The sequence below is a fragment of the Bradyrhizobium sp. 23AC genome, assembly GCF_054863025.1.
Genome location: NZ_JAVAYN010000006.1, coordinates 283,652 through 341,322, shown reverse-complemented (window position 1 = coordinate 341,322; position 57,671 = coordinate 283,652). Strand labels below are relative to the sequence as shown.

The window sequence follows — 57,671 nt, the reverse complement described above, 5'->3', positions numbered from 1 at the left end:
AACCGGCCGCTATGGATGCAGTATCTCGATTGGGCCTGGCGGCTGCTCCAGGGGGATTGGGGACACTCGTTCCGCGATGGCTCTTCGGTGCTGACGGTGATTGGTCGACACTTGCTGGCGACGCTACTGCTTATGGGTACGTCCACCGCATTTGCGATCGGGGTCGGTGCCTGGATCGGAATCCGCGGCGCCACCCACCGCTATTCGCTGTTCGACTACTGCGCGACTGTCGGCGCCATGGTGGCGCTGTCCGTTCCGACGTTCTGGTTCGGCCTGATCGGCATCTACATCTTCACCCTGAAGCTGGGTTGGGTGCCCGCAGGCAACATGTACACAATTGGCGACGGCTCGGTACTGGACTATCTGCATCACCTGATCTTGCCGAGCCTGGTGCTGTCCCTCGTTCATGTCGCTATCTGGAGCCGTTACATGCGGACGGCAACGCTCGATGCGCTCAGTCAGGATTTCGTCAAGACGGCCCGGGCCAAAGGCGTGAGCGAACGCCGCATCTTGCTGAAACATGTCATCGGCAATGCGCTGTTGCCGATGATCACGCTGGCAGGGATGCAACTGCCCAGCGTTCTCACCGGCGCGCTGGTCACGGAGACCGTGTTCACCTGGCCGGGCATGGGGCGGCTGTTTCTCGACAGCCTTGGTTACAGCGACTATCCGGTCGTGATGGGGCTGTTGATCTTCTCGGCCATCCTGGTCCTGTTGGGCAATCTGATCGCAGACATCGTGATCGCCACCGTCGATCCGCGCATTCGCCTGGCCTGAGCCTGCAGACTCACGACAGATAAGAGGAGCGAGTAGATATGACCGCCATCGTCGCGCACGCAGCTCCGGCCCGCTGGTGGCACAGCCGTGCCGTTATCCGCTTCATGCATCACCACCTGGCGCTCTTGGGAATCGCGATGATCACCCTGCTCGTGCTGGCGTGCGCCATCGGTCCCTATGCCTTGCCCTACGATTCGCTCCACATCGATCTGCGCGCCCGCTTTGCTCCGCCGCTGACAGGCAACCATTACTTGGGCACGGATCCCTTAGGGCGAGACCTCGCGGTGCGGCTGTTGATGGCCGGGCGCGTCTCGCTGGCGGTGGGGTTCTCCGCCATGTTGCTGTCGACGTTGATCGGCACGCTCATTGGCGCGACGGCCGGCTATCGCGGGGGTTGGGTCGGGGCGGCATTGATGCGGACGGTCGATGGCTTCCTGTCCTATCCCTCGATCTTTCTCGTGCTGGCGCTGGCCGCAACGCTGCGGCCGAGCCCGGCGATGATCACCGTGATCATTGCCGTCACGAGCTGGATGGAGACTGCGCGAATCGTCGAGGCCGAGGTCCGTTCGCTACGCGAGCGCGAGTTCGTCCAGGCTGCGCGCATGGTCGGGCTTCGCAGGGCGCACATCATGTTCCGCGAGATCCTGCCCAATGCCATGGGTCCTATCATCGTCGCCGCAAGTCTGGCCGTGGCGCGCGCGATCCTTCTGGAGGCCTATATCAGTTTTCTCGGCTACGGCATCCAGCCGCCGCTGCCCAGCTGGGGCAACATGCTCAATGGCGCGCAGCAATATCTGGCGAGCGCTCCCTGGCTCGCCATCATTCCCGGTGCCGCCATTACGATGGCGGTGACGAGCTTCAATTTCATCGGTGATGGTCTGCGAGATGCCCTCGACGTTCGAAACGACCACATCTGAACGATTTGAACCGAGCCGCGGCTGAACCCAGCAACCATACGAGAAACAAAGCCATGCATGCGCCTAGAGTTGCCGAGAAGGCCACGCCCTATTGGTGGGAAGCCGCGCCGCTTAAGCCGCCGCCTCAGCAGCCAATAGCCAAGAAGCTCGACGTGTTGATCGTGGGCGCGGGCTATGCAGGGCTCTCGGCCGGTCTGGTGCTGGCGCGCGAGGGCCGCTCGGTTGCGGCCTATGATGCCATGGACCCTGGCGAAGGAGCTTCGACGCGCAACGGCGGTATCACCAGCGGATCCATTCGGCCCGATTACGCGACGCTCACGCGCCGGTTCGGAGAGGAGAGGGCGCTGGCGATCGAGGCGGAAGGTAAGGCCGCACGCGAGTTCCTGTACGATTTCATCAGGACGGGAGGCCTCGCCTGCGACTTCCAGCCGGTGGGGCAGTTCAAGGGCGCCTTCGGCTATGAGCAATACGAAGCCATGGCGCGCACCGCCGAGCGGCTCGCAAAGAAGCTTGGAATCGAAGCCTACGCAGTTCCCTATGCCGAACAGCGCCAGTATGTCGGCACCGATGTCTATCGCGGCGGTACGGTTCGGATGGACATCGGCGGGTTGCACCCGGCAAAATTTCACGCCGAACTGCTGCGGGTCGCGCTCGCTTCCGGATTGACAGTCCACGCGCGGACGCCTGTGATCTCGATCGACAGAGATGGCTCCGGTTTCCGCGTCGTCACCGCGGCCGGTCCGGTGCAGGCACGTCAGGTGCTGGTGTGTACCAACGGTTACACCGATGGCGCCGTGCCCTTCCTGCGCCGTCGGCTGGTCCCGGTCCGTAGCCGGATCATTGCGACGGAGGAGCTTGCGCCCGAAGTCATGGCGCGGCTGATGCCGAAACGCATGATGATCACGGAGAGCCGGGAGGTCGGCTTCTATTATCGGCCCTCGCCTGATGGCAAACGCATCTTGCTCGGCGGTCGCGACAGCTCTCGGGTCGGCGACCCTGTCGCTCCGAAGCTGCTTCTGCGCAAGGGCCTGGTGAATCTGTTCCCTGAACTGGAGGCCGTTCGCCTCTCACACACCTGGTTCGGCCATGTGGCCATGAACCGCGACATGATTCCGCGCATTTTCGAGAAGGAAGGTATCGTCTATGCCAGCGGCTTCTGCGGGTCGGGCGTGGTCTGGGCGCCATGGGTCGGTATGCGTGCGGCCCACAAGCTCATGGGTCACGAGGAACGGGCGCGCACCGCGTTCGACTTCAGGCCTCCGGCCTTCATCCCGTTCTATCGAGGCAATCCGTGGTTCATGCCTGCCTTCATTCAGGGCTACCGGATGCGTGACCGGATCGCGATGTGGCGCGCCAGCCGTTGATGGACGGCAGCATAGCTTACAGCCGAGGGTGTGAGTTCCGGAGGCACTTCCGCCTCTCGAAAGAAGATTGCGATGCAGTACGTGTCCACGCGCGGCCATTCAGGCCGCAAGCAATTCTGCGAGGCATTGCTTGAAGGCCTCGCCCCGGATGGCGGGCTGTACGTCCCGGAAAGCTATCCTCGTGTGGACCACGCCACGCTGGATGCGTGGCGTACGCTGTCCTACGCCAACCTGGCTTTCGAGATCCTGTCGCTCTATGTCGGCGATATTCCCTCCGCCGACCTGAAAGCCATCTGTGCAAAGACCTACTTGCCGGAGATATTCGGAAAGCCTGGCATCGCGCCGCTGCGACAGCTGGAGAGGGGACTTTACCTCCAGGAACTGTCGAATGGTCCCACGTTGGCGTTCAAGGACATGGCCATGCAGTTGCTCGGCAATCTGCTCGAGTACGAGCTGGCGCGCCGGCAGGAGAACTTGAACATTCTGGGTGCGACCAGTGGCGATACCGGAAGCGCGGCAGAATACGCCATGCGCGGCAAGAAAGGGGTGCGGGTGTTCATGCTCTCGCCCCGCGGACGAATGAGCGCCTTTCAACAAGCTCAGATGTTCAGCCTCCAGGACCACAACATCCACAACATCGCGATAGAAGGCGTCTTCGACGATTGCCAGGACATCGTCAAGCTGGTGGCGAGCGATCTGGAGTTCAAGCAGCAATACAAGATTGGTGCGGTGAACTCGATCAACTGGGCGAGGCTCCTCGCGCAGGTCGTCTATTACTTCTCCGGCTATCTGCAGGCGTCCGAATGGGGGGCGAAAAGTGTTAGCTTTGCAGTGCCTTCGGGGAATTTCGGAAACATCTGCGCAGGGCATGTTGCGCGCATGATGGGGCTTCCAATATCCCGGCTGGTCCTTGCGACCAACGAGAACGACGTGCTCGACGAGTTCTTCCGCACCGGCGTCTATCGCGTTCGAAGTCGCGCTGACACGCTCGAAACATCAAGCCCATCCATGGACATCTCCAAGGCCTCAAATCTCGAACGCTTTGTATTCGATTTGCTCGGTCGCGATGCAGACAGAACGAAGTCGCTTTTTGTCGATCAGCTCGGGGAGCGAGGCTCGTTCGACCTGAGTGGAGAATCCAGATTTGCAGAGGCTGCAGCCCGTTTCGGCTTCCGGAGCGGAAGGAGCACACATGCCGACCGGCTCGCAACCATCCGTGACACGTGGAAGCGCTGCAAGACCGAGATCGACCCACACACAGCAGACGGGGTGAGAGTCGCACGCAGGCACGCCTCTTCCGACACGCCGATGGTCGTGCTCGAAACCGCACTGCCCGTCAAATTCGGCGCGACAATTAAGGAAGCGTTGGGCCGCGAGGCGGATCGTCCAGAAAGGCTCAAGGGCATCGAAGAGTTGCCGAGACGAGTCATGATCCTCCCGCCGGATGTGCAGGCGGTCAAGAACTACATCGGGGGGATTGTGGTGGATGCGATTAACTGAAAGATCGAGTCCGGATCGGCGCACCATCAATGATGGCTGTGCTTACGGAGTTTGTCATTCGAGGACGTGATCAGCGTTCTGATGGGCCATCGCAGCAGATTGGCTACTCCAAAGCGACATCGATGAAATTCTATGCCGAACTTTGCTCGAGTCTGATTGCGTAATGCTGTTGGACGCAAGGTACGCTGCAGACCATGCGGGGATCATCACATGGCCCTCGCCCTGTCAGGCACTCGCGCCTGGTCCGGGCAACCCGAGAAAGAGACGCTTATTGATCATGAAAACCGCAGCTTACCCGGCCGAAGATCGTGTCATTGAAGACGTGATCCTCGTTCCTTTCGCCAGATCGCATCTGGAAGGCGCCCTGAAGCTCTCGCAGGAGATGTCCTGGCCCTATCGGCTCGAAGATTGGGATGTCGCGCTGCAGCTGGGCAAAGGCTTTGTTCTGGAACGCGCTGGGGCGGTGATCGGGACCGCGGCATGGTGGCCGTATGGCGAAACCCATGCTTCCGCTGGTATGATCATCGTCGCGAAGACCGCTCAGGGCCGTGGTTATGGGGCCCGGCTCATGGATGCGTTGCTGACGTCCGCGCGTCCACGCAGCATTGCGCTGAATTCGACCGCGGAAGGCCAGGCGCTTTACCAGCGGCGCGGTTTCGTCCCCATCGGGGTCATCCACCAGCATCAGGGAATTCCCAGAGGACGCCATGAGCCGCCGCCGGCGGGCCTCGTCAGGCCGATGGCTGCCTCGGATTTCGAGGCGATCATGCGGCTCGATCGCGACGCTACGGGCTTGGAGAGACGACAGATGCTCGAAAAGCTGCTCCAAAGCCGTGATAGCTATGTCCTGCAGCGCGACGGCATGGCCCGCGGCTACGCCATCTCCCGGCTTTTCGGCCGGGGGCATGTCATCGGTCCCGTCGTCGCCGAAACCGCGACCGATGCACAGGCGCTGATCGAGGCTGCGCTCGCGCGGCTCGGCAGTGGTTTTGTCCGGATCGACACGTCTGCCACATCGCAACTCGGGGATTGGCTCGAAGGCATCGGCCTGGAGCAGGTCGGCGATGCCACCACCATGATCTTGGGCACGCCGGCACCGTCGAGCGGGCCGGCGCGCGTGTTTGCGATTCCCAATCAGTCTTTCGGCTAGGAGACGTCGACGTGCTACGCGAGGAGATGAGCGGAAATCACCAGAACTCCGAGACGGCCGCAACGCTCGGCACGCTGGCAACGCCGGCTCTCCTGCTCGACGTGCATCGGCTCGATCGCAATCTCGCCCGCCTGTCCTCGCGCATGGCGGAGCGGGGCGTCGTGCTGCGTCCCCACATGAAAACCGCGAAATCCATCGACGTAGCCCGACGGGCCTATCCGTCCGGATCGGGGCCGATCACTGTCTCTACCCTGGCGGAAGCCGAGTATTTCGCGCAGCACGGTTTTCGCGACATGACTTATGCGGTGGGTCTGGCGCCCCACACAGCTGAAAGAGCGATGCGTCTGCGCAAAGCAGGCGTTGACCTCAAGGTACTGCTCGATTCGTCGGAGCAGGCGAGGATGCTCGGCGCCGCCGGTCGTGCCGCTGGTGTGACACCGACCGCGTTCATCGAGATTGACTGCGATGGTCACCGCGGCGGGCTGACCGCGGACGATCCAAAGCTCATTGCAGTCGCGGTCGCGCTGGGCGAGGCCAGCGTCAAGCTTGTCGGCGTTCTCACCCATGCAGGCGAATCCTACAGCCTCTTCACGCCCAAGGCTCTCGTCGCGGCCGCGGAGAATGAGAGAGCGGTAGCGGTTGCCGCGGCGGAGGCCTTGCGGGCGGCCGGGCACCAATGCCCCATCGTGAGCGTCGGCTCGACCCCGACAGCGCATTTCGCCGAAGACCTGACCGGCGTCACGGAAATGCGGGCGGGCGTCTACATGTTCTTCGACTTGGTCATGCACGGTGTTGGTGTCTGCACGACGGACGACATCGCGATCTCGGTGCTCGCCACCGTGATCGGCACCAAGCCCGAGAAGGGCTGGATTTTGGTCGATGCCGGATGGATGGCGCTGTCGCGCGACCGCGGCACCGCGGCGCAGCGGGTCGACCACGGATATGGTCTGGTCTGCGACGTGGCCGGCAAGGTCTATCCGGACCTGATCGTTTCGCAAGCAAGCCAGGAGCACGGGATCCTCGCCATCAGGCCCGGGTCGGCGCACGCTTTGACCAATCTTCCGATCGGCGCGAAGGTCAGGATTCTCCCCAATCACGCCTGTGCGACGGCGTCGCAACACGAGTTGTACAACGTCGTCTCCGCCGGCGGCGACGCGATTCACGCCCGATGGCCCCGGACGCGCGGCTGGTAGCGCTGGCCGGCCATTCCCGGCCCCCCTGGTTCCTGCCGCTGATCGGCGCCTATTCCCGGATCAAGGATCGCTTCCAATGACCTCGCCCCTTCGACATTTGACGGAAGCCGGCTTTCTCGGAAAATTCTACATCGACGGGGAATGGCGGAAGCCGATCGGACCAGTCGCGGCAGCCGCAATTGTCGTCAACCCGGCGACGGAACAGCCGATCGCCGACGTCGCGCTCGGCGACGACGATGATGTGGACTGCGCGATCGCAGCTGCCAGAGGAGCCTTCGTCAACTGGTCCATGACACCGCCTGCTGAAAGAGCGGCGCTGCTCGACCGGGTTCATGGTTTGCTCCTCGAGCGGCTGGAGCTGTTCGCGCAGGCGCTTACCTGTGAGATGGGAGCTGCGATCACCTATGCGCGCCGCGCTCAGGTGCCGTTGGCCGCCGAGCATATCCGCGTCGCCCGCGACAATCTCGCGAATTATCCGTTCATCGCCGCGCGCGGCAGCACCGCGATCATGCGCGAGCCAATCGGCGTCTGCGGCCTCATCACGCCATGGAACTGGCCACTTTATCAGATTACTGCGAAGGTGGCCCCGGCGATTGCGGCCGGTTGCACGGTGGTGTTGAAACCGAGCGAATTATCGCCGCTGAGCGCTTTGCTATTCGCGGAACTGATGGACGATGCCGGTTGCCCACCCGGCGTCTTCAACCTCGTCAATGGGACAGGTCCGATCGTGGGCGCCGCTCTCGCGTCGCATCCGTTGGTCGACATGATCTCGATCACCGGCTCGACGCGCGCCGGCGTTCTCGTCGCGCAAGCGGCAGCGCCCACCGTCAAGCGCGTTGCCCAGGAGCTCGGCGGTAAGTCGCCAAATATCATCTTGCCGGACGCCGATCTCAGCCGTGCTGTTCCGCTTGGCGTCGCCGCCGCCTTCCGCAATCTCGGCCAATCCTGCAGCGCGCCGACGCGCATGCTCGTGCCCCGTTCACGGATCGAGGAGGTCGAGACCTTGGCCGCGGCGGCCGCTTCTGAACTGGTGGTCGGCGATCCCCTTGCGGAAAGCACGACCCATGGTCCGATCGCCAACCGGCCGCAGTTCGAGCGCATCCAGACCATGATCGGCGTCGGACTGGAAGAAGGCGTCAAGCTCGTCATCGGCGGGCGAGGGCGGCCCGACGATCTTCGGACTGGCTTCTATGCGCGGCCGACCATTTTCTCGAACGTCCGTCCCGACATGAGGATCGCGCAGCAGGAAATCTTCGGCCCGGTGCTGTCGATCATTCCCTACGACGCCGTGGACGAAGCGATCGCGATCGCCAACGACACCGTCTACGGTCTCGGCGCCCATGTGCAGGGCACCGATATGGAGATGGTGCGGACCGTCGCCGGGCAGATCCACTCGGGTCAAGTCCATCTCAATTATCCTGACTGGGACCCCAATGCTCCCTTTGGCGGATACAAGCGTTCTGGCAACGGTCGCGAATACGGCATCGAGGGCATGGAGGAGTATCTCGAGACCAAGGCCGTCCTCGGATTTTACTACTCTCGCGCTTGAGCATCTCGTATCGCTCAAACGGCCAGAAAACCGAACATCTTGCGAAGTCCTGGATGATTTCAGCACATTCTACCGAACGCACGATGCGATGAAGGGCTGATCGGAAACTTTGTTTCCGCATTTTTGGCAGCCGAGGCTCGTTGGACCATGTCGCCCCATGTCGAGCGCATTCACAGCGATGAGTGTCTCCCGGCCGAGGCCGACGTCGTCATCGTCGGCGGCGGCATCCTCGGCTCTACGGCCGCCTATTACCTGGCGAAGCGGGGCCTCTCCGTGGCGCTCCTCGAGAAGGGGCACGTCGCCTGTGAACAATCGAGCCGAAACTGGGGTTGGTGCCGCCAGCAGAACCGCGACCGGCGCGAACTGCCGCTCTCGGTGCTCTCCATGCGGCTGTGGGACGAGCTCACGCGCGATATCAATCGGGACCTTGGATTTCGTCGCTGCGGTCTCGTCTATGCGACCCACGACGAGGCTGTGCTCGCCGGCTGGGAAAAGTGGCGCGAGGTTGCCAGGGAGTACGACGTCGATACCCGCGTGCTGAGCCGGACGGAAGTGGCCGAGCGCGTCCCCGAAGCGCGCGACAAATGGGTCGGTGGGACCTATTCGGAGCGAGACGGCAAGGCCGAACCTGCGCTCGCCGCGCCGGCTATCGCTGAGGGGGCCAGAGTTCTGGGCGCCACGATCCATCAGGGATGCGCCGCGCGGGGGCTCGACTTGGCCAATGGCAAGATTGCGGGCGTGCACACGGAGAAGGGCTACATCAGAACCAGCGCGGTGATGTGCGCCGCCGGCGCCTGGTCCTCGCGCTTCCTTCGGCCGCTCGGGGTCAGTTTCCCCCAAGCGAGCATCCGGCAGACTGCGCTGCGTTCCACCCCCACAATCAATATCGGCGAGGCGGTCTCGACACCCTACTGCACGATCACGCGCCGACTGGATGGCAGCTACACGCTTGCGATCAGCGGCAAGGCGAACCTCGAAATCACGCCCCAGGCTATCCGGTATAGCCGGGAATTCATGCCGCAGTTCTTGCGTCGCTTGAAGAACGTCAGGCTCGGCATCGGCCAATCGTTCGTTTCGGGGCCGGATTCATTGCTGGCGCTGCTGACCAACGACGATCGGATCTTCGAACAGAATCGCGTGCTGGATCCCCCGCCGTTGAAATGGCTGGTGAGCCAAGTGGTCGAGAGCGTCCGGAAAACCTTCCCCCAACTCGGCGAGATTAAGATCGACAGCGCCTGGGGCGGCTTCGTCGATTGCACGCCGGACGCAGTGCCCGTGGTGTCGCAGGTGGACGGGGTGAAGGGCCTCGTGCTCGCGGCGGGCTGCTCGGGTCACGGCTTCGGTCTGGGTCCGGGGCTCGGCTATCTGGCCGCACAGCTTGTCGTGAACGACACGCCTTGCGTCGATGCCACACCGTTCCGGCTGTCGCGTCTGGTCGACGACTCGAAGCTGGACATTGCCGCCATCTGAAGACGAGCCGGACGTCAGGCCCGACGCGTACCGTGGCGAGCAAAGGGTTCGGAGCTGTGCTCGAAGATACTCCTCTGCGTGCGGGACCTGATCGCGATTTTAGCAGTCCCTAAGGGGCGTTTTCCTCCCCAACTTGAGCCACTCCTTCGGAGTGGCTCTTTCTTTATGGACAAGTCGATTGGCTGATCGAGGTGCATCGGCCGAAGACCCACCGCTTGGAAAGCATCGCCAACTCGCCGGCCGATGATTCAACGGGCAGACTTCTCTCCCAATGGGCAAACGATCGCGCCGGCGTTCATGATGTCCGCCGGATCAAAGGCGGTCTTGATCCGGCGCATCGCCGCGATACGCCCGACATCACCGTACCGTTCCAGAAGGTGCTTCTTGAACCGACCGACGCCGTGCTCCGCGCTGAACGTGCCGCCAAGCGCTGCGGCCGTGTCGTAGAGCTGCAGCGATAGGCTGCCTTCGATCCGCTTGGTGAACTCCAGCCGGTCGACATTAGGAGGAACGAGCACGTTGTAGTGCAGATTGCCGTCGCCGACGTGCCCGTACACGGAGAGCTCAAGGTCGGCGTCATACGATCGCACCTGCGAGCCGGCTAGATCGCTCCTTGTCGATCCTTTTGGGACATATTCAGAAACTTTGGCTCGCTTCACAAAATATAACAAAAATTACGTCTTGCCAGCTGGCTGTAATATATATAACAGATCTCCTTAGGGAGAGCTGCGACAACAGCCGCAACAGTGTGGGGGTATATGGTTATGCGTCGGTTTATCCCGATTTTGGCGTCACTTCTGATCGTGGTCCAATTTTCGTCGGGGGAAGCGTTAGCGAGGAGCAAGCGCATCTTGGTCTTTGGCGACTCCAATACGTGGGGCTCCACGGCTCGCGTCGCCGGTCGGCAGGTTACGCGGCTCCCGGACGATCAACGTTGGGCAGGCGTACTTGCCAGCTCTCTCTCCGAGAGCGCCGTTGTCTTGGTGGATGGCCTGAGCGGCCGTACGGTAGACGTAGATCGTAAACAAGGGATCGGGGCCGTCACGGTCGGGTCGGATTTCAATGGGGCCAAGGCGTTGCGGGCGGCGATCGCACGTGAAATGCCGCTGGACCTTGTGGTTCTCATGCTCGGAACAAACGATCTTGCGCCGGCCTTTGACAAGACACCAACGGCGATAGCTCAGAGTGCGATGGGTCTGGCTTCCATAGTCCGCTCAAGCGAGGGGGGGACTGCAACATCTTATCCTGCGCCCCAGGTACTTGTCGTTGTGCCGCCCCTTCTCGGTAATCTCACCAGCCCACCAATGAACGAACTATTTGCTGGGGCGCCGGCGAAAGCGGCTCTGCTTTCAAATGCCTTCTTGGAGGCGTCGCGCATCGACCGGGTACCTGTTTTCGATGCTTCGACGGTCGTCAAAACCGAAGGCGATGACGGGGTTCACCTTACAGTCGACAACCACCGAACACTCGGAAAGGCGTTGGCTCCCGTCGTCGATACGATGCTGCGCGACGTGCGCTAGTTCGCGCCGCAGCCGATCACTTCAACTGTCCGCCGACGGCGCAAGGCAGGAAAGAAACGAAGCTAAGTCGAGTTTTGTTTGCAGGCCGTTGTTATAAAAAAACGTGCTTCGTCATAAGCGGAATGTATGTAACACGCCCTCCAGCCAGCGCGCGCCTTACGGCTACTGATGACTAGAGGTAACGACTTCAATTTGGATTGTAACAGCTGCGGCGAAGCCGCTGCTTTCGGAGGCGCACTGTCATGAATTCATTTATAATGAAAGTCGTACGATCGGTCTCGGCGATCACGCTGACGTTGAGCGTAGCCTTCGGTATCGCGCCCTCTGGTGCGGTCGCGCAGCAGAATTCCGATACGATCAAGATTGGCGGTACGCTCTCATTGACCGGCCCGCTCGCTCCGACAGCCGCCATGCACAAGATTGCGGGCGAGGTCTATGTCAAGCAGCTCAATGAGGGCGATGGCCTGCACGGCCGCAAGGTCGAGTGGATCCTTCTGGACGATCAATCCAAGCCGGAGCTCGCGCGAACCCTGTATGAGCGCCTGATCACCAAGGACAAGGTCGACTTCATATCGAGTCCATACAGCGCCAATATCGCCCTGGCGGTGATGCCGGTCGCCGAGCGCTACGGAAAAACGCTCATCACCAGCACGTTCAGCATGCCGAAACTGTCGCGATATGCGCGACACTTCACGGCATGGTCGGTCGGGCCGACGCCCGAAGTGTCGATACCAACCCTGGTGCTCGATACGCTCGCTGGAGCAGGGAAAACACCGAAAACGATGGCTATCGTGACGGGCAAGACTCCCGCTGCGGATTTCATCGCTGCTGGTGCCCGGGAAGTGGCGAAACAGCGTGGCGTCGACGTCAATCTGTATCTCGAATACGAATTTGGCACCCGTGACTTTGGTCCGATCGCCGCACGTGTTCGCCAGGCTGATCCAGATCTGCTTTTCGTCGGGGCCCTAGGACTAGAGGGCAACATGCTGCTCGAGGCGCTCGAAAAGTTGAATTACGCACCTCGCAATCACTTCTACCTCTACCCCTCGCCTGGTCCGCTCGCTGCCTCGAAGCTCGGCGCAAATGCGCTGGCGACCGCGCTCTTCGAAGACTTGCCTCCGATGAATCAGTCAAAGGCTGCATCGGACTTTATCTCCGCGTATCGCCCCGCGGCGGCGCAAGCGAATCTTCCCTACCAGGAAGCTGACACCCAGCCGGCCGCCATGTATTCGACGTTACAGACGTTGACCGCCGCGGTCAGGGAAACGAAGTCGCTCGATGATAGTAAGATTGCCGACTGGTTGAAGGTCAATTCTGTCGAAACTCTCATCGGGAAGCTCCGGTTCGACGGGCCGGGCAATTTCGGGGCTGACCTCACGAAGATCAAGCAGGTGCAAAACGGGAAATGGGTCGTCGTGGCGCCGAAGGGATTTGCCACTCCGGGTGCAACGGTCATCGCGAAATAGTGCGTTTTGGTCGATAAAGGACGCTTTCGGTGAGCATGATGAATAGCATCGCTGTGATTGGTGCGACTGGCATGACCGGAAGTGCCACTGTTCGTGAGCTGTCACGTAAAGGCTTCGATCCCCTCTGCGTCGTACGTGATAGGGATCGGGCAAGAAGCATCCTTGGGGAACGCGCGCGGGTAGCGATTGCAGACATTGACAGTCGTGCAGATCTGGCGACGGCGTTGCGGGGTGTCGATCGCCTTATGTTTGTGACCGGGCGAAGCCGAACCCTTCGCGAGCAGCAGGTCAATATCTTGGAGGCGGCCAGGGAAGCCGGTGTTGACTTTGCGCTCAAGGTTTCGGGAGCTCGCGGCATTGTCGGGCCAGACAGCGTCGTGATGTTGGGCCGAGATCACTACCACGTCGAACAGATGCTCCAGAGCGTCGTTCCATCGTGGTGCATCTTGAGGCCGGGCCTCTTCATGCAAAACACCTTGGAGCAAGCGCGGTCTGTCACAGAGCAGAGCAACCTTGTCATCCCGTGTGACGGTGACCTGAAACTGTCGTTCATCGATGTCCGCGACACCGCGGCCGTGGCCGCCGAAATTCTGGTGAATCCGGACCGGTACCGCCGGAGACTCATTGAGCTCACCGGAAGGCAGACAACGTACGACGACTTTGCTGGAATATTCTCAAAGGTTCTCGGGAGGCCGATCTTCGTTTCTACAATATCGCCTGAAGGCGTCGGCGAGCGAATGTCGTCCTTGGGATCGCCGCCGTGGTTGATCGAGCATTCGATAGCAATTGCTCGCACCATTGCAAACGGTGGTTTCACTCCCGAACAGTGTGAGCCAATCAGAGAAGTGTTGGGCCGTGAGCCAATCTCAACGCTTGAATTCGTCCAAGATCATAAAGAGGCGTTTCAGTAACTTTCTTCGGCAGAGTTGAGCGTGAATTCCTTCTCTTGCCCAAGCATGCGGCTTAAACAAAGGAGAACGTGTCCAGATGTTGGTATTCAGAAATCCAAAGACGATCGCAGCGCCGGTCGGCGCGTACAGTCACAGCGTTGAAGTCCCGCCAAATGCGCGGTGGCTCTACATCGCCGGGACAGTGGGAAACAGGTTGGATGGATCTGTCCCTTCAAGCTTCGAGGATCAGCACGAGCAGGTGTGGCTCAACACGGTGAAGATTCTTGAAGACGCCGGCATGACGACGAACGATATCGTGCATTTGAACGTCTATGCCACGGATCCAAGCGGCTTGAAGTTCCTGCGCCCGCACCGGGAGAAGTACATTACCAGCGGAAAACTTCCGGGATCGACCTGGGTAGTTGTTTCACAACTCGCCAACCCAAGTTGGCTGGTCGAAATGGAAACTGTCGCCGCAAAGGTGTGATGGCCTCTCGTTTCAAGAAACGGCAGGCCGACGACGAAATATTCCATCGGCCTGTCTGTTCTGTTTCGTGGCGCGTCTTACCCCGCCGATATCGCTGTTCGAGAGCCGCAGACTTCAGTTCCGCAACGTGTGAGAAATTGATATGAACGCCAACCTTCTCGCTCAATCCGCGCTATCCGGGCTGTTCTCGGGCGGCCTGTATGCCTTGCTGGGGCTAGGGCTTTCGCTCTCATGGCGGTTTTTACGGATCATCAATCTGTCTCACTTCGCGATGATCTTCCTTGCTGCATATTTGACGTACCAATGCACCGCGATCTGGAAAATCAATCCATATCTCGTGCCGCTGTTCCTGATCCCGGTGTTCTTTGTGGTGGCCGCTTTGCAGCAGCTTGCCATCATCCGGTTTGGAATCGATGAATTTGGGTCCATCGTCGCCACCTTCGGCGTCACTATCGTTGTGGAAGCGCTGCTTCAACTAATTTGGTCAGCTGACTTCCTGAGACTCGAGACGGATCACCTCAAGGGATCGATGGTGCTCGGCAGTCTCCTCGTTCCATGGGCCGATGCGTTCATGTTCATGTGCGCAGTCACAACATGCGTTGGGGCCTGGGGGCTGTTAAGATTCACGTATATCGGGAAAGCGTTGCGCGCAAATGTCGAAAATCCGGCCATCGCCTCGATCTTCGGAGTTCAGAGCCGTAGGTTGTCACTGTTGGTGGCCGGTAGCGCCGGCGGATTGGCCGCGTTCGGAGGAGTTTTCATCGCTCTGTTGTTCGCGCTCACGCCAAGTCAAATGTATTCGTGGTTCGGGGTGATATTCGCGACTGTGATTATGGGTGGATTAGGCAGTCCCCTGGGCGTCCTGATGGCCGGATTGCTAGTAGGAGTTTCCGAGTCATTTGCCATGGCTCTCGTTGCGCCCTCGTGGGCACCCATAGTGCCTTTCACGCTGATGGTATCGCTTCTCACCCTGCGGCCCGGGCGGATTTAGCATGGTAAAGAACCTGACACTCGCCGGCATGCCTCGCATGGCGCGTACACGAGCGAGTTACATATTTGGGGTTGGTCTGTTTGCCGCATTAGCGGTCTTCGGCTCACTACCGTTTTTTCAACCGCCTGCATTCGTTGAATCGTTCCTATACCTGATATTTTTCTGGATTGCGCTCGCTACGTCTTGGACGATCTTGAGCGGGTTTTCCGGGTACGTTTCGTTCGGTCATGGGACGTTTTACGGCATTGGCATTTACTCAGTTGCCAGGCTATCCGAACACATGCCGCTGACTGCGGCAATCTTGCTCGCCGGTATTCTATCCGCCGTCGTGGCTATTGTTATCGGCGCAATCGTATTCCGAATACAGCACCTTCGGGGAGAGCTGTTTGCTCTTCTGACGCTTGCCTCCACATTCATCTTGTCGACGATCGTACTGAATACGCCAATTGATGGTGGTCCAGGCGTGTCCTTGTTAGTGAGTGTTCCGTCGCTCTTCGGCAGCCAAATGTCGACGCTCTATCTAATGGGGATGAGCGTTGCTCTGCTATCAGTTGCGGTAGCATATTCGGTCCAGTATTCATCATTAGGCCGGGGATTGTTCGCCGTCGCCGATGATGAGAGCGTGGCAGAGGCGCAGGGCATCCCGACGTTTGCCTACAAGCTCGCAGCGTTTGCGATCTCGGCGTTTCTAGCGGGGGTTGCAGGCGGCATTCACGCGTTATTCATAAGCTACGTAACGGTCGGGGAGACCTTCTCGATCACGGTTCCGCTCTATGTGCTTCTCATGAGTGTGCTCGGTGGCACGAGGCATTGGGCCGGTCCTTGCATTGGAGCGACGCTCATCGCCTCGGCGACGTATCTGTTCGTGAGCGGCGACTATGCTCTAGTCACGAAAATTGCGATCGGGGCAACGCTGGTTGTCGCGACACTGGTCATGCCCGGTGGCATCATGGGCGTTGTTTCGCGCTTTCGTCGCATTAACGTCGACCAGACGACTGCAGTTGCGGGTGAGGGCAAGCCAATACGCCAGCCTCCCGGCGTTGGGCCTGCCGGAGCGTCGCCGGAATCGGTTCTGCTGAAGTGCGAAGGTATCTCGCTGGCGTTTTCGGGCTTGCGCGCGTTAAGTCAGGTCAGCTTTGAAGTAAGGGAGAATGAAATTCTCGGCCTGGTCGGTCCAAACGGCTCAGGCAAGTCGACCTTGATCAATGTCATAAGCGGCTTCTATCGGCCGGATGAAGGCCACGTCTTCCTTGAAGGCCGCGACGTTGCCTATATCGGAGGTCATCGTGTCGCGCGGGCGGGTATCGCCCGCACATATCAGATTCCGCGGCCATTCGCCCGGTTGAGCGTTCGTGAGAATGTCGAGTTGGCGGCGATGTTCGGCGCAGCCGCCAGCAATCCGCAGCGAGCAGCTGATGAAGCTGACTACTGGTTGGCATTCGTTGGTCTTGCCGATCGGGCCGACGCGCTTCCGTCCGAGATCAATCTTCATCAACGCAAGTTCCTCGAGCTGGCGCGGGCTTTGGCCACTCAGCCACGTCTCATTATGCTCGACGAAGTGCTTGCTGGATTGACGCCTCCCGAGGTTTCAAAGGCGATCGACATGGTTCGCCGGATCAGGGACACGGGAACATCCATCATTTTTGTCGAACACAACATGCGGGCTGTCATGGAACTGTCCGACCGTTTGATCGTGATCAATCAAGGCAAGAAAATCGCGGATGGCCCGCCGCGGCAGGTCATGAACCAAGACGATGTCGTCTCAGCTTATCTCGGGGTTCCCCATGTTGCGGCTTGAAGGTGTCGAGATCGCCTATGGCGATGCGCCCGCGCTCTTCGATGTTTCAGTTCATGTCGACCGCGGGGAACTGGTCGCAATTGTCGGCCCGAACGGTGCCGGCAAGACAACGCTTGTGAATGCTATCGCGCGGCTGCTCCCGTTCCGCAAGGGGTCGATGCATTTCCAAGGCACCGACGTCACGAAAATCAGCCCGCAAGCCATGGGCGCCCACGGAATAGCGGTCATCCCGGAAGGGCGACGATTGTTCACTCAAATGACTGTCGAGGAAAATCTCGACATGGGCTGTTACCGCCGAAATAGTCGAGCTTTCAGAGACCAAAGCCTGGCGGAAGTCTATGCGTTGTTTCCGATTCTGCGCGAGCGGCGTCATCAAATCTCGGGGACCATGTCTGGCGGGCAGCAGCAGATGGTGGCTATTGCGCGGGCTCTGATGTCGCGGCCCGAGGTGTTGCTCATCGACGAGCCCTCGCTAGGCTTGGCGCCCATCATGGTCTCGCAGGTTTTTGAAATCATCCAGAAGATACACCGGGGCGGAATGTCGATTCTGCTCATCGAGCAGAATGTCAACAAATCCCTGGATGTGGCGGAGCGCGCGTACGTGCTTGATTGCGGGCGGTTGATCGCCGAAGGCGCGCCCTCGGAATTGAGATCCCGACCGGAAATCGCCGGCGCGTATCTCGGGCATGCCTCCTTGAACGGGTTCGCGAACGTGCCGGTCTGAGATTTGCGGCGTCGGCCGGTGCTTTATGAGGAGGGTCCGTCATCACGAACCATCTGCGTTCCGACTTATTCGTCACCTGAGCATTTCAAATCGCTCAAGCAAGTATGCGGGCCTGTGTCATGACTTACGATTTCAACGATCCCATTCGGCTGCTCGGCTTGATATGCGGATTGGCTTACATTCCGCACAGCGTCGCAAAATTCACCGCTCGTGAAGGTGTCTTCGGATTCTTTCAGGCTGCCGGTTTTCGTCCCGTTGCAGTATTTGTATATTTCTCGCTTTTGGTCGAGATAATCGTGACGGTTTGCATGATCCTCGGTGTGTTCATGAGTTACGCTGGAGCCTTGTCTACCGTCTTCATGCTGACGGCCGCGCTCGCCGTCATCAAGGTCTCTCATGGCAAGTGGATGTGGAATCTGGGCGGTTGCGAGTACCATGTCTTTTGGGCGCTCTGTTCCGCGATCGTTATGCTCCATGCGCGCTAGATCGTGTCCTGGATTGCTTAGCGCTGCCCGAAATTTCGATTGCACGAAGAGTTCATAGGAAGCCGGGCTGAAACAGCGTCAGTCCCCACGGCCCGCTAGCTATTCCTGTGCTCCTCGCTGGAATGGCGTCAGCTTTGGCAAGTTTTCGCTCTCATTGAGTTGGTAAGCCGTGAGATCAGACAAACGCTTCCTTGCAGGAGCGCCCAGTGAACGGGCGACCTCAGAAATGACCAGCTCTGCCAGGGCAAATGCTCCCACCATTGAATCGAACGGGTTCAACCCTTCTGTGCTGCAAGTTAGCAGCGAAGTCGCATGTTGAGCTAGCGGTGACAGATATTGATCGGTGAAGACCACTATGTGCGCCTTACGCTTCGCTGCTTCAACACCCCATCCGACGACGGTTTCTTGATAGTGACGAAAGTCGAGCAAGACAGCCGTACTCTTCGGTCCCATATCGATTATGCCAGCGCTTCTGCTAAACCCTTCCCAACTGACAACCGTCACGTCCTTGCGCAACAGCGAAAGAAAGGTCCCAAGATGGGTCGCCAATACTGAGCTGACCCTTCCGCCCATGATGTAAACGGGCCGGTCCGGATTGGACAAGGCCGATACCGCAGATTGCAATTCGTTCTCGTCCAAGCGAGAGAATGTGGACCGAATGCATTCGTAATACGCGGCCTGTGCCTTACTCGTCGGTGACTCCAGCTTGCCGCCCCGAGTTCGTGCCGGGTAGAGGTCGACCGGCGAGAAGATCCGCTTTTGTATTTCATCCCTGAGAGCGGCGTGAAATTCGGCGTAACCATCGAATCCCAGCTTTGCAACCAGCCGTAGCACTGTCGGCCCGCTCACTTTGGCGTCCGAAGCCAGTTGAGCGATCGGGACCAGTCCGCCGGTCGGGTAGTTCTTGATGATTCCGTTAGCAACGACGAGTTCGGACGGCGAGAGATGGTTTCGAACGACGCGAATCCGCTCGGCGACGGTGCCACGGCTGGGGATGGGTATGTTCACTTTGGCGAGTTTCCTGGCGAGAAGCACACGCCTACCGGTAACACGCTCTCCAGCCCGAAAAAAGCGGGCTAACCCCTAAGATAGTCAGCGCATTCAGGTTGCAAGGGGGCCGCATCAAAGCCGCCGTCTTGCTTGCCGTCGAAACCGAGCGGTCGCCAGCCCGGGCGCCGCCGCTCAGCCCTGGCGGCGGAGGAAACCGGTAATCGTGACCTTCTCCCATATCCCGGCGATCGCAAAGGGATCGGCTCGGTTGAAGGCCTCAACCGCGGCCCGGTCAGGCGCCTCGATCAGGAACAGACTGCCCAACATGGTCGCGCCGTCGTCGGACGTAAGGGGTCCCGACATCACAATCTTTACGCCGAAGCCAGACGTATCGCTCAGGAAAGTCTTGTGGGCGTCGTAGTTGGCAAGACGAAGGGATAGCACGCCCGCAGGATCAACGGCGTAAATAGCAAACAGCATGTTGATCCCCGTTTCGCATCTCCGTGCCTTGATCCGGTGTTGCGCTCAGGCAGCTTGTGCGCTGCTCGCGGCCGTTTTCAACCCAAAATCGTAATTGAGGTGGAAGTAGTCGCGCTCCAGCGTGCGGCCATCCGGCGCACGCCCAGCAGAATGCCGAACGAATTCGCGGATGAGGCTATCCTTGACGCCGAACACGACATCGCTGTCCAGATATTGGTCGCCAGCGACGAACACATGCGTCACGAGCTGTTCGAAGCCCGGCGCTGAGATCATGAAATGCACGTGGGCGGGGCGCCAGGGATGGCGGCCCTGTGCCTTCAGCATGTCCCCGACCGTCCCGTCGTGCGGAATCGGATAGGCGGCGGGCTTGATTGACCAGAAGTTGAACCGGCCGTCGGGGCCGGTTTGGAAGCGCGCGCGCATGGCAAGATCGCCGATGGTGTCCAACTGCTGCACGTCATAATAACCATCATCGTCAGAGTGCCAGACGTCGACGATGGCGCCTGCGAGTGGCTTGCCGTCGACAGTTGACACCGAGCCGGTGACCAGCATGGGCTCGCCTTCCTTAGGGCCGGCGATGTCCGCACCACTCTCCCGTTCCGGCGCGGCCTGCACGAAGAACGGGCCCAGCACCGTGGTCTCCGTTGCGCCTTCCGGCACCGGATGGTTGATCGCGTCGACCAGCATGGAAACGCCGAGGGCGTCCGAAAGCAGGATGAACTCCTGCCGCTTGTCGTCGCACATGTGTCCGGTGCGGGTCAGGAAGTCGATGCCGAACTCCCATTCCTTTTGGGTCGGGCGGACTTCGCGCACGAAGGCATGCAGATGGCGCACCAGGGCTTCGCTGACGTGCTTGATGCGCGGGTCTGTCGGGTTCTCAATCCGCGCCAGAACGGCGCCCGTAATTGTCGTCTCGTTGAAGTTGCGCATGGAGCTTCTCCCATCAGGTTTTTGGCTCGCCAAGGCGATACGCGCTCGACGCTGGACGGCTGCGATGAACTAGGCGGCGATCAAGATGAGCTTGGACCCAGGATCGCGGATTTGATCACTGGAGGCACATCGTTTTCAGACCGCCATCGGCGGCTCTCCGGCCCAGGCGCGCGCGATCAGCTCGCGAATTGCGTTGCGATCCAACGGGCGTGGATTCCAGTAAGCATTGGTGACGGCGAGATCCGCAGCCTTGTCGATCCCGCTTTCGGGCATGCCGATATCGCGCAGGGCCATTTTGGTGCCCAGCCTTTTTGCAAGGTCGAACAATCCCTGCGCACCGTCGGCAGTGCCGATCGCTCGCTCGATGCGCATCGCTGCCTCGGGCACCGCCGACGCGTTGTAGGCGAGTGCATGCGGTAGAACGATGGTGTGGGTCTCGGCGTGCGGCAGATCGAAGGTTCCGCCGAGCGTGTGGCACAGCTTGTGATGCAACGCCATGCCGACGGTACCGAGGCAGACGCCGCAAAGCCACGCCCCGTAGAGCGCATCGGTGCGGGCCTGGCGATCATCGCTGTCGGTGGCAATCGCGGGCAAGGCTCGCGCGAGCGCGCGGATGCCTTCTTCCGCCATCAGCGACGTCACTGGGTTGGTGTCGCGCGCGTAGAGCGCTTCCACCGCATGTGCGATCGCGTTGATGCCCGAGGTCGCGGCGAGGCTGGCCGGCAGCGTCAAGGTGAGGTCGACGTCGTAGATGACGGTCTCGGGCAGGACAGCGGCGTCGCGAACGGCGGTCTTGAGCCCGTTTTCGGTCTGGCCGAGGATCGGTGTCATTTCCGAGCCGGCATAGGTGGTAGGAATGCAGAGCTGGTTGACGCCCGCGCGCAAGGCCAGCGCCTTGCCGAGCCCCGTGGTCGAACCGCCGCCGAGCGCGACGATGCAGTCGGCCTCGCATTGCTTCATCGCCGCGAGCGCGCGCGTCGTGACCTCCACCGGCGTGTGCATGGTGGCGCCGGGGAAGATATCGGCATAGAGCGGACCAAGCGCGGCGCCGAGTTGCCTGCCCTGCGCCTCCTGCTGTGGTGTGGTCAGCACCAGCGCGCGCTTGCTGCCGAGCCGCTCGACCTCGGTCCCGGCCCAGCCTAGTGTCCCGCTGCCGAACACGACGCGGCAGGATAGGTTTTCGAAGGTGAATGGACTGATCACGCGCAGGTCTCCGCGATTGGATAATCGACCTGGAAGCGCCCGATCCGCAGGTCGCCGAGCGCATCGCGGACGCGCAGATGCTCAGGATGGGTGGCATAGGCAGCAAGGGCAGCCTGGTCGATGAATTCTGAGAACAGCACCACGTCGCAGGCGTAGTCGACATCGCTTACGTCGAGGCCGACCTCGATATGCGTTAGTCCGTCGATCCGGCCGCGCAAACCTTCGAACAAGGTCTTGACCTTGAGACGGGCGGTGGAACGCTCAGCTGCCGTCTCTCCCCGTAGCCGCCACATCACGATATGCCTGATCGGGCTCGACATTTCCTCGTTTCCTCGCCTGTCACCATGCTTCTGTCCGAGTATTTTGGCTTGCGGCAGGTGGAAATAAAGGCCAACTATTGTAAGTCTCTTTTCCGATAAGTGAAAAAATGGACCGGCTGCGCCAATTGGAAGTATTCGCCAAAACGGCCGAACTGGGCAGTCTATCCAAGGCCGCAGAGGCGCTGCGCATGTCGAATGCGGCGGCCAGCCGCTATCTCAGCGCCCTGGAGGAGCGCCTCGCTGTGCGCCTCATTGAGCGCAATACACGTCGTCAGTGGCCGACGACCCTGCGGTAGCACCAGCTGCCATGCCAGGCGCCATGAACTAGCACAAACGTAGCGTTTTCCATGTTTCCTCACTTGAACTTTTGACGTGGAGTGACTCTGCCGATCCCTGCTCTGAGCCGGTTTGCTGTCCACCGATTTCGCTATCGCTGCTTGAGGCTCACCCTAGCCGCCGAAAACCAGTTGCGATCGCAGCCTCATACTGTTTAGCGACGTCATCGATCAGCTCCGTAGCTCCCATCACTGAGCGCACACCGGACACGGAGTGGCCTGCGCTCCAGACCTCGGCCCAACGACGGGGTCTGCCCGACTTGGTCCCAAACACCTCCTTGGCACGCTCTTGCGAAACGGATTCATCCAGATGAGCCGGATCGAGACCGGCAGCGACAATCGAAGGGCGCAGCATGCTCGCATCGAGTCCGGTGAAGGCCTTCGTCAAGATCACGTCATCCATGGTACTGCCGCCGGCTTGGTTCGATGCGTGGGCCGAGGCGACGTTCGCCAATACGGGACTTGGGCCGGACAAGCTGCGGGCGCCGAACGGAACGGTTCAGGACAGCCGAGAATATTGGTCATCTGGCAAGCCGCTCTATGATCCTGTCCTGCCCACGATGCCGGTCTTGATCGTTCACGCCGAATGGGATCACGACTGCCCGATGGATATGGCCCGGACGGTATTCAGCAAACTCTCGGCGGCACCATATCGTCGATGGGTAGAGATCGGCGAGGGGACCCATTCGGTGTTCATGGAGAAGAATCGCTGGCAGGTCTTTGGTGCGGTTGACGGCTTCCTTGATGAACAACGCCAGCCTAGGGAACGAGCGCGACGGGTCCTTTGAGTTGGATTTCTCGTTGTAAGCTATTGATCTCTCATGCTGGGATTTTGGCCCAGTTGGGAAAATTCACTCAAGAAATCAATGGAAGCAACATGTCTCTTAATTAGCCACATCGGTCAGGACGTCAGGTGCTTACTTCATGACGGTTGCATGCGTGATAGTCCGAACCAGGGCCAGGCGGATCTCAAAGTTGCGTTGCTCGGTTCGATCGCTTCAAGCGGCTCCTGCAACCCGTTTTCATTTGAAAACGGCAGCCACCGCGGCGTCGGCTCCACGGCATCGTGCCTCCTCGCCTCGCAGCACTGCATCGAGGCAATCTTGAGCGGCAGTTCATCGTACAAACGGCGGCTTTCGGCAGCCTATCCAGACGCAGCCTCGCGAGTTAAGCTGCCCTTCGATAAGAAAATACGGCTTCCGAATTAGTGGGTTTCGCGATGTAGCGGACCACTGACTCGAGCCCCCGACCTTTTCCAGAGGCATTGGTCGTTAGCTTCGCGCCTGTGGAGAGGCCCAATCGGTCTAGTGGCCGATGAGTCAGGTGGGCCCATTCGCTACAGCTTAAAGGCAGCGTTGCCGAGTCTGCTGTTTTCTGACTAAGAGATGGAGATCGCCGTCGGCGCGCCAATGCGTTGCAAAATCAAAGCATGTCGACCCGGTCCCATCGCGCAATTCGCGATAGACTAGCGCCTGCCTGCTGATAACTCGCCAGTATCGCCCCTCCAACGATCAGTAGGGTCGACAGGTCAACGAATGGGCTGGCAGGAGCTTGGTTTGCGACGACGAGCAAGAAGGTCGAGACAAGAGGTGCCAAATAGGAAAGAGCTCCGATGAGCGGAAGGTTGCCGTGCTTGGTGGCGTAATCCCACGCCAGGAATGCAAGACCTGTCGGGCCAATACCGAGAAACAGGATCGCAAAAGCCTGCGACGGCGTGGGCCAGACTGAGTTTTCGAAGAAGAGATGGGCGATCCCGCCGGCAACAGCGATGCCGCCGCAAACCCCGATTAGCATCTCGCTCGGTACATGCGCGAACTGGCGGTTCACGACGGAATAGCCCGACCAAATCAGCGCACAACCGAAGGCGGCAAGATAGCCCGCCAAGTTGCCGAGCTGCACCGGCCCCGATTGTTGATCTGCAAAGAGGACGGCAGCACCCGCAAAGCCGAGCGACGCGCCAATCACGTGACGGATGCGTAGTCGATTACCACCCGGCGCCGCTGCCGAAAACAGGACGATCAGGAGTGGCCAGAGATAGGCGATAAGGCTGGCACGGGCTGGCGGAATGGTGGCGAGAGCGAAGAAGTAAAGCGCGTGATAGGAGAAGATCGCCACGAACGCCGTTATCCAGGCGGCACTCGGCTGGCGGAGTTGCGCGAGGGCCTGCCGCCCCCGAAGCGCCAACAGCAGCATTCCGCTGATGAAGGCGACGGCGAAGCTGAGCATTAAAAGCTCGAAGGGTGGGATGCCCTTGGCTGCCACGGTGGAGAGGGCCAACGCCGACCACAATAGGATGGCAACAATGCCGACGGTTGTAGCGTTTCCTGTCTTCCGATCCGTCATTCGTCCGTCCTCATTCGCAAAGGACGAGAAAAGAATAGAGGCGGGAAGCGGTCTTGTCAGATCCCCTCGAAGTTTAGGCTTTACCTGTTTGCTTTGACAAAAGGCTTCGCCGGATTTCGCCGGGGGTCGTCCCACGCTCGCGCTGCATGATGCGTGTCAGAGAGCTTTGGTCGGCATGGCCGGTCATGTGGGCAATCTCGGCGATAGACAGCCGAGGATCGGCGAGCAGTAGTTCCGCGGCATCCAGCCGGAGGCCCATAAGAAGCGTATATGGTGTGGTCGACCGTCGATACCGGAAGGCGCTGTGCAGTTTGGTTTGGCTTATTCCGGCTGCTTCCGCGATGTCGATGATGCGGATCGGTTCGGCGAGCCGGCGCTTCATGAACGCCTCGGCCCGTTGCAGCGCTGTTTCCAGGCGATCGGGAGGAGTTCGTCGGCTTAGCCGATCGATCAGAAGTGTTGACCACGCCATTCGCAATGGACGTGAAAGGCGTGCCGGATCATCGATCGCAGCCATGTAGTCGAGCAAGCCTCGAATATCGGGGCCGATAGCGAAAAACGTTGGCAGGCGATCCTGGCAAAGAGATGTGCGCATTGTCGCCAGCGGGATGTCAAGAACCACGAATGCATTGCACTGCTTCGCAAAGAAAGCATGCGTGCTGCCTGCTGGAACAAAGGAACCGATGCCTTCTGCAACGCGTCCTCCACGATGGTCGATTTCGATCTCCAGACAGCCCGAACGAGGCAGGATCACCTGATGATAGTCGTGTTGATGGCGCTCTATCTCGCCAGGATAGTTCCGGATTTCGACAACGATATTTTCCATGTCACCGACATTCTGCATTGGCATCCAACTCGACATACATGCTTTTCCCCGCGTACTCGCATCCGTGATGCAAGATGCCGATCCTACTGCATCGGACATTTTTACCGTATCAGCCTCGATCGAGTTGTGAAGGGCTCTGCTCTCGGGTGCCGGAAACCCCACCCCCGATTACGGCACGCTCCAAGCCACCGTTCCTTCGTCACGGCTCGCCATGACCTGTTGCCGTCACCGGCAACCATCCGAACGGACCCGAAGGCCCGATCATGCTCAACCCCAAGACGAGTTTGCCGCCGCGTTTCCTGCGCACGTCTAATAAACCGATTTCCGTGCGGATCGCGTATTCCGTGCAATTTCGCGACGATCTGCTGATCCGCTTGCGTGTCATGGTTAGCAGCGTCGACTTGATCGAACAGGCGGTCGGCTACCCCGTCCACCTGCCGCCGATGAGAGCGGCCCAATAAAATATTGCGACCGCGTGAGGAACACGCGTCAGAACGGGGAAATCATTGCTTCGTCGCTGCGACCTGCAATGAAAAAATTGAGCGCAGAAGCGATGGTACCCGGCTTGTCCGTCAAACCTCAGCCTTGAGATCGTCGATAGCCTCCTGAACGTACTCGCGCAGGGCGCGCTTGCTTCCCTGTTCATGCCACAGGTCGAAAGGCGGAGCGCCCCTGACCGAGGCAATGGCAGCGAGCTTCAGGCTGTGCCGGCGTTCCTTGGCCGGCCACACCTCGCACAAGGCGCATAGACGACCTGCTCAAGCTCAGCGAATTTCCTTGTCGCCGCGCCCGCAAGGGCACGCTCTCTCGGATGGGCAACGCGGCTCCCTCGACCGACACCGTTCTGAGTTCGCTCGCGGCTGATCATGCAATCTTGGGGCAATGTACGCGATCCAATTATCTGGTGATCAGCCCGGGCGCCCGCCCGGCCGGCTCACGAGGTCATGGTCAGCCCCGGATGCCTCCGTGCCACTGGGCGGGCGAGCCGCTTCCGTGGGCGTCCCCGTCGACGCCCGCTGCGAGCTCGCCAATGCTCATGTTTCAATAGGGGTATCCCGGCGCGGTCTGCACGGGCCAGATCGACGCTCGTGGCCCCTTGCAGACAAGCGGCCAGTCTGAAAGATTTCCATCCGACTCAGTAGTTGATTGGGGGCGGACATGACAGAAGCGACTATCCTGGCGTTCGCAGTCGTCGCCTTCATTGGTATAGCGACGCCAGGACCGACGGTCCTATTGGCGCTATCGAACGGATCGAGGTTCGGAGTTCGACGAGCAATTCCCGGAATGTGCGGGGCGGTGCTGTCAGACTTTGTCCTTATTGGAGCAGCCGCTCTCGGCCTGGGGGCACTCCTGGCTGCGTCAGAGTTCTGGTTCAACGTCGTGAAGTGGATCGGTGTTGGCTATCTCGCGTTCCTCGGCCTTGTGCTGTTGAGGTCTAGTGGTTCGGCAGCGGTTGCGTTGGATCGGACATCGCATTCAGCAGATGTTGCGGCGGCCGATATCTTAGCTCGCAGCTTCTTTGTCGCTGCAACGAATCCAAAGGGCTATCTATTCTTCTCGGCGTTCCTCCCGCAATTCATTGACTTGGCCAGGCCACAATTCGTCCAATACGTGACGCTGGCAATCGTGTTCGCGACGATCGACTTCGTCGTCATGTTCGCCTACGCCAGCTTCGGCTCTCGAGTAGCGAAATTCCTGCGCTCCAATGCATCGATCTGGCTGGATCGCCTTTGCGGCGGAGTATTTCTCGCCCTCGCTGGAGCCATGGCGGTCTATCGACGCGCCACGAACTGAGATGGTGTCTCTTTCTGGCCCACTCTTACAACTCGCTAGACGCCGGAGCGCAAGTTGCTCGATGGCCGCGACCTGCTCGCCATCCCGGACGCCGAAATGCGGGACGTCCGGGGGCGGCGGATGGCGATGGCCTTCCAGGATCCGATGTCCGCCATGAACCCGTCCATGACCGTCGGCGCGCAGGTGGCAGAACCGCTCGAGCGGCACCTCGGGCTTAAACGCCGCGAAGCGTGGGCGCGGGCCGTGGCGCTGTGCAGCGAGACGCAAATTCCCGACGTTCCCCATCGGCTCTCGCAATTCCCTCACCAATTCTCGGGCGGCATGCGGCAGCGCGCCATGATAGCGATGGCACTGTCCTGTCGGCCTCGTCTTTTGATTGCCGACGAGCCGACAACGGCGCTCGATGTCACAGTTCAGGCCCAGATCCTGCAGCTGCTGAAGCGGCTCGTGCGAAAAACGCAGTGTGCCATGATGCTGATCACGCACGATCTTGGCCTGGTGGCGCAGTATGCCGACCGCGTCGGCGTGATGTATGCCGGCCGCATCGTCGAAAGCGGGCCGGTGCGTCAACTATTCAAGGCTCCGGCGCATCCTTACACGCGAGGCCTGCTGGCCAGCATACCGCGTCTGGACCGCAACGTTTCTGAACGCCTGAACGCCATCAAGGGGCAGCCGCCGACGCCCGGCCTCCTGCCGCACGGCTGCGTTTTCAATCCGCGTTGCGATTTTGCAATCCCACGTTGCCGGCTGGAGCGTCCGGAGCTGGCGGACGTCGGCAGCGAACAACGGAGAGCGTGTTTTGTCGAACTCCCCCAATTCGCCTGAAGTTCTTCGCGTCGAGGGATTGCGCGTTCATTATTCTCTCGCCGGCCTCGGGTCCGGAAAGAGAGGAATTGTTCGCGCCGTCAACGGGGTGTCGTTCACGATCGGTGCCGGCGAGACGCTCGGACTCGTGGGCGAGAGCGGCAGTGGAAAATCGACCGTGGGCCAGGCCATCCTCCGATTGATACCGATGGTCGAAGGACGCGTCGTCTTCGAGGGCAGCGATATTACGCATCGCTCCTTCCGGCAGATGAAGCCACTGCGCCGGCGGATGCAGATCATCTATCAGGATCCGTTCGGCTCTCTGAGCCCGCGGCTGCGCGTGAATGATATCGTCGGCGAACCGCTTGCCATTCACGGGCTTTGCAAGGGGCAGTCCGAGCGCAAAAAGCGTGTTGACGAGCTGCTTGACCTCGTCGGACTGACCCCCGCAATGGGCGCGAGACTTCCGCACGAATTTTCCGGAGGACAGCGGCAGCGGATCAGCATCGCGCGGGCTCTGGCGCTCTCTCCCCGGTTGCTGGTTTGCGACGAGCCCGTGTCTGCGCTTGACGTTTCGATCCAGGCGCAGATCGCGAACCTCTTCGTGGATCTCAAGCGGCAGATGGGCCTGTCATATCTTTTCATCGCTCATGATCTTGCGATCGTCCGTCAAGTCTGTGACCGCGGCGCCGTGATGTATCTCGGACGGATTGTAGAGCTTGCCCCGCGCGATCAGCTCTACAGCCGGCCGCTTCATCCCTACACGCGCGCCTTGCTGAAAGCCGTTCCGATCGCCAACGTTGATGAACGGCGCGACGACGGCTCCGAACTGCTGACTGGCGAGCCACCAAGCGTTCTGAAACCGCCATCCGGCTGCGCCTTTCGTACGCGATGTCCGTCGGCAATGGACGTTTGTTCGAAGTTGATCCCGCCCCTTCGACCCGTGGGACAAGGCATGGTTGCTAGTCATCTGGATCTAGATCCAGACAAAGAGCCCTAAGCAAAGATCACCTCGCAGCTGCTGCAGTTCACGGATCACCCAGGGGTCGAAATGCAATCGAGCGGTTCATATGGAAGAGGTTGGATGCAACGCGAAATCGAATGCCGCTCACCTCATCGACCGGGGATCAACGTCTCGATCCGATAGAGACTGTTCTTCGCGGTCATATAGAGAAACGTTCGGCCGTCACGAGTGGCAAGCGCGACGTTAGACACCGCGGGTTCGTCAGGCACGGGAATGTACGCGATCTCCTCGCCGCTCGCTGCGTAGACACGCACGCCGCGACGACTCGCCGCTGATACCGCAGCGTAGACATTTCCCCGTGCATCGACGGTAATGCCATCAGGGCCGATCTCACTGCCGTAGTCAGCAAGAACGCGTTGATTGCTGGCCGTCCCGTCCGCGGCCAAGTCATATGCCAATAGTCGCATGTTGCCGTTCCGCTGCGGGACCTTGTCGATGCGAAAGTCGGACACTAAAGAATCGAGCTCGGCAACGTACAGGGTCTTTTGATTGGGCGAAATCACAATACCATTCGGCCTGGCAACATCGGCAAGGATGAGATGGACGGAGCCGTCCGTGTCGAGGCGGTAGACTCCCTGAATCGGCTGCTCGACCGGTTCATGACCAAAATAGCGGGGATCCGTAAAGTAGATACGACCCTGATCGTCGATATCGAGGTCGTTCGGTGCATTGAAAGGGCGTCCTTTATAGAGCGCCGCGATTATCGTTGTTCGGCCGGTCTTGCTGTCCGTGCGAACGATAGAACGGCCTCCAAAATCGGCGCCTTGCGCGACGATCATTCGTCCTTCGCGATCAAATTTGATCCCAGCGGCCATGCCACTTGGTGAACGGAAGATGGAGGTCTTGTTGGTGGCAGGATCGAAGACCCAAATATTCCCGGCATCCATCCCGGTCGCGAACGTCATGGTTATGTCGCAGAAATAAATCCTACCGTCGGGGCCGACCGCAGGACCTTCAGTCCAGAACCCTCCGTCGAAGAGCTTTTCCAGCTTGGCGCCTGACGCCACAATCGGACCGGGGATCTGTCCCTGCGCCGCCGTCTGGCCGGCGACCATCGTGATTCCCATCATGGTTGCTACCGCCGTCGCAGCAAGCAAGCGCCAGGCGCTCCGCGATCTTTCCGTCGGCGAAATCATTCGCTTCTCCATGACTCATCAGGCGAAAGCAGTTGAGTCGACTTTGACCGTAGGACCCAAGCTTCTGCGGGGGTGCTCATTCAGGAAGGATCACACGGGGATCTACAAGGCATGCAATCTCGCGGCTCAGATCGAAAAGGTTGGATGCATCGTCGCGAATTCTCCTCGTGTAGCCCGACGCATTGAAGGCGGCTCTTGCTGCCTCCGATGAATCGAACCAGAATTCGGAGGCCCCATCGAATTCCTCATCGGCAGGCACGACTCCGCCTGCCAGATACCGCGTTGCGCCCGGAATCGTGTGATCCTGCCGATAGCCGCGGAGCCCTTTCGCGAAGTCTTCCTGAGCCAGCACGATATCCCTGTGTGCGGTGCGCCAGCGGTTGCTGAAGTCCTGCTGCGACAGACCTGCACGCCGGCGGTGGAAGATGAAGACCTTCACGGCGCCAGCACCCGGAAGGATCACGTGCTCGAGTGTCTTGAGAACGACAACGCGGCCCCGATCTAGGAAAACCTCCTCATCGGGGATCACGCGCTCCCGAAATACCGGCATCTCGGGGAACGACGGGCCGCCCTCGGTGCCTGGGCGAACGTAGACTTGCGCCACTCCGTCGTAGGGGAACGGCAATTGGCCCAGGAGACCCGAACCAATCAGATGATTCTGCACGTAACCGCTGCGCAACCGAGGCCATTCCGGGATCGACTTGAGGACCGCTGCGTGGACCTCGAACCAATGTTTGCCGAATTGTTCCTGGTTGATCATCGGATTACGTTTGAGCAGATACAATGGTTTCTGCCGCGGTTCGGAAGATGTCATCGTTTTCCTCTGGTGAAGCGGATGTCGGATCGAATTGATGCGCCAAGCGGCGTCAGTGCGAGATGTCGGCCTGGCGTGTTTCTGGCGACATCACGACGCAAAGCATCGAGACGAGGCAAAACACCGCCAGGAAGGCACCAACTCCGACGACGCTAGTTCCCCCCGTAGAGGCGAAAATCCATGTCACGATCAGCGGGGTGAGGCCAGCGCCCAGGGTCGAGCCCAGCTGATAGCCGATGGAGGCGCCGGTGTAGCGGGTCTTGGTGCTGAACTTCTCACTCAGGAAGGCGCCCATGGGTCCATAGAGCAGGCCTGCTGCGAACGAACCCAAAAGCCAGAAGGCGAGCACAGTCAGGATCGGGTCACCCGTCGAGACCAGGAGGAAGTTGGGGCCGATCAGCAGAATCGAAAGCAAAAAACCCGTGATTAACACTGGCCTGCGTCCATACTTGTCGCTGAGATGAGCGCAGACCGGAAACCACACGAGGTTGACGCCGTTTGCGAACGCGAGCGCGAACAGCGCGATGCTCGAGTCCAACCCCAGATTCCGGATGTAGGTCTGTGTGAAGGTTGCCCCTACGATGAAGACGGCAAGCGGTCCTGCTGCCGTGACGACAGCGAGAATGACGGCCTTCCACTCAAACCGCAGCAGATGAGCGAGAGGAAATCGGCTCATTTCACCTTCGCGCTTCAAAGCCTCGAGGAAAAGCGGTGACTCGCTGATCCGGTTTCTGATGTAGACGCCGATGACCAGCAACAGAGCGCTGAAGAGGAAGGGCACCCGCCATCCCCATTGCAGAAACTGGTCCTCGGGTAGCAGTTTGACGAGCCCGAATGCGAGCGCTGAGAGCAGGGTGCCAGTCGGCGCACCGATGTGGATGAGCGACGCAAAAAGGCCCCGCCTTTTCTGATCGCCGTGTTCGATGGCCATCATCAATGCTCCACCGTACTCGCCGCCTACCGCGAGGCCTTGGATGATGCGCATGAGCAGCAACAGCGCAGGAGCCGCCCAGCCAATTGTCTGGGGCGTTGGCAGAAGACCCACCAACGTCGAAGCGATGCCCATCATCCACATTGTGATGACGAGCATGCTCTTACGCCCGAGTCGGTCGCCGAAGTGGCCAAAGATGATACCGCCCAAGGGTCGAGCCAAATACCCAGCGGCAAACGTCGCGTAGGCAGCAACCGTGCTCATCAGCGGCGAGAGGTTGCCAAAGAAGACCGGCCCGAACACGAGCGCAGAAGCAGTGCTGTACAAAAGGAAGTCGTAGAACTCAATTGCACATCCGAGGTAGCCGGAGATGATGACGCGCCTCACTTCGCGGCGATCCGAATTTTCATGGCGTGTGTCGTCCGAGACTGCCGCCACGGCAGCGGTCCCGGCGATCGAGTAGGTATTCGCTTCTTGAAGCATCATGGACGTTCCCTCATCGTTGTTCTGCTTTCGCTTGGACGGCGGTCGATATTCACTGCTATTGTCCGCACGTAAGCACCCAGCTTGGGCAGAGCCCGCTCTGATGCAGGAATGGACACGGCAGCAGCTTGCGGCGCCCGTTGGCGAACAGGGCCCGGTATCGCTGGAAATCAACAGTTCTCGAGGCTCTTGCGGGCCTCAGGCTGTCACCTGATGTCCGGTCAAGACAAATCGACCAGGCCATTGATCTTCGATCTCGGAAATGCGCCGCATGATGCGCCAGCGGCCATCGGGATCTCGCCTCAGCGTATCCAGATATCGCCCCATCCCCCAAACGAACGACGGTTCGCCATCGCGCGGATCGAAGCGGAACATGTAGCTCACGACATCTGCAGTATCGCCGTGCAATTCAATCAGACTGTTGAGGACGAGGTGCTTATGAAAAATTTCAGGAGCGTGCGAATGGCGGGTCGCGAAATCTTTGGTGCCAGCAACGCCTTCCCATCGATTGACTGAGCCATCCGGTCGCCTTGTTTCGCGCACCGCGTCGGCCGTGAAACAGTCCATCAACCGGTCGAAGTTACCGTAGTCGAGGGCGTGACCGTACTGCTTCAGCGTGTCGAGTATCGCGTTTCGATCCTCCAATGCCTGGACACGCGTCTTGAGCGTCGCAAGATCGTCTTGAGACATTTCCTCACTCCAACTTTATTGTTGCGACATGGACCCGTTGCAACAGCTCTTGGTCCGTCATGCGAGAGCACAACAGTCCACCGCAGGAGACGCAACAATGGAATTGTCCGTTTTGGACTTTTCAGTGAGGCACGATGGAAGAGACCTCGTGTCGATCCGTATCGCGCGCAGCGCCGGTCCTTTCGGACGCCCTTCGACCGGTCAGGTCTGGAGCGACTTTCTGGTTGGTGAGAGGTTAGGGGCGAGGTGACGATGAAGCTGCCTTGTCCCGAGGTCATCTATACGACCGCGATGCGATATCTCATGTGATGGTTCGCGAATGGAACTCATCGAGCCAAGTCTGCCAACATCCGGCGGATCGGACACGGCGATCATGATCGCTTGACGTTGGTCAGATGCCGCTCCCGCTTGAGGACCGCGGTGATGCGGTGCTGCGCATCGCTCAGAGCCGCTGGGTCGGATTTGCGATCAGTCAGAGCGTCATGCACCTCCTCACCAATGATCGTTTCGACGGCGATGTAGCCCGGCACGGCCGGACGTTGCCAAGCCTGAAGCTGTCCGCGCCGAGCCATCTGATCAATGGCGCGCACGATCGGGGAGCCCGCGGTCGTGTCGGGATTGGCGGCCATGCTGAAGCGTGGCAGGACAGGGAAGCCATTGTCGATCTGGCTCTGGATCGATTCGCGTGAGGTCATCCTGCCAATCGCGGCCGCGGCGGCCTCGACGCGGTCGGGCGGCAGATTGGCCGGGATCGCCAGCAAGAAGCCGCCGAGCGGCGTGACATTGCCGCCGCGTGGCCCCGCGGGCTGAGGCAGGTAGCGCACGCGGCGCTTGACTCGCGAGCGCACGTCCGCCTCGAAGCGCACCGCGCGCATGGACCAAGCATAGGCCATCGCCGCACGACCGGTCAGGAACAGCTCGACGGAGGGATCCCAACTGAGATCCAACACGTTCGGTGGCGAAATGGTGCAGAGCCGGTGCATATAGTCGAGCGCCGCGCGCGCGGCGTCGCTGTCCAGGGACGGCATCAGTTCGGCGGCACTCCAGTCGATCGCCCGGTGTGTGGCGGGACCACGTGGCCCCTCCAGCACGGCGCCGCCACAGCAGCCGACCAGGGACATGAAGCTGGACGCGATCGGCATGCCGCGCACGCCGTTCCAGGTGATGCCGAAACGGCCTTCAGCGGGCGCGTGCAGCTTCCGCCCCGCCGCGATCACCTCGTCGAAGTTCCGGGGAAAGTTGAGCGATTTCTCGGCGAACAGATCGGTGCGCGCGGCGAACAGCTCGATCGAAGAGACGATCGGCACACCGTACTGGCGGCTGGCCCATCGCCCGGTGGCCCAGACTGACGGATCGAAATCCAGCGAATCGATGCCGACATTCAACAGATGCGCATCCAGGCATTGCACCCGTCCGCTCTCGGCGAAGGAGCCGAGCCAGGGCGCATTCAGGGTGATGACGTCGTATTCGGAGACCGGACGCTGTGCATTGGCCACGGCGCGCTCATACATGTCGTCCAGCTTCAGCAGATCGAAGTCGCGGCGAGATGCCAAGTTGTTGCGCCAATCGGCCCAGAGGTCGCGCATCGCAGCGAAGAAGGCATCGTCCTGCAGCAGGAAGCGTAGAGTCCGGCCGCTGTCGATCGTACGCTGCATGATGCTAGGGGGTGGCGCGAGAAAGGTGTCGATGCGGTTGACTCCGAAGCTGAAATCCTCGTCGCTCTCCGCGCTCGACCGCACACCGACGGTTTGCGCCAGCACGGACTTGATGTGACGGGCATAGCCGGTGAAGGCGGCCATCATCGGCTCGCCGGGATGCAGTGTGAAGCTCTTGCCCGTGCGCGTGCGTGGCAGCCGAATGATCCAGCCGCTCGCGATCAGCTCATTGATCCGGCGCAGCGCCGTCGCGTGAGGCACGCCCGAGACCTGGGCCAGTGCGGAGACGGTCAGGATTTCGCCGCGCAGCTGCGCGGTCACCAGGCTGGTGGCGATGGCCAGGTCGGATCCTGCTGGGTAACAGGAAATAGCTCGCCGAACGGCTCGCGGAGCCGGTCGAGGAAACCGATGACTCTCAGCAGTTCTCCTTCGTTCATGCCGGAGAATATCCATACTGAACATATTTCTATCCAGTATGGACTAATTCTTGTTTGCCGCAAGCCGGTGCGAAGTGGACTGTGGTCTTTCCGGGAAGAGGGAGGACAGTTCATGGCGGATTGGGCGAGAGCGCTGGCGGTTCGCGGGTATCCGGCATGATCACGGACTATGTCATCGTCGGCGGCGGCAGTGCCGGCACGGTGCTGGCATCGCGCTTGTCCGAGAACTCGGCGAACCGCGTGGTCCTGCTTGAGGCAGGGGCCGATACGCCGCCGGATGCCACGCCCGCTGATATCGACGACACCTTCCCGAGTTCGAGCCTCAACCCGGAATATTTCTGGCCGGAGTTGCAGGCGCGTCGACGGGAGGGCGGACGGCTCCATCCCTATCCCCAGGCACGAATCATGGGTGGCGGATCCAGCATCATGGGTATGTGGGCTTTACGCGGCATGCCGTCGGACTATCGACGCTGGTCCGAGGCCGGTGCTGAGGGGTGGGACTGGCCGGACGTCTTGCCCTATTTCCATCGGGCCGAGGCGCATGCCGATGAGCCATCGTCGGGCGGTCCCTATCCGATCCGTATCCCGCCGCGCGCGGAATGGCCGGGCTTTGTGCGTGCTATCGAGGCGGCGATGCAGACCCGTGGTTTTGGGCATATCGAGGACATCAACGAGACGCCCGGCTGCGGCTTCTTCGCGATGCCCAATGCCGCAACGGCACATAAGCGTTCCTCGACCGCGTCCCGCTACTTGACCGCTGCCGTGCGCGCTCGATCAAACCTGACCATTCTTGCGGGCGCCACGGTGCGGGCACTGCGAATCGAAAATGGTCGCGCCACGGGCGTCAGTGTCGAGCAGGCAGGCGGGAGCCGCGAACTTGCGGCCGGCGAGGTCATCCTCAGTGCCGGCGCCATCCATTCGCCGGCGTTGCTCATGCGAGCCGGTATCGGTAACGCCGAGTCGCTGCGCGACGTCGGCATCGAGCCGCGCCTGCACCGCCCCGGCGTCGGGCAGAATCTGCAGAACCATCCCTATCTGCATATCGCGATGACGCTGCCGGCACGCGCGCGGCTACCGGCGGCGTTGCGCCGCTTTGCGCTGGCCGGCGTGCGGCATTCATCCGGCTTGGCGGATTGCCCGGCGGGTGATCTGGTGCTGACAGCGATTGGCCGCGTAAGCTCCCACAGTTTCGGTGTCGATCTCGCCATGTTCAGCGCTGCGCTGTATGCGCCGTTTTCACAGGGCACAGTGGTCCTGACCAATGCCGCGCCGGAAGCGCCTCCGGCCATTGATTTCCGCTTCCTGGACGATCCGCGCGATGCGCCGCGAATTCTGCAGGCCGCTCGTTTCGCTGAAAGCCTGCTCGCCGATCCTCTCTTCGGGCAGCACTACCATGACGCCTTTCTGCTGCCGCCGGTGATGTCGCTCGATCAATTCGGCAAGACCGGGCTTGCCGGTGCGCTGATCGCGCTGGGCGCTTCCTTGGTGCTGAACGCGCCGCCGCCCATTTCACGTTTCATATTGTCGCGCCGGTTGGCGCCGGGTTTCTGGATCGCCAACCGCCGGCACCAGCGGGTGCTGACCGACGACGACATCTTGAGCGCTATTGCGCCGATGGGACATGTCTCCGGCACATGCCGCATGGGACGGCTTGAGGATGCCAATGCGGTCGTTGATGCGCATTGCCGCGTTATCGGGCTCGGGGGCTTGCGTGTCGTAGACGCCTCGATCATGCCTTGCGTGCCCAGCGCCAACACCAACTTGCCGACGATCATGGTCGCGGAGAAGGCCGCCGACCTCATCCGACGCGACCGTGTACGTTAGGCGCTCGCGTCGTCAACGTCGGGGGTCAAAAACGAAAGCCCCCATAGCCGGCATCCGCCAGCGGCGCGTTGAGCGAAGCGGTGATGGCGATACCGAGCGCGTTTCGGGTATCATCAGGATCGATCATTCCGTCGTCCCAAAGTTCGGAAGGAGCGTAGCATCCCGACAGCGGCTGCTGATAAGCCTTGAGCGTCTCGGCACGCACGCGCTCGCCCTCTTCCTGGTTGATCTAGCTACTCCAAGCCGTCGTATGTGATCTGGAGATATCCAAAGATCGCCCTTCTGACGCGGGAGATCAAAAGCGTTGCATTTGCATCGCCTCTCTGCGCCGCAGAATCGACTATGCCGCTAGTGATTGCGATCAAATCGGCAGCTGCGGAGGAATGTCGAGCAGTTGACGGCAGGTCAGATCTTTCCAAGCAAGTCCGAAAAATGCGGACGAGTTCGTTCTTGAGGCGTTTGTCCCCGTCATCTGCAAGTAGTCTTCTTCGTTCGATGTTAAGCAGACACGTAAGCGTTGGCCGCTTCAGTTGCCGGTTTACCACCGCACTGATGAGAGCCCCTAGACCCTCTCGCCCGCTCGAGAAGGCATTCAATTCGCCAAAGTCGCCGAGCAGCAAGTCTGTTTCGCGCTCTATCAAGGCTCGAGTGATCGCGTCTCTACTCGGGAAGTACTGATAGATAGACCCCGGACTCACTCTTGCGAGGTTGGCAATGGCATGTGTGGTGTAACCCGCCAATCCTCTCTGTTCTAGTATGCATGCCGCAGCTTCAATGATGGTGGCGACTGTTGCCGCCGAGCGCGCTTGAACCGGCTTCTTCCTGGGCTCTAAAAAGCTTCGGCTAGATTTTTTGTGCATGGCAAATTCCATCCATCTCGATGCGATGCATCGCCGGCTTCATCGCGCCTCGCTTCGAGCATTCAGTACTTCTATTAATTGAAGCCTGCAAGTTCGAGGCTCAGGTGTCATAGCTTCAGCTTCAACACGTTTTGAAGATCTGCAATGTGAGCACGCATAGTGGCTTCAATGGGAATGCGGCCCATCCGCAGGGCAGAACAGGCGTGGGTGAAAATTGGGAAATGCGAGTATTCAAATCGCGAGCAGCCGCTCACACTGATCTGAAAATGATGATCGAAAGTGTTATCGTCGGTATAGCGATCAGAGAGGCTCGGATGATTTCGACTGGGTGTTCAATGCTGAGCTATGTTACGGCGTCCAAGGCGAACAAGGGCATGAAATGAGAGTGCCCGACATGCAGGACTACATCTGCAGAGAAGACGTAACGTACTGTTCCCGCGACGGAGTAGAGCTGCGTGGTGATCTCTACCTTCCCAAGGGAGATGGCCTTTTTCCGATCTTGATAGGTGTGCCCGGAGGAGGTTGGCGCATTTGCGCACGGGCCAGCCTTCGTCAATGGGGCATTTATCTCGCCTCTCGCGGATATGGCCTATTCGTTATCGATTATCGCCTTGCGACTGCAACCCGCAAGGCCTTTCCCGAGGCGGTGCAGGATGTCGTCGCGGCCGTTCGGTTTATTCGCGGCTCAGGGGCCGAACTATCCATCGATCCACAGCGCATCGGGCTTCTAGGTGCGTCGGCAGGGGCGCATCTTGCCGCACTAGCAGCGCTTGGAGGCGACACGACTGCTTTCGGTGGAGGGCATCCCGGCGATGCGTTCGCCTCAACACCAGCTGGTGTAAAGGTGCTGGTGGCTGTCTACGGAGTATTCGATCTCTTCAGACAATGGCAGGATGATCTCAGTCGCAATCCGGATCCCGAATGGAGTATGACGCGCAATCTTATCGGCACAGACCCCTATGAGGATCAGCAGAGCTATTTCGAGGCATCGCCATTGCGGCATGTCACTTACGACAAGAACCGAATGTCGGTGTTTGTGAGCTGGGGCACGTCGGACGAATTCGTGGATCCCGCACAGTCGGAGTCGTTCGTGCGCGCCTTGCAACAGGCTCGCTTCACTGTTCGAACACACAAGATACTTGGTGCCTCGCACTTTTGGTTTGGACAATCCCTTGATTTTTCGTCAGGCGAGGACGCGAGCCTCGCGCCGCGCCTGGTTCAATTTCTTAACCAGGCTCTCTAACTGAATCCCGCCATCCAGCGGGTGAGTTTCTGGATGCGTCGTTCGACGTTCGCGGCAGATGGCTGGTCTCTTCAACAAGCGCTGAACTCGGAAAGGGTCCGGACCGACGATGTCGTGGACGATTCCGGCTCTTATCAACTCCCTGCAACTCCAAGAATACGACGAGCGTGTTCATTCTCGCCGAATACAGAAGATGCGTGGGTTACAAGACAGATGTGCCCCTCAGGGATTAAAGACGTTAGTCGAATCCGACGGCCCCAATCGGGACGACGGATGTCGTCGCTCGCATCCCTCCACTGCGAAACAAGAATGATCTATGCCTGGCGCACTATAGATCACCATGCCGCCACGCACCCATCGCTTCTAGGATCGCACGCGCCCTCAAGGAGGCCATCGGGATGCCGAACGATCGCACCGGCGTGGCCCATCTGAGACGTGAAAGGACCGACGAGCTCAACCTCATGACCGGCTTCGCGGAGTGCCTCATAAAGTTCCGGGTCGAAGCGGTCCTCCAATTTTAGGGAAGTGCTAGCGTCCCCCCAAGCGCGCCCGAGCAGCCAGCGGGGTGCCGTGATCGCCTGCTGTAAGGGCATGCCAAAGCGGGCATAGCGCGTGAAAATTGCCCCTTGCGTCTGTGGCTGGCCTTCGCCTCCCATTGTGCCGTAAGTCATCACCCGTCCGTCTTGGAAACGGGCCAGGCCCGGAGTCAAGGTATGGAACGGCTTTCTGCGCGGTTCTAGGGCATTCCAACCGCCGCACGACAACCGGAAACTGCTCCCTCGATTCTGCCATACAATGCCGGAGCGTGGCAGAACAAGCCCGGAGCCAAACTCGAAGTAGGTGCTCTGGATTGCACTTACAGTCCGACCTTCATTGTCGATCACCCCGAACCAAGTGGTGTCGCCGGCAGAAGGGGGCTGAGGCCAAGGCAAAGGCACGGTGACTTTCGATTCGAGCCGCCATTTTGTCGAGGGCATCGCTGTCATCCAGGAGCGCCTGCGGATTTAGCTTCATCCAGGCCGGATCGCCCACATGCGTGTCCCTCACCAAGAAAGCTTGCTTCGTGGCCTCGACGAGACCATGCAAATGCGCAAAGCTTTCTGGCTTGTCTGCGTGAATGCGGTCGAACAGAGCTAGAATGAGCAACGACGCGAGACCCTGAGTTGGTGGAGCGGTGTTGAAGAGCCGGGCGCCGGAAATTTCTACCGAAAGCGGTTCAGGGCGATCCACCAAATGCTCGGCGAAGTCGGCCGCTGTAAGCGGACTTCCCAGCGCCTCCAGATCGGACGCAATCATCGTAGCAAGGGGACCGTTATAGAAAGTTCCAAGTCCCTCGGAGGCCATGCGGCGGAGAGACGCCGCGAGGGCGGGCTGCCGAAAGCGTTCGCCTTCCACCATGGGTCGCCCCGCACGCTCGAAAATGCTTGCGTAGGCACCGGGAAGATTCCTCAACTCCGGGCTCTTATCGGCCGCGATCTGGGCGCCGTCGCGGGTGAGCGCTACACCGTGCTCCGCGTATTGAATGGCGTCACGAAGCAGCCGCGAGGGAGATAAAAGGCGGCGAGGGCTCGCCTCGAGGGCTGCAGCCCATCCAGAGACGGCTCCTGCCATCGTGTTGGCGGCTAGCGGTCCGCGGCGAGGTATCTCGGCTAAATTCTCATACAATCCGAGATTTGCGCGACTCGCCGAGCGCCCAGAGGCGTCGATCGTACGCGTACGACCGTCAGGTTCGGCTATTAGCCAAAATCCATCCCCACCAAGGCCCGTCATGTGAGGGTAGACGACTGCCAGGCAGGCGGCGACGGCAACTGCCGCCTCGATTGCGTCACCACCATCTTTGAGGACGTCGAGCCCCGTCTGGCTCGCCAAATGATGTGGTGAGACAACCATACCCCGAAAGGAGCGAACAGTGTGCAGCATTTTATGATTGTAAGGTGCCGAACGCCGCATTGAAGAATGCAGGCGCGCTGATCAAGATGAACATGTGAGCCTATGCAAAACCCATTCGAGGGCGTTCCACCCTCATCGAGAAGAGCGAACCTAGCTCAGTCTGTGGGGCAGCGTGCTTGGCTAGATCCGCGCTGTATTGTGCGTGCTTGTGTGCGATTGTAGTACTCGCGTTACAAGCGATCCCATTCGCGCGCTTTGGAGCGGGGCAAGCAGCGGGAAACGTGCAGCTATAAAATGAAAGCTCACATTGTCCGTCGTGAAGCGACCTCAAATCAGCCTGAGGAAATATACCGAAGGAAGTTCACACTTATCCAAGTGGTGATGCTGCGTGAGAGGTCGTGCTATTCGTTTGCCACTCTGGACGGCCCGCGGCTCGCGATCAGCCGCTCTCCCTCGGTTTAGTATTGAAAAGCGCGTTCTCAAAAGAGGATCGTAAGCATTGCGCCGTTGTCTAGGAACGCCGCGCGCCTGTTAGGCGGCGGAGAATGCCGTGCATCCAATCCGCGCGTGGTCCCGGTCATAAAAGCGTTTCGACGAAATCTTAGGTCTTGACCCAGTCACTACTTGTGACGGTGTTCATCATCAGCGAGCCGCTGACGATGGTGCGCATTTCGCACTCCGCCTTTATAGTCCCGCGGATTTCCCGGATCTGACGCCTGGGAATCGATCTTTCGAAGGTGCCCCGTTTGCTGCTGAGCCAACTTCACCTTCATGTCCAAATAACCCCACACCGCCGCCTCGATAGAGCGCGTTAGAGAGGATGCATCGACCTCTCCTCGTCGGCCGCTGGCGTAATTTAGCGCCTTGGCAATCTCGACTATGTCCATAGCCGTCGCTTCAGATGCGGACATTGAGAGACCGAAGCTCTTCCGTAGGAACTCTTCTAGCGAAGCTCGGATGATTGTGCCGGCGCGCGACGCTGGCATGAGCGATGCCAATCGAACTTCCTCGAAATCCAGCAATCTTGCCAACAGTGGACGTCGTACCTGGTTTAGGACGGCCGCCTTAAACACCTCCCGCAGTGCCTGTCTCGGCGGGGTTAAGGCGAGCGCTGCCAAGACGGCGTCGACCATACTGGTCGTCTCGCGCTCGATGAGTGCGATGGTAATTGCGTCTTTGTTTGGAAAATACTGGTAAAGCGACCCTATGCTTACTCCGGCACGAGCCGCGATCTCGTTCGTCGTGTAGCCGTCAAAGCCGTAACGTTCAAGAATATCGGCCGCACCCTCGAGTATCGTATCCACCGTTAGGGCCGCGCGGGTTTGAGCGGGCGTTTTTCTGGGGTTCAGCCGCTGCGTGCCAACCTTTTTGGAGCGTGATGACCTCATATGAGAAATGCTCGTACCTTTTCTGGCTGTCGTCAAGGGTATCCGTTGATCCAGCGGACGTCACTGTACGCATTGCTCTGATGTTCTTTCGACGGTCTTCCCGACGGTTGCCATGCCCGAACTCGACCTTCATGTTCGGCGACGCACGCGGCAACGGTCTAGCTGAGGGGCGGGGAAGTCGTGCCAATGGCCGTGCGAATGTTGGGAGCTCCGTAGCTCGAGGACGCATAGGGATTGCATCATTCGTGATGGGACTTTCATCCGCTCGGGTCAGGAGTCGGCGCCGACTTAAGCAATCTGTTTGGTGTGCAGGCCGACTGGAGGCAGGCGGATTCTCGACAGCCGAAATGTGAGCAGGTGTGGCCGGCTCTGCGGTCAACGGCAGCATTTGCAGGAAATAACGCGAGAGCCTGATGCGAGTACCGAAATGGCGAGCAATCGCTACCCTGTGCGCATGAAAACGGAGTGACGTTCGATCGCTCAGCGACAAAACAATAATGAAGGGAGAGTTCGCGAGCGATACAATCTGGCCAGCGAGGCGGCAGCTTGAGGGTTCAAATGGATCAAGTCGCCTCCGCGCAGTTCAATCAAAGCAGCGGTTCTCAGAGCGCTCGACTACCTCGTGAAAGCGGTGGGGAAGCTTTGGTGCGCGCTAGTCGCGACCGGACAGATCGTAGCGTTGGAAGCGGCTGATCGTATTGCTGAAGACTAAGACCGAACCACTGAGAGAGGACAGTTTCGGTGACTTAAGAATCCTCTCGCCGAGCGACGTCGCCGCTGGCGTAACCAAAACGCTTTACTCAAACAACGTTACATGGGGGATATCACGTGTCTTGCTGTCATTGGAGGATCGCACTGGCGATGTTGTCCGCGACGATGCTTGGCCCAATAGGCTTTGTCAACGCGGCGGATTGGCCTGATAAGCCGGTGAAGGCTGTACCGGTTGTCGATGCTCCCTTTTTTTCCGTGAATGACAACCGGTTAACTTACGCATATTTGTTTGAGGCTAACACTCCGTTGGCTCCGGGAGGGAAGAACGTAGCAGCGTTTACGCACTTTGACGCTTGGGCATACGGTACCAACTCTTTTAACGGCCTATTGGCCAAAAACCAACAGGGCGACGTAGCTGCATCTTGTAGGCTACCAAATCAAGGCTGTGCCGGCTCACTGGAATTCCACGGCTTTCTCAGGAGCACGCTTGGTTTCAATCAAGTATTTGACACCAAAGCGTTCTCAGCCGGGCCGCTACAGAACGTCTCGCTCGCGGTCGGAGGCGGCGTGCAGTTCAAGAATACATTCTCCGCAATCAACCGAAACTCGATTACCGCAGGCCTCCAATTCGACTTCGCTTTGCCCTACAAGGGGTACTTCAACATTACGCCGCAAATGTACAAGGCTTGGCAGTACTCCGGGAGCTATGCGGCGATATCATTCGCACCGGCATTTCCGGGAGCTCCCAACGGATGGCTCGACTTCGACCCGACATGGTCCGTTTTCATGAGCTATTACATGCCGTTGGGTTTCTTGCCTGAGTCGATCCCGCTCTCCGTCAGTGGCAACTTCACCATCATTGGCCCCATGGGCAGGGGCGCGAAACCAGGCGTCCTTCCAGCGGCCCTCATTGCTCCCACCATAACCGAGTACAATGGCGAGCCGGTCCGCTTGACGTTGGACGCCAGCAAAGTGCTGTGGGGTCCCAAGTATTCTCATTTCGTCGACGTGTGGGTCGCTTACAAGTATTGGCGCAATCTTCTGGGGCTTGACGACACTTCCAATCTGGCGTGCCTGTCGCTCAATTGCAGGGGATCATCTCTATACTCCGGCATTACGGTGAAGTTCTAAACACCTAGCTTGGTACGACAATCCGAAGATGTCCGGAGCCGCTCACGGCATCGAGTCAACGGCTCGGCGGCGTGGCCACGCACTCCATAGATCGAAGACGCCTCCGCTAGCAGGCCGGTCAGTTCTGCTCCTCCCTGACTTGGGCCGCCTAGCTTGTGCTAGGCGGCCCATTTCGGTCGACCCCCACGGGAATTCGCATCGGGACCTGCTTCTGATGAAGGTCGAACGCGCCAAAGGCACTTTTGCAGGAAAAGTATGATGACAACGTTCCAGGACGCGCGCACGTTTTTGCTGAAGCATCGAACCGATTACGACACAGCGGTGAAGGGATTCCGTTGGCCTGATCCTGTCCCCTTCAATTGGGCATTGGAGTGGTTCGATGCCGATCTTGCCACGAGAGAAGAGAGCAGGGACCGCGCAGCTCTGTGGATCGTCGATGCTGGCCAGGTCACGAAGCATAAGCTCACCTTTGCGGAGTTGTCGCGCCGCTCCAATCAGGTCGCGAACTTCCTGCGAGCGCAGGGCCTGCGACGCGGCGACCATCTGCTGCTGCTGCTCGGTAATGTTGTGCCGTTATGGGAGACCATGCTGGCGGCCATCAAGCTTGGTGTGGTCGTCATTCCTGCAACGACGTTACTGACGCCTGAGGAACTGAGGGATCGATTGGAGCGCGGGAGAGCTACAGCGGTGGTCGCAGGGCAGGACCAACTGGACAAATTCGGTAGCCTGACGACGAACAACCTCGTCCGCATCGCGGTTGGGGCGACATCGCAGCCTGGCTGGCTTGCCTACGAAGAGGTTGCGCACGCATCGGAGAGTTTCGTCCCGGACGGGCCGACGCTGCCAACCGATCCGATGCTGCTCTACTTCACCTCGGGCACCACGGCCAAACCCAAGCTCGTGCGCCATAGCCAACGCAGCTATCCAGTCGGCCATCTTTCGACCATGTACTGGCTTGGCCTCAGACCCGGCGACATTCACCTCAATATCTCTTCGCCGGGCTGGGCCAAGCATGCCTGGAGTTGCTTCTTCGCGCCCTGGAATGCGGGGGCTACCGTATTCGTCTTCAATCAAGGCCGCTTCGAAGCAAAAGCATTGCTCGAGGCCATCGGCCGTTTCGGCGTGACCACGCTATGCGCACCGCCGACGGTCTGGCGTCACTTCATTCAGGAGGACCTTGGCTCCTTCAAGGTGAGCTTGCGTGAGGTCTGTGGCGCAGGCGAGCCACTCAATCCGGAAGTGATCGATCGGGTACGTGCCGCGTGGGGGCTCACCATCCGCGATGGATACGGCCAAACGGAGACCACGGCGCTGGCTGGCAATTCTCCTGGTCAGAAGATCAAGATCGGATCTATGGGGCGCCCGCTGCCCGGTTATCAAGTGCAGATTAGCGATGCTGATGGTCATCCCGCAGCCGAGGGCGAGATCACGTTTCGGCTCAACGCGGGCAGGCCGGCTGGACTCATGCAGGGCTACCAAACCGAGGACGACAGACTTTCCGGCGTCAACGGCCTGCTTTACCGCAGCGGCGACGTCGCCGTTGCAGATGAGGACGGCTATCTCACCTTCATAGGACGATCTGACGATGTGTTTAAGTCCTCGGACTATCGCATCAGCCCGTTCGAACTGGAGAGCGTTCTGCTTGAGCACGAGGTCGTCGCGGAAGCGGCGGTGGTCCCCAGCCCGGATCCTGTACGCCTCGCGGTGCCCAAGGCTTTCGTACTGCTCGTTTCAAGTGCCGAATGTTCACGCGATACTGTACTATCAATCTTCCAGCACCTGAATGCGCGGCTTGCGCCATTCAAGCGTATTCGGCGCCTCGAAATCGTCTCCGAACTTCCCAAAACAATCTCTGGCAAGATCCGCCGCGTCCAGCTGCGCAAGCTTGAACAGGACGCCAATGGCATCAGCCCGTTGCGTGGCCAGGAGTTCCGAGAAGAGGAGTTTCCCGAGTTGCGAATACAAAAGGGGAAAGATAGCCGATAAGCGAACTTGGAGAGCGGTCGCGGAGGCGAACACTCGGCGAGTGTGCGCTGCGCACTGAACCGTGTTCCAAAAGATGCTTGCTTGGCGCTGAACCAGAAGCCGATGCAAACGCGGTTCTTTGTGCCTGTCGGTAGTGCTGGGATCGCGTCCCCATCCGAGCGCGCCATAGACACACATCATTCGAAGTCACGTCCGATTGGTGTGATTGGTTTTAAAACAGCGTGAGAGTGTGGTGCTCCTCGAAGCGCGAATTCACAAATTCTGTTTCGGTCAATCAACAAAGGCACGTTCTAAAATGCGGAATATTGCAATTTTCGGATCTGGTCGAGTAGGAGCGACGCTTGCCACCGGTTTGGCTGCGGCCGGGCATTCTTTGAAACTCGGCGTGCGAAACCCAGAAACGGCGCGCGGCAAATGGACGGGACCTAACGCGATGTTCGCCAGCCTGGCCGAGGCATCGCGCGATGCCTCGGTTGTTATCAACGCTACGCCCGGGGCGAGTAGCGTTGAGTGCCTTTCAGTTCTTCGCGCAGAGTTGAAGGGAAAGGTGCTGATCGATGTTGCTAACGCAACGGTACGTGGTCCGGATGGAATTCCGAGTGCCTTGCTTTACCCCAACTCAAGCTTGGCGGAAGTCCTTCAGGCAGCATTACCTGAGACCTTCGTGGTCAAGACGCTTAATACCGTGTTGTCGCCCGTGATGGCGAATCCCGATCTGCTGAAATCGCCAGCGACCGTCTTTGTGTCCGGAAATGATGACGCTGCGAAGGCGGTCACGAGGGAGTTACTGCGCGACCTCGGCTGGTCGGATCGCTCCATTGAGGATCTTGGAAGGATCGATAGCGCGCGTGGTACCGAAGCACTGATCCTCCTCGTGCCCTATCTCATTCGATCCAAAGGATTTGCAAATTTTGCGCTGAGCGTGGTGCGGTGAACCCAATCGATTGTTGATGAAGGTGTGACCTCGCTCTCTGAGGAAGTGTTGTTACTCGGCATCTTTTGCTTGAAATCAAGAGAGGCCGATTGGGTCAGTGGCGGCAAACCCGAAGGCCCGCCGAGCCGATTGTCGCTCCTCGCGCTCAACATGCGATGGTCGCTCAACGATGTGGGCGATGTCGTATTTCGCTCTTGGCAGCCGTTACCCTCGGCAATCCGCGCACAATACCGAGCAGATCACGGGTTCGCTGATGAGCGTCTTGCGCTGCCCGACGGGCAGAGCTGGATGAGGGTTCCTTTGCGATCGGGGCGTTGGTGATCGTAGGATACTGGTGCAGCTGAGCCGCTTTCGGCGTGGGCGCGATACGCTGTAGCGTTCTCCTCGCATCCGTAAACTCTCGCCTAATCCAAAATGCGAGCAGACACCTCGATTGTCGAACCGGAAGGCGCCGTGGATCGTTTGTTTTGCTGAATTTCCTGCTGTCTAGACCTCCCTTCGGGAGCGCTCTCGAGCGTGCTCCAAAAGCGAGTTGTAGCAGTGAATGATTACGCAGAATATTCGGGGATCGCGAACAATTTCCAAGCTAGCAGAGATGAAGAGTCGTCGTGCCCCAAACACGCCTTAGTGGCAAATCTTCGGAGGCGCCTCGCACGCCAAGGATCATCGCCCTCAGCAGCGCTCATCCCGTCCCGACCGAGATTCGCGGCCGGCAGCTGATGACGTCGATCGTCCGCGACCCCATCGAGGGGCCACTGCAAATCGGTCCCGAAGGACCGGTCGACAATTCGACCGCTGTACACACCGAGCACATGCTGGCGTTTCCTGCCGCGCATTACGATTTCTGGACGCGTGAACTCGGCGTGGCTCGCGATGCATGGAACTGGGCCTGGTGGGGAGAGAATCTGACGGTTGATGGCGTAGACGAAGAAATGCTGCGCATCGGGGACCTGGTCAAGATCGGTACTGCCGAGTTTGAGGTCACGTCGCCGCGGATTCCTTGTTTCAAGGTGGCTTGGCGCATCGGTCAACCGGACTCCATCCTTTTGCGTATGATGGAGACGGGGCGCGTTGGTTTCCATCTGGCGGTGCTCAAGCCGGGCCTGGTCTCGCTCGGTGACGCAATCGAGGTTTCCTCTCCACAGCCTGAAAACATCACCGTCGCCGACCTGTCGCGGCTGCTGCTGTCGACCTCGATCGAAAGCGTGGAGCAGCTGAGCGCCACTTTGGCGATCCCGGCCCTCGGCAAAAAGGCGGCGGGAGCAGTCCGCCGCCGAATTGCGCTGATCGAGGATCGCGAGCGCATGCGTGTCGGCCGCTGGCGAGGGTGGCGCCGGTTCATCTTGGCGAACGCTAACGACGAGGTCGAGGGGATCCGTTCGTTCCACTTGCAGCCTGATGACGATCAGCCCCTGGCTCCCCCGGCGCCAGGCCAATTTTTGAGCGTCAAGACCCAGCGCGAGGGCGAGCCGGACCTGGTGCGCACCTGGAGCATCAGTGACGTCGACCTGCAACGGCGCCTTTACCGCATTAGCATCAAGGTCATAGAAGGTGGCGCCGGATCTCGCCGCATGCACAAGCAGTTGCAGGTGGGAGACGCCATCTGGTGTCGTCCACCCGCAGGTCAGTTCGTCCTCAATCGCAGCGGTCACCGCCGTATCGCGCTGTTCAGTGCAGGTATCGGTGTCACACCGATGATAATGATGCTGAAGGGCTACATCGAGCGGGGGCAGGGCGCGCCGCCCCTGGTGTGGATGCAGGTGGCCGTGAATGGGCGGGCTCACCCGTTCAAGCAGGAGATCTCCGCGCTGCTGGCGCAGCTCCCGGATGTTCGCCGGATCATCTATTACACGCGGCCTGATCCCGCGGATCGCGTTGGTGTTGACTACGACCGCGCGGGTCGCCCGGCGGCGGAGGATCTGCGTGAGATTTTCGGGGCGCCTTATCCGCTCAACCTGTTTGGCCGGGAGCTGCCGTTTCCCGGACAGGAGACGGAGGCCTACGTCTGTGGCCCAGAGAGCTTCCAGGATCTGGTGCGGGATTCACTGCTGGCGATCGGTGTGAAACCCGCCGACATTCGTTCCGAGGCATTCGTCGTCAAAAGAGCGGCGAACGAAGGGCAGGCGGCCCTGATCGAGAAGGCGGCGGTGCGTTTCATCCGCTCCGGGGTAACCGCCGAGTGGCATGCGGACGATGGCCAGACCTTGCTGGACCTGGCGGAGGCCGCGGGCCTGAGCCCTGCTTATGCCTGCCGCTCCGGTCTTTGCCAGAGTTGCGAGTGCGCGATCATGGCCGGTGCTGTCCAGTACGACCCGCAGCCATCGGTGCCCTTGGAGAGCGGCAAGGTGCTTATCTGCTGCGCCCGGCCGGCGACGAACGTGATCGAGCTGGATGTTTGAGCAGCCGGCAACTCCTGTCTCCATCCGACCGGGGGAGTCTTGAAAAACTGCAATTGCGATCGACGAGACTAAGGGGAGGAAATGGGATGACTTCGACGCGGGACTATTCCGAGCTCAAAGCAAACTGGCGCCTGCTGCTTGCTGCGTTTGTCGGATCGGCTGTTGGATTCCCGACGCTTCCATTCTTCAGCATTGGCGCTTTCGCGCCGACGTTCCAGCGCGTCTTCGGCTGGAGTCAAGCTGCCATTCTGGGTGGGCTGCTGCTTGCCACGGTCATGATCCTTGTCTTCGGCACCTTTATCGGAGCATTCATCGATCGGAGAGGGCCCCGCCTGATCACGATGGTCTCGCTGGTTGGTATGGGAGTCAGTTATATGGGGCTTGCCGCCTCCGACGGCTCCATGACGGTCTATTATGCCGCTTGGGTCGCTATGTGCGTCACCGGTCTCGGGGCAAGTGCCATATCTTTCACGCGCGTGATCAGCGGCGCTTTTAGCCGGCGTCGTGGGCTCGCGCTTGGCTTGGTGTTGGCAGGATCAGGCGTCTTCGCTTTGCTGGTGAAACCTTTTGCGGCATGGCTGATCGCCGCCTTCGGTTGGCGCGTTGCCCTGGTTGCCATCGGTGCTCTGCCGGTTTTGTTTGCGGCGCCGCTCGTGTGGTGGGGGTTCCCAAGAAGCTGGACAGGACCGAAAGGCGTTGTCGTGATGGGTGATACGGGGCTCAGCGTCAGGGATGCCTTGCGAAGTTGGGCTTTCTGGGTGCTGATCGTCGCCTTTATTGGCATGGGTTTTGGGATCGGCGCACCCGTGCCAAACATCGAAGCGATTCTCAACACCAAGCAGCTCGATGCGCGCGTGATCGTAAATGTGGCGGCGCTCATTGGCCTCTCCATCGTTGTGGGCCGTCTTGCTGGCGGTTGGTTGATGGATCGCTTCTGGGTCCCAGCCTTGGCTATGATCATGTTGCTCAGCGCCGCCTCGGGCTGCGTGCTGCTGTCAGCGTCCGTGGTGACGGACACCAGTGCAGGCGCCGCCATTGTATTGATCGGCCTCGCCGCCGGCGTGGAGTATGACATTCTGGCCTATCTGGTCGCCAGGTACATCGGCCTGCGCCGCTACGGATCTATCTACGGCATCTTATTCGGCATCTTCGCGATCGGAGCCGGTGGAGGGCCAGCGCTGCTTGGTCGATCTTATGATCTATCCGGCAGCTATACGACGGGCCTCTTAGCCTGCGCAGGCGCCCTGGTCGCATCCGGTCTCTGTCTCTTGTCGCTGGGTCCCTATCCTACGAAGTTCGAACCCGTTCAGGGCGCCTCGTGCCCCAGCGATGTCGAACCCCAAGCCTTCACCTCAAGCACCTGAAGCAGGCTGCCATGATCAGATTACTGAGCTACGTCACGCCGCGTTTGTGCTTGGCCTCGCTTGAGGCGACTCTAAGACCGGGTAAGCGCTCGCCGGCATACGACTCGCAAGCGCGCGTCAGCAGGGGAGATGGGCTGTGATTACAGTGCTAAGCAACGCGCGCATTTTTGACGGGGTCTCCGAAAATATCATTGAGAATGGCGCGGTGGTCATTGAAGGCGATCGGATTCGGGATGTGACATCGGGCGCTGTGCGCCTCAGCGACGCCCGTGTCATCGATTGTCGCAACCGCTATCTGATTCCCGGACTGATCGACTGCCACGTCCACGCTTGTTCACCGACGTACAATTTGCCTGTTGCGGATCATCTGCCGGCGTCCTTGCTAACGTCCCATGCGGTCAGATGGTTGAAGGGCGCGTTGCACCGAGGGTTCACCAGCGTGCGCGATGCGGGGGGTGGCGACGTCGGTCTGCATCTGGCGATCGAACGGGGGGTTATCGAGGGGCCTCGCTTCTTCTTCTCTGGGAAGGCGTTGTCGCAGACCGGAGGTCATTCGGACAACCGTCCAGCTGATTATGTCCCGCAATGCGGTTGCGCCGGCTACGCCGGCTGTACCGGACTGGTCGTGGATGGGGCCGACGCCGTGCGGCTCGTTGTCCGCGAAGAGCTGCGTAAAGGCGCCACGCAGATCAAGCTGATGCTGTCTGGGGGCGTCACCTCGCCGACCGACCCGATGTGGATGCCCCAGTTCACCGACGACGAGATCCTGGCAGCGGTCCAGGAAGCCGGTACACGCCGCGTCTACGTGATGGCGCACGCACATACCGACGATGCGGCGCGCCGCTGCGCCGCCCTCGGCGTGCGTACTGTGGAGCACGGAACAGACATAAGTCCGGAGACGGCGGCCCTCCTTGCAGAGCACGGCACCTACGTCGTTCCCACGCTGTCGCCCGCCGCGCTCCTCGAGCGGCACGGTGCGCGGGTGGGGCTACCCCCCGCTGGCGTCGAGAAAGTCAAGGGCATCATCACGCTTATGGCACGCTCCATCGAAAATCTGACTCGGGCCGGCGTAAAGCTCGGAATCGGCACCGATCTCTTCGGCGAGGAGTTTCACGTCATGCAAGGAGGCGAACTGAAATTGCGGGGCGAAGTTTCGCCGGCGATCGACGTGTTGCGCTCGGCCACCTCTATCGGTGCGGAAATTCTCCAAAAGAGTGGCGAGCTCGGGTGCATTCGCCCAGACGCTCTTGCCGACATCCTTGTTTTGGAAGGCGATCCCTTTGCGGATCTCGGACTTTTCGAGGACGCGGCGCGCAACATCCCGATGATCATGAAGAGCGGGCAGTTCGTGCGTTGCTCGCTCTGATTTCGGCGTCAGGTGGCCGCCGCGCTTCCGAGGGCCGGACAGCGGCGCAAATCCAAAATGATCAGCGAAAGGACGACGATGACCGATCCCTTGAAGGACCTGCTGGACAAGCGCGCGCTAGACGAATTGATCTTCAAAACGATGCATGCGCTGGATGCGCGCGACTGGCCTGCCTACCGGACGTCGTTCGTGGATGATGTCGCCTTCGACTTCCGCGAGCATGGCGCGGCCCCGCCTGAGGCCCGCCAAGTGATTACCGGGATAGACAACTTTCTGGCCTTGCAGCGCGCGGTGATCGAGGGCTTTGACACTGCTCAACATCATGTCACGAATATGGTGCACACGATCGATGGCGACAAAGCCGTAACCAACTCCTATCTCTATGCTGAGCATTTTCTAAACAACGACCGCGGTGATCGTAGCGTGTCGCTGGGCGGCCGTTATCAATTTGACTCGCGCCGCTATCCAGACGGCTGGAAGATCCATCGCCAGCGTTTCTACAGCCCATGGATCCGCGGCAACCCCATGCTCTATCAGATTGCCGTTGAGGTCACATCCGCGCGCGCCGCCGGCCGGTAGTGGCTGTCATGCCTGCCAAGCTCAAATCAGTGGGTCAGCTCCCTTTCATGGAATAATCGAACTGCCACGGAATCGATCGTCGAAATGAGACATCTCACGTTTCGCCAGCTGAATATCTTCGCGACGGTGGGCGACCACGAGAATCTGGCGGCCGCCGGCCGGATACTCGGCCTCTCCGCGGCGACCCTGAGCGATGCTATTCGAGATGTCGAGGCCGCGCTCGGTAAGGAAATGTTCGATCGATCATCACGCAAGATGCGGCTGTCGGCCGACGGCCGCGCACTGCTGCCTGACGCGAAAAAGCTCGTGCGTGAGGCGCATGCGCTGACGTTGCGACACCGCAGCCGATCGGTGCTTTGTATCGGCGCTTCAACGACGGTCGGCAACTATATCTTGCCGCCACTGCTCGATGATTTCGCGCTGAGGCACCCCCAAACCGAGATCACGGTGCAAGTTCGCAACACGGACGACGTCGTCAACCTGGTGGCGGAGCATGCGGTGGACGCGGCGATTGTCGAAGGGCGTGTCACCGATTCCTCGCTCGATGTTCGTGTTTGGCGAAGAGATTCGCTGGTGATCATCGCGGCGCCGGACCATCCGCTCGCGAGAAGCACCGACCCCGCGGCTCTCGGCGAAGCGAAGTGGATCCTGCGCGAGCATGGATCGAGCACGCGTCGGTCTTTCGAGACAGCTGTCGCTGATTGGCCGGTTGCGCCCCATGTCGTCATGACCGTCGGTAGCAATGAACTCTTGAAGGCTGCCGTGATGCGTGGGCTGGGCCTCAGCTGCATCGCGGCGTCGGCAGTGGCGGCGGAGGTCCGGCGCCGCGAGTTAGACATCGTCCCCCTGAATGGCGTCTCGTTCCAACAGACCTTGAGCATCGTCCAGCGCACCAACAAACGGTCGAGCTCGATCGTGGAAGAATTCCTGGATCTCTGCCTCGCGGCCCATGGGCTCGGAGGTGTTGAGGCGGACTCCTATTCGGGCAGAACGCTGCCTTTGGCGAGCGAACCAGCCGAGCCCGCTAACGCGATTGGCGGAAAGAAGGACCCATCGGCAATCGCGTCGGGGCGGGAATGCAACAGAAGCGGCCGTCGAAAGAGCGATCATTCCCATCTCGAAAATAGGTTGCCTATTGGTCCGTTCGCTTCGTGAATCTCTAACGTCGAGTTCGGTCATTTACTACTTCCGCCGATATCCATGGCTGGTACGCTCGGCGCAAATCAGAACTTCGGAGACGCAGTATCGCTTGCGTCGACCTGGAGCCAACACGGAGCGGAGGCGGGGCAGAGCATGAGGTTGCACGGAAACAGAGTGGGGTCGAATTGCCGTCGGGTGACCATCTATCTTGCGGAGAAGGGTCTTGACCTCGAACTCGTTGAGGTTGACCTGGCATCAGGCGAGCACAAGAGCGCGGCGTTCCGTGCGAAGAATCCAGCGGGCCTTATACCGGTTTTGGAGTTGGATGATGGAACATTCCTCGCTGAGTCGTCGGCCATTGTTGAATATCTAGAGGACAAGTGTCCGGCTCCGACAATGATCGGCGGCACGCCAGAGATGCGAGGAAGGGTCCGAGCACTCGAAAGGATCGCCAGCGATCTCGCGATCGTTTCAGGTGTGATGCTTAAGCACTCCAACCCCATGTTCGCAAAGAACGTTGATCAGGTTCCGGCCGTGGCTGAGGCCGTGCAGGGGATCGTCGCTCAGCAGCTTAGCCTTCTCGAAGCACATCTCGGCGATAAGCCCTTCCTGGCGGGGGAACGACCGACCATCGCGGATATCACTCTCTTCTCCTTCACCCAGGCGTTCAGAGTTCGGATGAACACCGCTCTTACCGAAGGCTACCCGCGGCTGACCGCCTGGTACGAGCGGTTCGAAAAGCGACCGAGCGCTGTGTACCAGGTGGGCGCCTAAACGGCACGGTTGATCGTGCAAATGGCCGGATGAAGCAAGACAGAGAGAAAATATGACCAAAAAATCTGCCAGCAATGTTCATCTCGTGGGCGGGTCCTCATCGCTCCTGAATGACAAGAAGATTGCCATTATCGGCGCAGGACCATGCGGCCTGACGCTAGCGCGGCTCCTACAACAGAAAGGTGCCGACGTACGCGTCTTCGAAATGGAGCCGTCGAGCACGGCGCGTAACCAGGGCGGTTCACTTGATCTGCATGAAGACTCGGGCCAACTCGCCTTGCGTAGAGCTGGTCTGCACGAGGAGTTCGTCGCGGCATGTCGACCGGAAGGGCAAGCCATCAAAGTCGTGGACAAGCATGGCAAGATGGTCGTGGATCTGCAGCCGAAAGATGAGGCGGAAACACGTCCGGAAATCGATCGGGCCGTGCTGCGCAGCCTGCTGATCGACTCACTGGATGCCGAGACGATACAATGGGGGTGGCCGTTAGAGAGCGTCGAGCGGTCTGCGCAGGGAAATCTGCGATTGATGTTTGCGGACGGGCGGCACGTAGATGCAGATCTGGTGTTTGGATGTGATGGCGCCTGGTCGAAAGTTCGGCCGTTTCTTTCCACGACGAAACCGTATTATTGCGGAATTACGATTGCGGAAACATGGATTCCGTCAGTAGAGGCGCACCACCCTCGTGTGGCTGAGCTTGTTGGTGCCGGCATTTTTCTGGCGACGGGGGACGACAAGGGGTTGCTCGCTCAGCGGAACGGCAATGGCAGCGTTCGGGTGTACGTGCTTCTGCGCGTTCCTGAGGATTGGACGCAGCGCTGTGGGTTTGCTTTCAATCAACTCGATGCGACCCGCCAAGGCCTGTTGCAAATTTTTGAAGGATGGGCGCCGCATCTACGTGAGGTGCTGACGATACCGGATATGTTTATTCCCCGCTCACTATACACACATCCCCCAAGGCAAGCCGCTTGGCTCGATCGAGCGAACGTCACGTTGCTGGGGGATGCTGCTCACGTGATGCCGTTTTTTACAGGACGGGGTGTCAATCTCGCGATGCTGGATGCGGCCGAGCTGGCCGACAATCTCACATCGGGAAAGTACCCCGACGCTGCGCAGGCTATCCGCGCATATGAAACGAGCATGTTTGACCGAATGGCCCCGGAGATCTCGGAAAACCATGCCGACCAGGACGTATTTATCTCGCGCGACGCCCCTGCAGGCATCAAGGAGCTGTTATGGCGCAGAATAGAATCAGGCCAAGAACGCAAATCAAAACCGTCGGGCGCCGGCTCCAACTCCTAGATCACCCGACTGCGATGTTGATGCAACGATGTCTCCCTCATTCCCAATTTGCGGAAAAGCAGGCGGTTCTGCAACAACGCGGCGACGGGTTCGAGCGATCTCAGAAAGATATCCCACGATGCATTCGATTTTCCATCATGTAACGCCTGTTGTTGAGTCGCCAACGATCAATCAGCGGCTAGGTCGCCGCATTATGTTTAAGATGGACTGCCATCAGCCCGCGGGGTCATTCAAGATCCGAGGCATCGGCCATGTCGTGGCGCAGCATGTTGCCGCCGGCGCTGATCATTTCATCTGCTCATCGGGGGGTAACGCAGGACTGGCGCTCGCCTATTGCACTGCGGCCCTCAAAGTGCGAGCGACAATCTTCGTCCCCGAGACCACGAAGCCGAGCGTGCATCAATTGCTCGCGAGCTATGGCGCAACGGTCCACGTAGCGGGCAAGGTCTGGGATGAGGCCGATAAAGCAGCACGTGACCACTGCGCGGCTGAAGGCGCGGTCTACGTATCGCCATTCAATGATCCCGTGCTTTGGCAAGGGCACAGCACCCTTGTTGATGAACTCGCGTTTCAGATCGAGCGACCCGACGTGGTCGTTTTGTCCGTCGGCGGTGGCGGGCTCTTATGCGGAGTGTTACAGGGGATGCACAAGCATGGCTGGAGCGACGTGCCCGTCATAGCGGCGGAAACCAAAGGCGCAGAGTCCTTTGCTGCGGCCGTTGCGGCCGGCCGCCCGGTCGCGCTGGGGGGCATTACCTCGAAAGCAACATCGTTAGGCGCCCTTAAAGTGTCCGACGAAGCCTTCCGCTGGACCACGAGGCATCCTATCCACTCTGCTGTGGTCACCGATCAAGACGCCTTCACATCGTGCCTTACATTTGCAAATGAGCTTCGTGTTCTGGTTGAGCCTGCCTGCGGCGCCGCGCTGGCAGCCGTCCAACATGGCAACTTTCCGCTCGATAAGTGCAACAACATCGTGGTGATCGCATGCGGTGGGAATGCGGTCAGCGCGGCAGCATTGTGCGAATGGGCGACGCACCATTCGGCTTGAGGCGCTCGGCCTCTGTCCGGATGATCTTGAGAGGCCAGCATCAAGGTGGTCAACCCAGGTCAATCCTCATACATTTGCCTGCAGACGGCGACTGACGCGAAGCGATAACCGCCAACGACGGCTTCAGAGGTGCCTTCGACCGCCGGTGGGGACATACTTTTGTGACCTGGGCGAGGTCTTATGGTCTCGTTATCCTCCGCTACCCACAGTAAACGCCGCGGCGCAGCGCGCCGTCAGGTGAGGGTAGATGGCGCT

51 protein-coding genes and 2 pseudogenes (1 of these 53 cut by a window edge) are annotated in these 57,671 nt (G+C 59.8%); 35 read left to right on the top strand and 18 right to left on the bottom strand.

Going from position 1 to position 57,671, the window contains the following annotated elements:
• The 8 genes from RAD10_RS17525 to RAD10_RS17490 form a co-directional block, all read left to right on the top strand.
• Window positions 1-777, top strand: partial view of an ABC transporter permease gene (locus RAD10_RS17525; RefSeq protein WP_018321787.1) — the 3' portion only. 174 nt of this gene lie to the left of the window's left edge; only the last 777 of its 951 coding nucleotides appear in the window; its start codon lies off the left edge, out of view; its stop codon occupies window positions 775-777.
• A 38-nt stretch (window positions 778-815) separates the two neighbouring features.
• Window positions 816-1,694, top strand: coding sequence for an ABC transporter permease (locus tag RAD10_RS17520; RefSeq protein WP_461618500.1), 879 nt, complete (start codon window positions 816-818; stop codon window positions 1,692-1,694).
• A gap of 53 nt (window positions 1,695-1,747) precedes the next feature.
• Entirely contained in the window at window positions 1,748-3,058 is a 1,311-nt protein-coding gene (locus RAD10_RS17515; RefSeq protein ID WP_461618499.1) for an NAD(P)/FAD-dependent oxidoreductase, read from the top strand.
• 72 nt (window positions 3,059-3,130) lie between these two features.
• The gene (thrC, locus tag RAD10_RS17510; protein WP_461618498.1) at window positions 3,131-4,558 is read left to right on the top strand and encodes a threonine synthase; all 1,428 of its coding nucleotides are present in this window, start codon (window positions 3,131-3,133) and stop codon (window positions 4,556-4,558) included.
• Window positions 4,559-4,835: 277 nt separating this feature from the next.
• Window positions 4,836-5,708: a GNAT family N-acetyltransferase gene (locus tag RAD10_RS17505; RefSeq protein WP_461618583.1), complete on the top strand. Its 873-nt coding sequence runs from the start codon at window positions 4,836-4,838 to the stop codon at window positions 5,706-5,708.
• 26 nt (window positions 5,709-5,734) lie between these two features.
• A complete protein-coding gene (locus RAD10_RS17500; RefSeq protein ID WP_461618582.1) occupies window positions 5,735-6,901 on the top strand; it encodes an alanine racemase in 1,167 nt (388 codons plus the stop codon).
• A gap of 76 nt (window positions 6,902-6,977) precedes the next feature.
• Window positions 6,978-8,450, top strand: coding sequence for an aldehyde dehydrogenase family protein (locus RAD10_RS17495; protein ID WP_461618497.1), 1,473 nt, complete (start codon window positions 6,978-6,980; stop codon window positions 8,448-8,450).
• 147 nt (window positions 8,451-8,597) lie between these two features.
• Window positions 8,598-9,920, top strand: coding sequence for an NAD(P)/FAD-dependent oxidoreductase (locus tag RAD10_RS17490; RefSeq protein ID WP_461618496.1), 1,323 nt, complete (start codon window positions 8,598-8,600; stop codon window positions 9,918-9,920).
• A gap of 248 nt (window positions 9,921-10,168) precedes the next feature.
• Here RAD10_RS17490 and RAD10_RS17485 read toward each other — a convergent pair whose 3' ends face one another.
• Complete coding sequence (locus RAD10_RS17485) at window positions 10,169-10,510, bottom strand: FAD-linked oxidase C-terminal domain-containing protein (RefSeq protein WP_461618495.1); 342 nt, start codon at window positions 10,508-10,510, stop codon at window positions 10,169-10,171.
• A 261-nt stretch (window positions 10,511-10,771) separates the two neighbouring features.
• On the opposite strand from RAD10_RS17485, the gene RAD10_RS17480 reads away from it, so the two are divergent.
• The 8 genes from RAD10_RS17480 to RAD10_RS17445 all read left to right on the top strand — a co-directional run bounded on the left by RAD10_RS17480 (window position 10,772) and on the right by RAD10_RS17445 (window position 18,281).
• Window positions 10,772-11,440, top strand: a complete 669-nt coding sequence (locus RAD10_RS17480; protein ID WP_461618494.1) for a GDSL-type esterase/lipase family protein — start codon at window positions 10,772-10,774, stop codon at window positions 11,438-11,440.
• Window positions 11,441-11,682: 242 nt separating this feature from the next.
• Window positions 11,683-12,906, top strand: a complete 1,224-nt coding sequence (locus RAD10_RS17475) for an amino acid ABC transporter substrate-binding protein (RefSeq protein ID WP_461618493.1) — start codon at window positions 11,683-11,685, stop codon at window positions 12,904-12,906.
• Window positions 12,907-12,941: 35 nt separating this feature from the next.
• Window positions 12,942-13,817, top strand: a complete 876-nt coding sequence (locus tag RAD10_RS17470) for an NmrA family NAD(P)-binding protein (protein ID WP_461618581.1) — start codon at window positions 12,942-12,944, stop codon at window positions 13,815-13,817.
• Window positions 13,818-13,893: 76 nt separating this feature from the next.
• Window positions 13,894-14,283, top strand: coding sequence for a RidA family protein (locus tag RAD10_RS17465; RefSeq protein WP_092252152.1), 390 nt, complete (start codon window positions 13,894-13,896; stop codon window positions 14,281-14,283).
• A gap of 142 nt (window positions 14,284-14,425) precedes the next feature.
• Window positions 14,426-15,274 carry a branched-chain amino acid ABC transporter permease gene (locus RAD10_RS17460; protein ID WP_461618492.1) on the top strand — a complete coding sequence of 283 codons (849 nt, stop codon included), beginning with the start codon at window positions 14,426-14,428 and terminating at the stop codon, window positions 15,272-15,274.
• 1 nt (window position 15,275) lies between these two features.
• Complete coding sequence (locus RAD10_RS17455) at window positions 15,276-17,072, top strand: branched-chain amino acid ABC transporter ATP-binding protein/permease (RefSeq protein ID WP_461618491.1); 1,797 nt, start codon at window positions 15,276-15,278, stop codon at window positions 17,070-17,072.
• A complete protein-coding gene (locus RAD10_RS17450) occupies window positions 17,059-17,796 on the top strand; it encodes an ABC transporter ATP-binding protein (RefSeq protein ID WP_461618490.1) in 738 nt (245 codons plus the stop codon). Before RAD10_RS17455 ends, RAD10_RS17450 begins: the two co-directional genes overlap by 14 nt.
• 119 nt (window positions 17,797-17,915) lie before the next feature.
• On the top strand, window positions 17,916-18,281 hold the full coding sequence (locus tag RAD10_RS17445) for a DoxX family protein (RefSeq protein WP_177236898.1): 366 nt from the start codon (window positions 17,916-17,918) through the stop codon (window positions 18,279-18,281).
• 99 nt (window positions 18,282-18,380) lie between these two features.
• Here RAD10_RS17445 and RAD10_RS17440 read toward each other — a convergent pair whose 3' ends face one another.
• From RAD10_RS17440 to RAD10_RS17420, 5 genes are all read right to left on the bottom strand, one after another.
• Window positions 18,381-19,289, bottom strand: coding sequence for a MurR/RpiR family transcriptional regulator (locus RAD10_RS17440; RefSeq protein ID WP_461618489.1), 909 nt, complete (start codon window positions 19,287-19,289; stop codon window positions 18,381-18,383).
• A 174-nt stretch (window positions 19,290-19,463) separates the two neighbouring features.
• Window positions 19,464-19,751, bottom strand: coding sequence for a YciI family protein (locus tag RAD10_RS17435; protein ID WP_461618488.1), 288 nt, complete (start codon window positions 19,749-19,751; stop codon window positions 19,464-19,466).
• Window positions 19,752-19,796: 45 nt separating this feature from the next.
• The gene (locus RAD10_RS17430) at window positions 19,797-20,681 is read right to left on the bottom strand and encodes an intradiol ring-cleavage dioxygenase (protein ID WP_461618487.1); all 885 of its coding nucleotides are present in this window, start codon (window positions 20,679-20,681) and stop codon (window positions 19,797-19,799) included.
• Between the two features lie 135 nt (window positions 20,682-20,816).
• A complete protein-coding gene (locus RAD10_RS17425) occupies window positions 20,817-21,884 on the bottom strand; it encodes a maleylacetate reductase (RefSeq protein WP_461618486.1) in 1,068 nt (355 codons plus the stop codon).
• A complete protein-coding gene (locus RAD10_RS17420; RefSeq protein ID WP_461618485.1) occupies window positions 21,881-22,204 on the bottom strand; it encodes a Dabb family protein in 324 nt (107 codons plus the stop codon). The genes RAD10_RS17425 and RAD10_RS17420 overlap by 4 nt, the downstream gene beginning before the upstream one ends.
• A 107-nt stretch (window positions 22,205-22,311) precedes the next feature.
• Here RAD10_RS17420 and RAD10_RS17415 point away from each other — a divergent pair.
• A pseudogene (locus tag RAD10_RS17415) lies at window positions 22,312-22,488 on the top strand (helix-turn-helix domain-containing protein); the annotation flags it as partial.
• Between the two features lie 160 nt (window positions 22,489-22,648).
• Here RAD10_RS17415 and RAD10_RS17410 read toward each other — a convergent pair.
• Window positions 22,649-22,942, bottom strand: coding sequence for a hypothetical protein (locus RAD10_RS17410; RefSeq protein ID WP_461618484.1), 294 nt, complete (start codon window positions 22,940-22,942; stop codon window positions 22,649-22,651).
• On the opposite strand from RAD10_RS17410, the gene RAD10_RS17405 reads away from it, so the two are divergent.
• Window positions 22,941-23,327 (top strand): alpha/beta hydrolase, encoded by a 387-nt coding sequence (locus RAD10_RS17405; protein WP_461618483.1) that lies wholly within the window; start codon window positions 22,941-22,943, stop codon window positions 23,325-23,327. The genes RAD10_RS17410 and RAD10_RS17405 overlap by 2 nt on opposite strands.
• Before the next feature lie 634 nt (window positions 23,328-23,961).
• Here RAD10_RS17405 and RAD10_RS17400 read toward each other — a convergent pair.
• Entirely contained in the window at window positions 23,962-24,882 is a 921-nt protein-coding gene (locus tag RAD10_RS17400) for a DMT family transporter (RefSeq protein WP_461618482.1), read from the bottom strand.
• A gap of 73 nt (window positions 24,883-24,955) precedes the next feature.
• Entirely contained in the window at window positions 24,956-25,726 is a 771-nt protein-coding gene (locus RAD10_RS17395) for an AraC family transcriptional regulator (protein WP_461618481.1), read from the bottom strand.
• Window positions 25,727-25,971: 245 nt separating this feature from the next.
• On the opposite strand from RAD10_RS17395, the gene RAD10_RS17390 reads away from it, so the two are divergent.
• The 4 genes from RAD10_RS17390 (at window position 25,972) to RAD10_RS17375 (ending at window position 29,306) form a co-directional block, all read left to right on the top strand.
• The gene (locus tag RAD10_RS17390) at window positions 25,972-26,169 is read left to right on the top strand and encodes a hypothetical protein (RefSeq protein ID WP_461618480.1); all 198 of its coding nucleotides are present in this window, start codon (window positions 25,972-25,974) and stop codon (window positions 26,167-26,169) included.
• Window positions 26,170-26,866: 697 nt separating this feature from the next.
• A complete protein-coding gene (locus tag RAD10_RS17385; RefSeq protein WP_461618479.1) occupies window positions 26,867-27,502 on the top strand; it encodes a LysE family translocator in 636 nt (211 codons plus the stop codon).
• A 54-nt stretch (window positions 27,503-27,556) separates the two neighbouring features.
• Entirely contained in the window at window positions 27,557-28,327 is a 771-nt protein-coding gene (locus RAD10_RS17380; RefSeq protein WP_461618478.1) for an ABC transporter ATP-binding protein, read from the top strand.
• Complete coding sequence (locus RAD10_RS17375; protein ID WP_461618477.1) at window positions 28,302-29,306, top strand: ABC transporter ATP-binding protein; 1,005 nt, start codon at window positions 28,302-28,304, stop codon at window positions 29,304-29,306. The genes RAD10_RS17380 and RAD10_RS17375 overlap by 26 nt, the downstream gene beginning before the upstream one ends.
• Window positions 29,307-29,419: 113 nt before the next feature.
• Here the strand turns inward: RAD10_RS17375 and RAD10_RS17370 are convergent, their stop codons facing one another.
• The 5 genes from RAD10_RS17370 to RAD10_RS17350 form a co-directional block, all read right to left on the bottom strand.
• The gene (locus tag RAD10_RS17370) at window positions 29,420-30,466 is read right to left on the bottom strand and encodes an SMP-30/gluconolactonase/LRE family protein (RefSeq protein ID WP_461618476.1); all 1,047 of its coding nucleotides are present in this window, start codon (window positions 30,464-30,466) and stop codon (window positions 29,420-29,422) included.
• Window positions 30,467-30,542: 76 nt separating this feature from the next.
• On the bottom strand, window positions 30,543-31,280 hold the full coding sequence (locus RAD10_RS17365; protein ID WP_461618475.1) for an EthD domain-containing protein: 738 nt from the start codon (window positions 31,278-31,280) through the stop codon (window positions 30,543-30,545).
• Window positions 31,281-31,332: 52 nt separating this feature from the next.
• Window positions 31,333-32,697: an MFS transporter gene (locus RAD10_RS17360; protein ID WP_461618474.1), complete on the bottom strand. Its 1,365-nt coding sequence runs from the start codon at window positions 32,695-32,697 to the stop codon at window positions 31,333-31,335.
• A 195-nt stretch (window positions 32,698-32,892) separates the two neighbouring features.
• Window positions 32,893-33,384, bottom strand: a complete 492-nt coding sequence (locus RAD10_RS17355; RefSeq protein WP_461618473.1) for a nuclear transport factor 2 family protein — start codon at window positions 33,382-33,384, stop codon at window positions 32,893-32,895.
• A 371-nt stretch (window positions 33,385-33,755) separates the two neighbouring features.
• Window positions 33,756-35,360, bottom strand: coding sequence for an extracellular solute-binding protein (locus RAD10_RS17350; RefSeq protein WP_461618472.1), 1,605 nt, complete (start codon window positions 35,358-35,360; stop codon window positions 33,756-33,758).
• Between the two features lie 272 nt (window positions 35,361-35,632).
• Here RAD10_RS17350 and RAD10_RS17345 point away from each other — a divergent pair, with 272 nt between their 5' ends.
• Window positions 35,633-37,300, top strand: a complete 1,668-nt coding sequence (locus RAD10_RS17345; RefSeq protein ID WP_461618471.1) for a GMC family oxidoreductase — start codon at window positions 35,633-35,635, stop codon at window positions 37,298-37,300.
• Between the two features lie 25 nt (window positions 37,301-37,325).
• Here RAD10_RS17345 and RAD10_RS17340 read toward each other — a convergent pair whose 3' ends face one another.
• Together RAD10_RS17340 and RAD10_RS17335 are read right to left on the bottom strand one after the other, a co-directional pair.
• Entirely contained in the window at window positions 37,326-37,505 is a 180-nt protein-coding gene (locus RAD10_RS17340) for a hypothetical protein (protein ID WP_461618470.1), read from the bottom strand.
• A 28-nt stretch (window positions 37,506-37,533) separates the two neighbouring features.
• Window positions 37,534-38,172 carry a TetR/AcrR family transcriptional regulator gene (locus RAD10_RS17335; RefSeq protein ID WP_461618469.1) on the bottom strand — a complete coding sequence of 213 codons (639 nt, stop codon included), beginning with the start codon at window positions 38,170-38,172 and terminating at the stop codon, window positions 37,534-37,536.
• Between the two features lie 382 nt (window positions 38,173-38,554).
• Here RAD10_RS17335 and RAD10_RS17330 point away from each other — a divergent pair, with 382 nt between their 5' ends.
• Window positions 38,555-39,403: an alpha/beta hydrolase family protein gene (locus tag RAD10_RS17330; protein WP_461618468.1), complete on the top strand. Its 849-nt coding sequence runs from the start codon at window positions 38,555-38,557 to the stop codon at window positions 39,401-39,403.
• 335 nt (window positions 39,404-39,738) lie between these two features.
• Here the strand turns inward: RAD10_RS17330 and RAD10_RS17325 are convergent.
• Window positions 39,739-41,323: pseudogene (locus RAD10_RS17325) on the bottom strand (gamma-glutamyltransferase family protein).
• Window positions 41,324-41,913: 590 nt separating this feature from the next.
• Window positions 41,914-42,681, bottom strand: a complete 768-nt coding sequence (locus RAD10_RS17320; RefSeq protein WP_461618467.1) for a TetR/AcrR family transcriptional regulator — start codon at window positions 42,679-42,681, stop codon at window positions 41,914-41,916.
• Between the two features lie 861 nt (window positions 42,682-43,542).
• Between RAD10_RS17320 and RAD10_RS17315 the strand changes: the two genes are divergently transcribed.
• The 11 genes from RAD10_RS17315 (at window position 43,543) to RAD10_RS17265 (ending at window position 57,416) form a co-directional block, all read left to right on the top strand.
• A complete protein-coding gene (locus RAD10_RS17315; protein WP_461618466.1) occupies window positions 43,543-44,523 on the top strand; it encodes a hypothetical protein in 981 nt (326 codons plus the stop codon).
• A gap of 258 nt (window positions 44,524-44,781) precedes the next feature.
• A complete protein-coding gene (locus tag RAD10_RS17310) occupies window positions 44,782-46,509 on the top strand; it encodes an AMP-binding protein (RefSeq protein WP_461618580.1) in 1,728 nt (575 codons plus the stop codon).
• A gap of 205 nt (window positions 46,510-46,714) precedes the next feature.
• Window positions 46,715-47,443 (top strand): NADPH-dependent F420 reductase, encoded by a 729-nt coding sequence (locus RAD10_RS17305; RefSeq protein WP_461618465.1) that lies wholly within the window; start codon window positions 46,715-46,717, stop codon window positions 47,441-47,443.
• Window positions 47,444-48,162: 719 nt separating this feature from the next.
• On the top strand, window positions 48,163-49,842 hold the full coding sequence (locus tag RAD10_RS17300; RefSeq protein ID WP_461618464.1) for an MOSC domain-containing protein: 1,680 nt from the start codon (window positions 48,163-48,165) through the stop codon (window positions 49,840-49,842).
• Window positions 49,843-49,928: 86 nt separating this feature from the next.
• Window positions 49,929-51,206 (top strand): MFS transporter, encoded by a 1,278-nt coding sequence (locus RAD10_RS17295; RefSeq protein WP_092252188.1) that lies wholly within the window; start codon window positions 49,929-49,931, stop codon window positions 51,204-51,206.
• 136 nt (window positions 51,207-51,342) lie between these two features.
• Window positions 51,343-52,572, top strand: coding sequence for a metal-dependent hydrolase family protein (locus RAD10_RS17290; protein ID WP_461618463.1), 1,230 nt, complete (start codon window positions 51,343-51,345; stop codon window positions 52,570-52,572).
• A gap of 78 nt (window positions 52,573-52,650) precedes the next feature.
• On the top strand, window positions 52,651-53,151 hold the full coding sequence (locus RAD10_RS17285) for a nuclear transport factor 2 family protein (RefSeq protein WP_092253015.1): 501 nt from the start codon (window positions 52,651-52,653) through the stop codon (window positions 53,149-53,151).
• 84 nt (window positions 53,152-53,235) lie between these two features.
• Window positions 53,236-54,306 (top strand): LysR family transcriptional regulator, encoded by a 1,071-nt coding sequence (locus RAD10_RS17280; RefSeq protein WP_461618462.1) that lies wholly within the window; start codon window positions 53,236-53,238, stop codon window positions 54,304-54,306.
• Window positions 54,307-54,351: 45 nt separating this feature from the next.
• On the top strand, window positions 54,352-55,065 hold the full coding sequence (locus RAD10_RS17275) for a glutathione S-transferase family protein (RefSeq protein WP_244550587.1): 714 nt from the start codon (window positions 54,352-54,354) through the stop codon (window positions 55,063-55,065).
• 52 nt (window positions 55,066-55,117) lie between these two features.
• Window positions 55,118-56,365: an FAD-dependent oxidoreductase gene (locus RAD10_RS17270; RefSeq protein WP_461618461.1), complete on the top strand. Its 1,248-nt coding sequence runs from the start codon at window positions 55,118-55,120 to the stop codon at window positions 56,363-56,365.
• Window positions 56,366-56,483: 118 nt separating this feature from the next.
• A complete protein-coding gene (locus RAD10_RS17265) occupies window positions 56,484-57,416 on the top strand; it encodes a pyridoxal-phosphate dependent enzyme (protein ID WP_461618460.1) in 933 nt (310 codons plus the stop codon).
• Window positions 57,417-57,671: the final 255 nt, after the last annotated feature.

Coding starts and splice junctions, on each gene's coding strand:
- RAD10_RS17475 (WP_461618493.1), top strand. CDS start 11,683: ATGAATTCATTTATAATGAAAGTCGTACGATCGGTCTCGGCGATCACG.
- RAD10_RS17520 (WP_461618500.1), top strand. CDS start 816: ATGACCGCCATCGTCGCGCACGCAGCTCCGGCCCGCTGGTGGCACAGC.
- RAD10_RS17465 (WP_092252152.1), top strand. CDS start 13,894: ATGTTGGTATTCAGAAATCCAAAGACGATCGCAGCGCCGGTCGGCGCG.
- RAD10_RS17355 (WP_461618473.1), bottom strand. CDS start 33,384: ATGTCTCAAGACGATCTTGCGACGCTCAAGACGCGTGTCCAGGCATTG.
- RAD10_RS17385 (WP_461618479.1), top strand. CDS start 26,867: ATGACAGAAGCGACTATCCTGGCGTTCGCAGTCGTCGCCTTCATTGGT.
- RAD10_RS17405 (WP_461618483.1), top strand. CDS start 22,941: ATGGTACTGCCGCCGGCTTGGTTCGATGCGTGGGCCGAGGCGACGTTC.
- RAD10_RS17400 (WP_461618482.1), bottom strand. CDS start 24,882: ATGACGGATCGGAAGACAGGAAACGCTACAACCGTCGGCATTGTTGCC.
- RAD10_RS17315 (WP_461618466.1), top strand. CDS start 43,543: ATGTTGTCCGCGACGATGCTTGGCCCAATAGGCTTTGTCAACGCGGCG.
- RAD10_RS17430 (WP_461618487.1), bottom strand. CDS start 20,681: ATGCGCAACTTCAACGAGACGACAATTACGGGCGCCGTTCTGGCGCGG.
- RAD10_RS17390 (WP_461618480.1), top strand. CDS start 25,972: ATGCTCAACCCCAAGACGAGTTTGCCGCCGCGTTTCCTGCGCACGTCT.
- RAD10_RS17450 (WP_461618490.1), top strand. CDS start 17,059: ATGTTGCGGCTTGAAGGTGTCGAGATCGCCTATGGCGATGCGCCCGCG.
- RAD10_RS17275 (WP_244550587.1), top strand. CDS start 54,352: ATGGCTGGTACGCTCGGCGCAAATCAGAACTTCGGAGACGCAGTATCG.
- RAD10_RS17495 (WP_461618497.1), top strand. CDS start 6,978: ATGACCTCGCCCCTTCGACATTTGACGGAAGCCGGCTTTCTCGGAAAA.
- RAD10_RS17300 (WP_461618464.1), top strand. CDS start 48,163: ATGACGTCGATCGTCCGCGACCCCATCGAGGGGCCACTGCAAATCGGT.
- RAD10_RS17280 (WP_461618462.1), top strand. CDS start 53,236: ATGAGACATCTCACGTTTCGCCAGCTGAATATCTTCGCGACGGTGGGC.
- RAD10_RS17285 (WP_092253015.1), top strand. CDS start 52,651: ATGACCGATCCCTTGAAGGACCTGCTGGACAAGCGCGCGCTAGACGAA.
- RAD10_RS17395 (WP_461618481.1), bottom strand. CDS start 25,726: ATGCAGAATGTCGGTGACATGGAAAATATCGTTGTCGAAATCCGGAAC.
- RAD10_RS17335 (WP_461618469.1), bottom strand. CDS start 38,172: ATGGAATTTGCCATGCACAAAAAATCTAGCCGAAGCTTTTTAGAGCCC.
- RAD10_RS17420 (WP_461618485.1), bottom strand. CDS start 22,204: ATGTCGAGCCCGATCAGGCATATCGTGATGTGGCGGCTACGGGGAGAG.
- RAD10_RS17470 (WP_461618581.1), top strand. CDS start 12,942: ATGATGAATAGCATCGCTGTGATTGGTGCGACTGGCATGACCGGAAGT.
- RAD10_RS17460 (WP_461618492.1), top strand. CDS start 14,426: ATGAACGCCAACCTTCTCGCTCAATCCGCGCTATCCGGGCTGTTCTCG.
- RAD10_RS17295 (WP_092252188.1), top strand. CDS start 49,929: ATGACTTCGACGCGGGACTATTCCGAGCTCAAAGCAAACTGGCGCCTG.
- RAD10_RS17270 (WP_461618461.1), top strand. CDS start 55,118: ATGACCAAAAAATCTGCCAGCAATGTTCATCTCGTGGGCGGGTCCTCA.
- RAD10_RS17435 (WP_461618488.1), bottom strand. CDS start 19,751: ATGCTGTTTGCTATTTACGCCGTTGATCCTGCGGGCGTGCTATCCCTT.
- RAD10_RS17410 (WP_461618484.1), bottom strand. CDS start 22,942: ATGGATGACGTGATCTTGACGAAGGCCTTCACCGGACTCGATGCGAGC.
- RAD10_RS17490 (WP_461618496.1), top strand. CDS start 8,598: ATGTCGCCCCATGTCGAGCGCATTCACAGCGATGAGTGTCTCCCGGCC.
- RAD10_RS17515 (WP_461618499.1), top strand. CDS start 1,748: ATGCATGCGCCTAGAGTTGCCGAGAAGGCCACGCCCTATTGGTGGGAA.
- RAD10_RS17265 (WP_461618460.1), top strand. CDS start 56,484: ATGCATTCGATTTTCCATCATGTAACGCCTGTTGTTGAGTCGCCAACG.
- RAD10_RS17365 (WP_461618475.1), bottom strand. CDS start 31,280: ATGACATCTTCCGAACCGCGGCAGAAACCATTGTATCTGCTCAAACGT.
- RAD10_RS17360 (WP_461618474.1), bottom strand. CDS start 32,697: ATGATGCTTCAAGAAGCGAATACCTACTCGATCGCCGGGACCGCTGCC.
- RAD10_RS17500 (WP_461618582.1), top strand. CDS start 5,735: ATGAGCGGAAATCACCAGAACTCCGAGACGGCCGCAACGCTCGGCACG.
- RAD10_RS17330 (WP_461618468.1), top strand. CDS start 38,555: ATGCAGGACTACATCTGCAGAGAAGACGTAACGTACTGTTCCCGCGAC.
- RAD10_RS17445 (WP_177236898.1), top strand. CDS start 17,916: ATGACTTACGATTTCAACGATCCCATTCGGCTGCTCGGCTTGATATGC.
- RAD10_RS17505 (WP_461618583.1), top strand. CDS start 4,836: ATGAAAACCGCAGCTTACCCGGCCGAAGATCGTGTCATTGAAGACGTG.
- RAD10_RS17310 (WP_461618580.1), top strand. CDS start 44,782: ATGACAACGTTCCAGGACGCGCGCACGTTTTTGCTGAAGCATCGAACC.
- RAD10_RS17345 (WP_461618471.1), top strand. CDS start 35,633: ATGATCACGGACTATGTCATCGTCGGCGGCGGCAGTGCCGGCACGGTG.
- RAD10_RS17370 (WP_461618476.1), bottom strand. CDS start 30,466: ATGATTTCGCCGACGGAAAGATCGCGGAGCGCCTGGCGCTTGCTTGCT.
- RAD10_RS17455 (WP_461618491.1), top strand. CDS start 15,276: ATGGTAAAGAACCTGACACTCGCCGGCATGCCTCGCATGGCGCGTACA.
- thrC (WP_461618498.1), top strand. CDS start 3,131: ATGCAGTACGTGTCCACGCGCGGCCATTCAGGCCGCAAGCAATTCTGC.
- RAD10_RS17320 (WP_461618467.1), bottom strand. CDS start 42,681: ATGAGGTCATCACGCTCCAAAAAGGTTGGCACGCAGCGGCTGAACCCC.